Here is a 57671-nt window from a genome sequence, read left to right on the forward strand (position 1 = left end):
TACCCGTTCCCTTTCAGCTTCTTCCACTCCGGGAGCACGATTCCGACAAGGATGATGATCACGCCGAGCCACTGAAGCAAGGTCACCGTTTCGCGCAGCACAAAAGCGGACATCAGGACGGCGGTCGGGAGCTCGGCAGCGCTCAGGATGGAGGCGAGGGTGCCGCCTGTACCGGGAACGCCGATGGCATAAAAGAGCGTCGGAATGACCGCTCCGAAAAGAGCGAGCAGGAGCGCCCACAAGAGAAGTCCGCTGAGAAGCGAGCCGTTCGTCAGGAATGCAGGCGGATAGACCGCAAGGGTGAGCAGAAGCGAGCCCAGGCTCATCACGAGGCTACGCTTGAGAGGAGCTCCCTTCGGCGCTACCCGGCCGCTCAGCAGGATGAAGAGGGCGTACGTGACGGCGGAACCGAGGCTGAGCAGGATGCCGACCAGCTTCACCTGTCCGATTCCGCCGCCAAGCACTCCTCCGGCAAGCAGCGTTCCGGCAAACAGGACGGCGATGGCCGCCCATTCGATTCCGGAGGGGAGCCTGCGGAGCAGAAGGGCATCCACCAGAACCCCGATCCAGGAAAATTGAAACAGGAGCACGATGGCGAGCGAGGCGGGAATGGACTGCAGCGCTCCGTAATAGAGCATTCCCGTTGAGGCCATGAGCAGGCCGACGCCGAGCAGTCCCAGATAGTCTTTGCCTTGAAGAGGGGCGCCTTGGCTGAGGCGCCCGAAGGCCGAAGAGGGGCGTCCGGACTTCGCCAGCTTCGTAAAGAAGCGGGAGGCAAGAAAAACGAGAGCCATCAGAAGGAAGCCAATAAAGTTTTGGCCCCCGACGACCTCGTCGACGGTGAATCCTTGATCATATGCGAATACCACGAAGGTGGATAGAACCCCATAGCTGCAAGCTCCGGCAAGAATCAGCCATTTCGATTTCATAGGTGGTTGTCACTTCCTTTCTTACTCAATCGGATGCTCAGGCGGTTCCTCCGCCGTTTTTTTGCGCCGCAATTCACGGAAAAAGTCCGTCAATTGGGCTGCGCATTCCTGTTGAAGGATGGAGGGAACGACCTCGGTCCGGTGGTTGAACCGCGATTCCTGCAGCAGGTTCATCAGGGTACCGGCGCAGCCAGCCTTCGGATCCGGTGTGCCGTAGACGACGGTCGGAACCCGCGCCTGAACGATAGCGCCCGCGCACATGGGACAAGGCTCCAGCGTCACATAGAGGGTGCAGTTCAGCAAGCGCCAGGCTCCCAGAGCCTCGCTCGCTTCGCGGATGGCGATCATCTCGGCATGCGCGGTCGGGTCTGCTGAAGTCTCCCGCAGGTTATGGCCGCGTCCGATGATCTCTCCGTCGCACACGATGACCGCGCCGATGGGAACTTCGCCGATTGCGCGGGCTTTATCCGCTTCGCGCAGCGCTTCCTCCATCCAAAAGGTATGACTGGCATTGGTTTCGGGCATAGGATTCTCCGTTTCTACGGAATAAAAAACGAACATTTATTCGTTGTTAACATGTTGTGGATAATTCTGTGGATAACTTCTCAAATCGGTGGACAACTCCACCTATTTTACTTGGCTTCGCTTGCCTTGGCAAACCTCCCTCCCGCAAGCGGCAGCCGACTTCCCATTGCAGCCAAAAGATATACAAAATAAGCGAACGTAAGTTTGCATATTTTCGCAAAATAGGAGTATAATAAGGGAACAAGAGTTCTTGTTTTGGGCGGATAGCAGGCGGGATGTTCATGAGAGAAACGCGGGATGAGGGAGGAATTCCAAATGCCGGCCACCTTTGAAAGGTATGTGGGGCATACGGTGGATATTATCTATTTGGACCGGGATAACCAGCTGACCCAGAGGAGGATCAGCGTTCTTGCCGCTGATCCGGACGGGATGACGGCTTATTGTTGGAAGCGACATGCGCCCCGGCTGTTCAAGAACGAGAACGTGCTCGCTGTCATGCCGGTCAAGCGGCGAATTGGCTGAAGGCGCCGCTTACAAGCCTGTCGGTCCATGGTATAATGGTGAGGTTTATCGAATAGTCCGCCATTTCCGTGACCGGGAGGAGCCAGGGAAAGTGAACTCCATCACAGCTCTCATCACGTTCGTGTCGATCTCGGGTGTTTTGAACGCTCTGATGGGACTTTACGCCGCGACGACGAAAACCCACTTTTCCGGCAACCGCGCATTCATTGGGGTTTCGGCCACCGCTACTCTCTACATCTTCGGGTTCGCAATGGAGCTCGCCAGCTCGACCCTGTCGGAGGTCCAGCTGTGGACCTTGGTCGAATATATGGGGATCGCGTTCTGCCCTCCGTTTTCTCTGCTCCTAGTCATGCACTATACCGCCATGGAGAAATGGCTGAACCGCAAGGTATCGCTTGCGCTGTTTGTCATCCCTATGGTGTCGCTTGCGCTTATCGCCACGAACGACCAGCATCATCTCTTCTATCGCTCGATTTACTGGCGGGAAGGCTCTCCCTTTCCCACGACTGATGTCGTGATGGGGGAATGGTACATCATCCAAGGCGGCTACACCTTCGGCTGCCTGCTGCTCGCCGCGTTGATCCTCATGCGGCAGTGGCGCAAGACTCCGGTCTACCGCAAGCAGGTCATGGCCATGCTGATCGGAAATTTGCTTCCGATCGTCACTTCTTTCCTCTATCTTGTGGGGCTCACTCCCTACGGAATCGATGCGGTTCCGTTTGTGCTGGCCGTGACGTCGGCCAGCTATATTTGGGCGATCCGCTCCACCGGCATGCTGGATATCGCCCCGATTGCCCGGGAATACATCTTTGAGAGTATGCGAGACGGCGTTATCGTGCTTGACCCCCTCGACCGGCTGGTCGACTACAACCGGGCGGCGCAGCGGATCATTCCCGTCTTGTGTACGCCCCATTTGGGACTCACCCTGGACAAGTTGCAGGCGCTGGAAACCGGCGGTAAGAACCTGCTCAGCTGTTTGAACCCGTCCGAGCTGGAAGGCGGTCAGCGGATTCGCTGGGAACAGGCGGATGGGGTGCAGCATTACGACGTCTATATCTCTCCGGTGTTAAACCGAACCGGCACGATGGTTGGACGGATGTTCACTCTGTTCGATGTTACCGAGACGGCTTTCGGGGAAGAACGGCTGCGCTATTTGGCTACCCATGATGGACTGACGCAGATCTTGAGCCGGACCTTTTTTCTGGAACAGGCGGATCAACTCCACCGGATTTGTCTTCAGGAAGGAAAGGACTTTTCGCTTGTGCTCCTGGATGTGGATCACTTCAAGCAAGTCAATGACCGATTCGGCCATTTCGCCGGAGACCGGGCACTGACGCATGTTGTCCGAGTATGCGAGAGGCATTTGGGGGACGGTGCTCTCTTTGCCCGTTATGGGGGCGAGGAGTTTGTTGCGGCGCTGCCTGGAATGAATCTTGCGACGGCCTTCAAGCTGGCGGAAGCGATTCGGAAGGACCTGGAGGAGAGTCCGCTTCCGTGGAACGAGACGCTGATTCCTGTTACTGGCAGCTTCGGGGTTGCCATGGCTCATTCGGACATGGACACCTTGTCGGATCTGCTGCATATGGCCGATAAGGCTCTCTATCAAGCCAAAGAAGGCGGACGCAATTGCATCCGCACAGCTGTGACTTGATCGATAAGCAAGCCGCTGCCTGCCAGGCAGCGGCTTCGTTCAATTCGAACAGGAAAAGATGTAGAAAGTTCGAACGGTGAAGAACAGGGAAGAAGTGGGGAAGAATGGAAGGTTCGCGCGGCTACAAGACCGGCTCCTGCGTCCCGGCCATTTGGATGACGCCGGAGATATCGAGGATAAACGCCACCTTCCCGTTACCCAATATCGTTCCCCCGGCAATTCCGGGAACCCTTCCGATATAACTGCCCAAAGATTTGATGACGACCTCCTGATTGCCCAGCAGCTCATCTACCGCCAGAGCCAGCCGTTTTTCCGCCGATCCGACGATGACCAAGGGAATCTGGCGCTTGGAATCCTCGGCTCTGGCGATCTGAAAGCGCTCGTGAATCCAGGCGACAGGAATCACCTGATTGCGCAGCAGAATGACAGGCTGTCCCTTAATCCTCTGAATGTCCTCGGGCGCGACGCGGACGATCTCGGCGATGTTGCTCATCGGGATGATGAAGGTCTCCTTGCCCAGCTTGACGAGCAAGCCGACGATGATCGCGAGCGTGAGCGGAAGCTTGATCTTGAAGCGGGTCCCTTTGCCCAGTTCGGTTTCGATATCGATCAACCCGTTCAGCTTCTCGATATGGCTCTTGACGATGTCCATTCCCACTCCGCGACCGGAGATGTCACTGATGCGGGCGGCCGTCGAGAAGCCGGGACGGAAGATGAGGCGGATCGCTTCCTGCTCCGTCAGCTGTTCCGCTTCCTCCGCCGTAATGATCTTCTTCTCTAGAGCAGCTTTCTTCATCTTGGCTGGATCGATCCCCGCCCCGTCATCCTCCACATAAATGATGACTTGGTTGTCCTCATGGGCGGCCCGAAGCCTCAGGGTGCCTTTGCGCTCCTTGCCGGCCCTCTCTCGTTTCTCCGGCGTTTCAATGCCATGATCCAGCGAATTGCGAACCAGATGAACGAGCGGATCGGTGATCTCTTCGATTAACGTCCGATCCAGATCCGTGTCTTTCCCGTCCATCACCAGCTTGACCTCTTTCCCCAAATTGCGGGCCAAATCGCGAACCATGCGGGGAAAGCGGCTAAACAGCTGATCGATCGGGAACATGCGGGCCTTCATCACGCATTCCTGAAGATCGCCGATGATGCGGGACAAGTGATCGGACACCTGCTCCAGCTCGTCCACCGATTCGGCGGTAAGGTGCCGCTTTTGCATCCGTTTGACCTGTGCGATGCGGGTTTGGTCGATGACGAGCTCTCCCACCAGATTCATCAGCTGCTCGAGTCGTTCTACATTGACGCGCACCGATTGGTTTTTGTTTTTATCGGCAGCCGATGCGGGAGGGGGAGCCGGCTGCTCCGAAGGGGAGGAAGCTTGCTCTTCCTCCTCCGATTCTTGCTCCCCGTACGTATCAACCTTGACGCGAACGACATCGGTCAGATCGCGCAGGGAAGCCTCAAGCTCGGACTTGCCTTGGATGCCCGAATAGAGGTAGACGACCTCCAAGATTCCCGAGCTCAGCTCGTCGATCTCTTCGACGTCCGGATTGGACAGAAGCACCTCGCCCCACTCGCTGAGCCTAGAAGAGATCAGGTAGACCCTTGCCCCCTTAATGAGGCAATCGGGAGAGATCTGGACATGAATCCAATAGACTTGAAACCCTTGCTCGCGGGCTTCATTCACTTTCAATCGCATATCGGGGAGAGACTCCTGGCTTCTGGCGCTGCGGACAGCAGCGACAGGGGCAGCGGAGTAATCGTTTAGCTCGCGAATCAAGCTGGGCAGATCGACGGGGGAAGGGACCCCCAGCACAATCTGATCCCTGGCGTGCTTGAGCCCGTCCATGGTTCGAAACAGGACTTCAATCAGCTCCAGAGTGACCGGGAGGGTCTTGTTCCGCACTCGCTCCAGAAGGTTCTCCATCGCATGGGTGAGGCGCATGATCTCTTCATAGCCCATGACGGCGGAGGAGCCCTTGATCGTATGGGCGATGCGGAACAGGCTTTGAACGACGGTTTCGGATTCTCCCTCCTGCTCCAGCTTCAATATATCGTTATCCATAAGCAGCAATTGTTCTTCCAGCTCCTCAAGAAAGGCGGCTTTGAACTCTGAATTCAAGAAGGCTCACCCCTGTTCATGAAGCAGGACTTGCTCCAGCTTCAAGATGCCGATCAATCCGTTTGGCGCAAGGCCGATTCCGGTGAATAGATTGCCGTCTCTGCCTCCAACCTGCTCCGGAGGCGGTTGAATCTCGGAGAAGGTGGTGACCCTATTCACCCGATCGACAATGACGCCGACCGTTTCGGCACGGTGATGGACGACTACGATTCGACTCAGCTTGGTAAACTCCTTTTCTGCAAAGGAAAACAGGCTTCTCAGGCTGACGACCGGTACGATGTTTCCTCTAAGGTTGATGACGCCCTTCACATAGTGCCGTGTATTTGGAAGGGGGGTGATGGTCTGAACCTTGATGATCTCATTAATGTCATGGATCGGAATGGCGTACTTCTCTTCTTCCATGTTGAATTCGATGTACTGCTCCGTTCCCGCAGCATGCATGGCTGGGCCCCCTTTCCTTAGTTGACCTTGAAGATGGAGACCGCTTGGTTCAGCCCTTCGGCCAATTGGGCGAGCGATTGCGAGGTGGCTGCCGTCTCTTCGGAAGCGGCCGCCGATTCTTGGCTTGCGGACGAGATGCTTTCGATCGATTGCAGTACGTCACCGGTTTGGGCGGCTTGTTCTTCGCATGCGGCGGCGATTTCATCCACTTTATGCGCGGTTTCTTTAATCGTCTTGATGATCTCTTCGAACGCGCTGCCCGTTTCCTCGGATTGCTTCATCCCATTCGATACGGCGAGTACGCTCTTACGGGTGTTCTCCTGCATGCCCTTGATGATGGTGGTAATCTGCTTGGTTGCGTCGCTGCTGCGTTCGGCCAATTTGCGCACTTCATCGGCCACGACGGCGAAGCCTCGACCTTGCTCCCCGGCGCGCGCGGCCTCGATGGCGGCATTGAGGGCGAGAAGATTGGTTTGTTCCGCGATATCGTCGATCACTTCAATGATTTCGCCAATTCGGTTGGAGTCTTCCTCGAGATGATTCATCTGCTGGTTGACCTGGTTCATGCTGTCGATCGACTGATTGATCTTGATTCCGCCATTGCCTGCGATGGTGGTGGATTGAGTAGCGAGATCCGCCGCCGCTTCCGCATTCTGAGCAACCAGGTTGATGCCTACCGCCAGCTCGCGGAACAGCTCCTGCATATTTAAGGCAGCATTGGCCTGCTCCGTGCTTCCGGAAGCGATCTGTTCGGTGGTGGCGGAGATTTGCTGCGAAGCGGCCGCGACATTTTGCGAGGAATGAATGACTCCTCCGATGAGATCGCGAAGCTTGTGCATCATCTCATTGACGGAATCAGACAGCTGTCCCAGCTCGTCACGGGACTTCGTCACGATGTCTTCCGTCAAATCACCGTTCGCAATTCGTTTCGTTGCTTCGTTCAACCTCTTGAGCGGAACAGAGATCGAGCGGATAATCCAGAGGACGAGAATGACTCCTATGAGAACGGAAATTCCGAGGACGATTAGCGTCGTATTCAGGATGCCACGGGAAGCGTCATTGATCTCCGATACTTCAATGGTTCCGACAACTTTCCAGCCGGTGGCCGGATTCGTAACATACACGGCCTTTTTGGGCAAGCCGTCAACAGTATACGAGATCGTGCCGCTATCCGTTGAATAGAGTTGGTCGATATAGGATTGCGTGTTAGGGGTCCCCACTTCCCTCGTGGGATGAACGAGATAATTCCGGTCCGCGTCGACGACGAAGACGTAGCCCAACTTGCCGATCTTATAGGAGTTAATCTGTTGGGCGAGCCAAGTCAAATCCAATGCGCCGGTTACAACCCCTGAACCGTCATCGGTCGTTTTAGAGGTGGTGACAATGACGTTGCCGGAACCGTCTGCCGAGACAATGGGATCGGATACGACGGCGGTTCCCTTCTTTTCCGTGGCGTTGATGAACCAGGGCCGCTTGGTGGCGTTAAACCCTGCTTCCATCTTCTTATCCGGCGATAGGACCATAAGGCCCGCATTGCTGGCATAGGATACAGAATCATATTGCGAATTTACCGCTATGTACGCGTCGAGAACCTTGCGGATTTCCGGGCTTTGCTCTCCTTGGATCATGCTTCCGTTGATGGACTTTGCCAAGTAGTCCATATCCGACAGGCTGCCCGCGACCAGATCGGAGATTTGCTTGTCGACATATTGAACGTTCTTTTCCGCATTGTCCTGGATTTGGTTTGTTACAGCGGTCTCCGCCTTCCGGTAGGAAAACCAACCGATCGCAGAGCAGGGCAGAATTAAAACAGCAAGAAAAGCGATGATCAACCGGGTTTGAATCGTGAGTTTCATCTGTCCATTCCTCCAATACGTGTGTGAAAATCTCCTTCTGTAGACATGCCTGAATCCGACCAAAGACGTACTGACTTCCGACCGTGAAGCCGCCCCTCCTTTTTGGCTGTAGATCCATGCGACTAAAGTTTTTGTCGAATTATGGATTATAGGAAATTATTTCATGAGGTTACTTCCCTTTCAATTAGGGAAGTTCCTTAAGTCAATGAACAAAGTCTGATGAGGGAGGGGAGATTCCCGTAAGGGAATTAGGTCGAAAGGGGCAGAAGCCGAGGGGGGATCAAGTAGGGAAATGGGCGCAAATAAAGAAAAAGACGCCGGCAGCTTTCCTCGGGCGTCTTCGTTTGAAATCGGGGCTTCGTCTGCTTAGGGATCGCGAAAATATCCGGATTTCTCCGCATACTCAACAAGAGCATGCCGGGAAAACAGCTGCAGCTTGTTCATGATCTTGCTCTTGAACGTTTCCACTGTCTTGACCGATATGGAGAGCTCTTCGGCAATTTCCCTGTTGGAATAACCCCTTGTGATGAAGAACAATACCTCCTGCTCCCGGGAGGTCAAGGATGGTTTGGTTTCCGGATTTGGTGAGGGTTCGGGGGGATTGATCAGTCCGTTCAACAGGGGACGGTTCCGGCGGATCATGTGTTTCATGGCATGGGGGTACAGGTAAGGGGAGCGGTTATAAACGGATCGGATGGCGGTAAACAGGTCCTGATCTCCATAGGTCTTGAGCAGATAGCCCGAAGCTCCGGAGTCGAGAATTTTTCTTAGGTCGTCCGGACCGTCCAGAGCGGTGAAAATCAGGATCTCGACTTGGGGCACCGTCTTTTTGATGAGTTTGGTTGCCGTCAAGCCATCCATAACGGGCATATGAATATCCATAATCACGATATCGGGTGCGAGCTCAATCGTTTTCTCAACCGCTTCCTTGCCGTTCTTCGCAGTGCCGACTACCGTCATATCCGGTTCTGTTTTTAATAATAGGGAAAGACCGTTGCAAAGGATCTCATGATCATCTGCAATCAATATGCGCATGGCCGTACACACCTCTCGGATGACTTAAACCTTGTCAGGATGGCATTTCTCCCTCTTGCTTTGTCAGATAGGAACAAACGGATCGAAGGGTGCAGTTCGATTCGGAAACAAGGGGATGCCGCTTCTTGCGGGGAGGATGAACATAAAAGCCCTCCCGAGTCAGGAGGACTTTCCTATGAGAAACGAATGTTCTAGAGCGAACAATCACAAGAAGCGAACATTGGGAGCGAACATCCGCAGCTCGATGAAAAAGTAAGCTCATGTCTCTCCACAAGTCCCTTACAAATTATAGTCCATAAGATTTGGCGTGGCAACAAACATCACACATGGGAAAAACAGGGGGGTGCTGGAATGGAGCGAGGCTCCTCTATGCTTTTGCAGGCTTTTTCTGTATAATAAAAAGGATGTACTCTTCCAGATGACAAGGAGTGTTCTATAGATGGCATTGAAAGCCGGAATTGTAGGGTTGCCGAACGTTGGAAAGTCGACCCTCTTTAACGCGATTACCCAAGCGGGAGCCGAATCGGCGAACTATCCGTTCTGCACCATTGACCCGAATGTCGGCGTGGTCGAAGTACCGGACGAAAGGCTGGATGGGCTGGCCAAGATCGTCAGTCCGAACCGCATCGTCCCGACCGCGTTCGAATTCGTCGATATCGCCGGTCTCGTCAAGGGCGCGAGCAAGGGCGAAGGGCTCGGCAACAAATTCCTCGCCCATATCCGCGAGGTGGACGCGATCGTGCATGTGGTTCGCTGCTTCGTTGACGAGAACATCACACATGTCTCGGGCAAGGTCGATCCGATCGGCGACATCGAGACGATCAACCTGGAGCTGATCCTGGCCGACCTGGAGTCGGTGGAGAAGCGAATCGACCGCACCCGTAAGAACATGAAGGGCGGAGACAAGAAGTACGCGGGCGAAGTGGAGCTCCTCGAGCGGATCAAGGAAGCTCTCTACAACGACAAGCCGGCGCGCAGCGTGGAGATGACGGACGAAGAGAAACTGCTCATCCGCGACATGCCGCTGCTCACCCTGAAGCAGATCGTTTATGCGGCTAATGTCAGCGAAGCGGAAGCGGGCAATGCCGACGAGAACCCCTTTGTGCAAAAGGTGCGGGAATACGCAGCCGCTGAAGGGGCCGAGGTGGTCCCGATCAGCGCCAAGGTGGAATCCGAAATCGCCGAGCTGGAGGGCGAGGACAAGGAAATGTTCCTTCAGGAGCTGGGGCTTGCGGAATCGGGGCTCAATCGGCTCATCCGGGCGGCTTACAAGCTGCTCGGGCTGTATACGTATTTTACCGCCGGGGTGCAGGAGGTTCGCGCCTGGACGATCCATCAAGGGACAAAAGCGCCGCAAGCCGCAGGGGTCATTCATACCGACTTTGAGCGCGGCTTCATTCGGGCGGAGGTTGTCTCGTACGAGGATCTGACCACAGCCGGTTCCATGGCGGCGGCACGAGAAAAAGGCCAGCTTCGGTTGGAAGGCAAGGATTATGTCGTAGCGGACGGCGATGTCATGCACTTCCGCTTTAATGTATAGCAAGGCAAGGTGGGGAGGAACAGAACCGATGTGATCCGTATTCAGCAAGTACGCGTTCAACCCTACAATGAGAAAGGAAGGGAACCATCATGCTGGACCGTCTGCAAGCGTTGGCGGACCGTTACGAGAAATTAAGCGAGCTGCTGTGCGATCCGGATGTGGCGAACGACTCCGCCAAGCTGAGAGAATACTCGAAGGAACAATCCGATCTCCAGGAGGCGAATGACGCTTACCGGGAGTACCAGAATGTGTGCGAAGAGCTGGAAGCGGCCAAAGAGATGCTGAACGACAAGCTCGACGACGAGATGCGCGAGATGGTGAAGCTGGAGGTCGACGAGCTGAGCGACCGGAAGGATGAGCTGGAGGCGCGGCTGACCGTGCTCATGCTGCCGAAGGACCCGAACGACGACAAGAACGTCATCGTGGAAATTCGCGGAGCGGCGGGCGGCGACGAAGCGGCCCTCTTCGCGGGCGACCTGTACCGGATGTACACCCGGTATGCCGACGGGCAGGGCTGGAAGGTCGAGGTGCTCGACACGAATGTGAACGATCTCGGTGGCTTCAAGGAAGTCGTGTTCATGATCAGCGGCAAGGGAGCTTACAGCAAGCTGAAGTACGAGAGCGGAGCGCACCGGGTGCAGCGCATTCCGGTTACGGAATCCGGCGGTCGGATTCATACATCCACCTCCACGGTGGCCGTCATTCCGGAAGCGGAGGAAGTCGAGATCGACATCAAGGAGAGCGACATCCGCGTCGATACGTTCTGCTCCAGCGGGGCGGGCGGGCAATCCGTCAACACGACGAAATCGGCCGTGCGCGTCACGCACGTGCCTACGGGAATCGTCGCCACCTGCCAGGATGGCAAGTCGCAGAACTCCAACAAAGAGAAGGCGCTGCAGGTGCTGCGCGCCCGAATCTATGACAAATTCCTGCAGGAAGAACAGGCGAAGTATGCCGACGAGCGCAAGAGCAAGGTCGGAACCGGCGACCGCAGCGAGCGGATTCGCACCTACAACTTCCCGCAGAGCCGGGTGACGGATCACCGCATCGGGCTTACGTTGCATCGGCTTGACAGCGTGCTGAACGGCGACCTGGATGAAATCATCGGCTCGCTCACGGTTGCGGTTCAAGCCGAGCTGCTGGATAAAGCCGAGTAATGGCGGCACCATTGGAATCAGGAGGAGTCTGGACATGACGAACACGAATGGGAGAACCCTTCGGGAAGCCTATGTTCAGGCTTCTTCTTTTTTAGCAGCGGCCGGAGTGGATGAGGCCCAGACGAGCGCCCGGCGGCTGCTCGCTCTGCAGCTCGGCATCCCTGACGCCGAGCTGCTGTGGCGCTTTCCTGAGCCGTTTCCGCCGGAAGCGGAGGCGCGGTGGCAGGAGCTGCTTCAGCGCCGGGCGGCAGGAGAGCCACTGCAGTATATCGTCGGGGAGCAGGAATTCTACGGGCTCCCCTTCGCCGTCAGCCCGGCGGTGCTCATTCCGCGGCCGGAGACGGAGCTGCTCGTGGAGGCGATTGTCCGCCACGGGCAACGCATGTGGCCGCCGGGCGGAGCTGAGCCGGTCGCGAGCGCGGACAGGACGGCGGCCGCGGTCCAGTGCCCCGGCTGGGAGGTGGCCGCCGTCGACCTGTCGCCGGAGGCGCTCGCGGTGGCACAGGCTAACGCCGAACAGAACGGCGCGGCGGAGCGAATCCGCTGGCTGCAGGGCGACCTGCTGCTGCCCGTCATCGAGTCCGGCCTCGCGCCGGACATTCTCGTCTCCAATCCGCCGTACATTCCGTCGGCGGATATTCCCGGCCTGCAGCGGGAGGTGCGGCAGCATGAACCGTTGCTCGCCCTGGACGGCGGCTCGGACGGCCTTACGCCTTATCGGAGGATGGCCGAGCAGCTCGCTCAGCTTCCGGCGTGGCCGAGACTCGTCGGCTTCGAGGTCGGACAGGGCCAGGCCGACGAGGTGGCGGAGCTCATGCGGGCCACCGGCCGCTTCGAATGGATCGAGATCGTTCCGGACTACGCGGGAATTCCGCGTCATGTTCTCGCGGGAAGAGGTTGAGGGAAGCGGGGGTCTCCTATTCCGGAGACGCCTGCCTCCTCATCGGACCCCCTTACAGAAAGAGCTTCTCCCACTGCCGACGCTCAAGGGCAGGGGAGAAGCTCTTCTTTATTGTGCATAGAATATGACCAGCGGGAGAAGCTCATTGGCATGAATGGGGGTTGCCTCTACAGCAGGGTACGTAAGACGCGACTAGTGATGGTGAAGGGATGAAAGGGTGAAGGCCGGCCTTGCTCAGCCAATTCCGCGCGATATGCTGCTACAGCTACAGCTACAGCGCAAGCCCGCTCCCCGCCTTACTCGGCAGGCTCCGTTCGATACGGCAAATACAGCGTAAACCGGCTGCCTCGGCCCACCTCGCTGTCGAGGAGGATGAAGCCGCCGAGCAGCTTGGCGAACTCCCGCGAGATGGAGAGGCCGAGTCCGGTCCCGCCATATTTCCGGCTCGTGGTTCCGTCCGCTTGGCGAAAAGCTTCAAAGACAAGCGACTGCTTGTCTTCCGGAATGCCGATGCCGGTATCCTGCACAGTGAAGGCCAGCCAGTCGGGCAGAGGCTTGTCTGTTTCTTCCGAAGAACCGCCCCCCGGATTGTCCGGCTGCGGACGCCCTTGAATGCGGGCGACGACAGCCGGGTTCGTTTCGAAGAAGGAGCCGAAGAAGCCCATCTCGGGCAGCTCCTCCGGCATGCGCTCGGCATGAATGCGGAATGCCTCCAGAACATCGTCCCGGCTTACTCGCTGAATGGAGAAGGCGACCGAGCCTTTTTCGGTAAATTTGAAGGCATTGGAGAGCAGGTTCATCAGAATTTGCTGCAGTCGCTGCCCATCGGTATAGATCAGATCCGGAAGACCGGGTTCGTAGTCGAGGTTGAAGGCGATCGGCTTCTGCTGAGCGAGAGGTTGGAAATTCCGTTCTAGAATCTGCGGAAGCTCCGTCAAATTGACGGCCTCCTGCACCATTTCGAGGCGACCCGCCTCTACCTTGGACAGATCGAGAACTTCGTTGATCAGACGCAGCAGGTCATTGCCGGAGGAATAGATCATCTCGGCGTAGCTTGCCTCTTCCGGCGGCAGCGCTCCGTTGCGGTTCTCCGCAAGCAGCTGGGAGAGGATCAGCATGCTGTTGAGCGGTGTGCGCAGCTCGTGCGACATGTTCGCCAGGAACTCGCTTTTGTATTGGTTGCTCAGCTGCAGCATGCGGGCATGCTCCTCGAGAGCGGCGGTCGTCCTGACCAGCTCGTCGGTCTTGTCCTGCGCAATCTCATATTGAACGGCGAGCTCGCGGTTCGCTTCGCGCAGATGCTCCAGACGGCGGTACTCCATTTGAAAATCCCGCAGCAAAAGAGAGAAAAACGCGCTGAGGAGTACGCTCATCGGGAACGTGAGCGGCGCGATATGGGAGAGATACTCCCAGGCAGGAATCACTCCGAAGAGGGCGATGACGATCACGTTCATCCCATTGATCGCGAGCACGAAGCAGAGATTTTTTTGCCAAAAGGTGAAGGGCTTGTTCTTCATCCACTCATGAAGAGCGGCGGAGAGCAGGCCCAGGATGACCATGTTCATGCACCCCACCCAGGAGGCGGGGCTTAAGGAAAACGTCAAGCGCGACAGTCCGATTCCGGCCCCGATCACGAGGAGCCAATAGGAGGGCCCGACGAACATCGGCGCAATGATCAGCGGAACAAACCGTAGGTCGAACCGGACCTGGTCCGCAAGGGGAAGCCCGAAAAACATCGAGATCCAGCCGCCGCCGATTGCTGCGAGGGCAAAAAGGAGCTGCCGCGTCCTCCGGCTGAAGCCTTGGAGCAGGTACTTGTTGAAGACACTGGCCAGATACGTCAACGTAAGCAGTATGCAGATGTTCGCGAAAAAGGTTTTATACCAGTGCACTCCTGAAGCCTCCGATCGGGCGAGCCTGTTCCTTGCCGTCTTTGCCAAGATCATATCACATAATGACCAGGAAGGCTTACGCCAACAGGCCTAAAGCTAGCGCGAACCCAGAGGGAGCGAGTGCCAGTTGCGTGTCCGAAACTGTGAAAAGAGAAGCGGATCTCGAATGGGGAAGAAGCAGAAGAAGAGGTCGGCGGCAAAGCAATCGGAGTAAGAGTGGGAAGGACCATTAAACAGTTGAAGCAGAGAGCGGCTAAGCAGATCATGCTGCAGGAGTAGGTGGAAATTCTATCAAATCACGATGCGAGAAAAATGCTAGAGACACGTTTAAGAGATTCGCCCCCTGGCCATACTGAGGCTATGATCCTGATGAAGCGGGGCGTGAACATGATGGTGAAACGGGCGAACAATCGGGTTATCGCACTTCTCTTTTTTTCATTGACGATGCTTCTTCTTAATTGGCAGACACAAAAGGCTGACGCTGCCTTCGGACAAGCGGGGATTCCGAGCGAGTCGATTCGCATCCGCATCATTGCCAATTCCGATACGATCCGCGATCAGGCGATCAAGCGCGTGATCCGGGATCGGCTTTCGACCGAACTGACCGGGTGGGTGGCATCACCTTCCGATCTAGCTGCCGCCCGCGTCGCCATCCGCAGCCATCTGCCCGAGATAGAAGCGCTGGTCGGCTCCTTGCTAGAATCGCGGGGGTTTGCCTACGGCTATTCGGTGGAGCTCAGCAAGGTCGAGTTCCCGGATAAGATGTTCGGTTCGCGGCTCTATGCCGCAGGTGAATACGAGGCGCTCCGCATTACGCTCGGAAACGGCGAAGGACAGAACTGGTGGTGCGTGCTGTTTCCTCCCCTTTGCTTTGCCGATGCAGTGGCCAAGGACGAGGACGGAGTGGCTTTGAAAAAAGCGGTTCTGACGAAGAAAGCTGCGGATGACAAGGCCGCGGATAGCGCAGAGAAAGCCAAGAGCGGGAAAAAAGCCGTTGTGAGCAAAGGGAAGGCTGTTGACGGAAAAGGCGAAAGCGGAAGTCAGGCTGCAATCGAGGACGGCGCGGGCAAAGCACCGAAAGCGAAGTTCTTTGTTTGGGAGGCGCTGAAGGATCTGGGGCGCTGGATCAAAGGGCTGTTCCGGTAAAAAACGGCGCTGTGCGAAGGCGGCACTCGCTGGAAAGCTGGAGTTTGTAAGGATGGCTGGGAGCGGCGCTTGTGTGGGTAGCCAGGGCCTACGAGGTAGAGGTCTTGAAGTGACTTCTCGGGGGAGACGCGCTATAATGGGCAACGACATGAAAACTGCGGTGGAATGGCCCGAACGAACGGGAATCCTCCTATAGATAAAGAGGAATGAAGATGACGCAATTGTGGCAGGTACATCCCGCCGAAGCACGGCCGGACCATCCGGTGATCCGGGAAGCGGCTGAACGGCTGCGGCATGGCGAGCCGGTAGCGTTTCCCACGGAGACGGTTTACGGGCTTGGAGCGGACGCCGGCGATACGGCGGCGGTGGAGCGGGTATTCGCGGCAAAGGGAAGGCCGGCGGATAACCCGCTTATCGTGCATATCGCGGACAAAGCCCAGCTTCAAAGCCTGACTTCTCCACCGGACGAACTATCGCAGCGCCTTATGGATGCCTTCTGGCCGGGGCCGCTGACGCTGATCCTCCCCGTGCTGCCGGGCGCGGTGTCCCCGCGCGTGACGGCGGGCCTCGCGACCGTCGGGGTGCGCATGCCGGATCATCCGGTGGCGCTGGCGCTCATCGAAGCGGCGGAGTGCCCGCTTGCCGCGCCGAGCGCCAACCGGTCCGGGCGGCCCAGCCCGACCCGGGCCGCCCACGTGCTGGACGACCTGAGCGGACTCATCGCCGGGGTCGTGGACGGCGGTCCGACCGGCGTCGGCGTAGAGTCGACGGTCGTGGAAGCAAGCCCCGGCCGCATCCACATCCTGCGCCCGGGCGGCGTGAGCGCGGAGGAGCTCCGGCGCGCCGTTCCCGGCGCGATCGTTACGAAGGCCGGGGAAGTGACGGCCGGGGCCGATCCACAGGCGGCGATGAACGCGGAAGCTGCGCTTGCCCCGTCCGCCGAAGAAGAGCGGCCCGAGCAAGAGCACGCTCGCTCCATAGCGGATGCGGCATCCAATGCAGACGCAGGTGACGCGCCGAAAGCGCCGGGCATGAAGTACACGCATTACGCGCCGAAGGGCAAGCTCACGCTCGTTCTCGCAAGCGATTCCGAGCGGCGCACCACTTGGATCAACGACGAGCTCGCGCTGCGGAAAGCAGCAGGTGAGCGGACCGGCGTGCTCGCGGCGGAAGAGCGCGCAGCGGGATATGCCGCTGATGTGGTCGAAGTCTTCGGCCGCGAGGCCGAGCCGGATACGTTCGCCTACGGCTTGTACGAGGCTCTCCGGCGCTTCGATGAAGCAGGCGCTACGTATATCCTCGCCGAAGGTGTGAGCGAGGAGGGCATCGGCGCCGCCGTGATGAACCGGCTGCGCAAGGCGGCGGGCGGCCGGATGGTCCGGCTGGATGGGCCGAAGGCCTAAAGAAGGCATGGAGCTCGCCTTGTGACAAGCGAGCCTTCTGATAGGGAATCCTTGCGATATGGAAGTCTTGCGCTAATAGATATAAGAAACGCAGCGGACAGCAATCCGTCTCTTCGGAGACCGATTGCTGTTTTTTTTCGGAACGAGTGGATCCCCAGTGGCTCAAACAGCTAGGATCGTCCGTTTCGTTCCTTTCAACGGTTTGATACCACGACTACCTGTGTCCTGGCCCGTCTTCGCTTTCGGACATGTTTTCCTCTCCAATCGCATATCCATGAGAAGGAAGCTTGGACGCAGAGACTACGACGCTTCCTTGTTCCGGCGCATCGGGTCCGGAGCGCTGATTTTTCGGGGATTGGCACATACGGGGAAGCGGACGGACCAAGCCGCTTGGGGACAAGCCTGCAAAAGGGGAGTGGAGCATGAATACCGCGCAGTGGGGAGAATGGTTTACGATCATCCTGATGGCGTTTGCTCTCGGACTGGATGCCTTTTCTCTTGGCATCGGCATCGGGCTTCGGGGAATCCGTCTGCTCGACGTGCTCAAGCTGAGCGTGATCATTGCCATTTTCCATGTGGTAATGCCCCTGATCGGGATCTTCACGGGACATTATGTGGGGGAGCTGCTCGGAGATGTGGCCGCATCGGCGGGCGGAGCGCTTCTCGTCTTGCTTGGCGCACACATGATCTACAACTCCCTGCAAAAAAATAAATCGGACACGATCCATTATCGCTCCACCTGGGGGATGATGCTGTTTGCCTTCTCCGTCAGCATCGATTCGTTTTCGGTGGGGGTATCGCTCGGGATGTTTGCTTCGGATCTGATCTTGACGGTTCTGCTCTTCGGAGCCTTCGGAGGGCTGATGTCGATCTGCGGACTCCTCCTCGGCCGCCGGGTCGGAGAGTGGGTGGGCAGCTACGGAGAGGCATTCGGAGGGTTGATTCTGCTCACGTTCGGGCTGCGATTTCTGTTCTAGGGTTCCGCTTGATTCACGGGCTTCACCGTGCTGTTGATAACTCTCGGGCGGGGACTCCTGCACAAAAATGGGGGAGTCGGCAGGAACTTACCGGATGCCGTTTCCCTAACCGTCTTCTTTTAAGGTATAATGAAGGAATCACCCGATTTCTTCGGAAAGGAGACCACTTTCATGGGGAAAACCATATTGTTCGTCTGCACCGGTAACACGTGCCGCAGTCCGATGGCCGAAGGCCTTTTACGCAAGATGGCAAAAGAAGCAGGCTTGTCGATTGAGGTGAAATCGGCAGGGGTCGCCGCCATGGAAGGGAGCTCGATATCCTCCCATTCCCAGAAGGTGCTCACCGACAAGGGAGTGGATGGCCGCCTCCATTCGCAGCCCGTACGGGAACCGCTCGTTCGAGAGGCGGACTTGATTCTGACGATGACCACCCGGCACAAGAACCAGGTGCTCTCGCGTTTTCCGTCAGCCGAAGGGAAGATCTACACCCTCCTGGAATACGCCGGGGGCGATCTGCAGGAAGAGCAGGCGAACGCCGACCGCGAGTTGGTTGAACTGGTAACCCGGCATTCTCTCGGCCAATCGCTGTCGAAGGCGGAGAGAGAACGCGCGCTGTTTCTCGAAAGCTTGGCGCAGGATCAGGACATCCCCGACCCGTTCGGGGGAACCTTGGAGGATTACCGCATCTGCGCGCGCGACATCGAGAGTGCGCTCAGCCGGTTGATCGCCAAGCTGAAGAAGGAATAGAACGAAGGCGGAGGGCCGCTTTACAAACACGGCAAACCCCGCTACTATATAGACAAACATTGCGACTCCGAAGTGACTGGCGGCATAGTGGGATACCACGGTGAAGCTTCGGAGAACGGCCGGCCGCCTGGGCAAGAGCAACGCTTGCGCATTTTTATGTGCGGGCGGGCTCTTTTTTCATATGTGGAGTTCGTGCCAAGAGGGGGCGGTTCGGGTATAATAAGTAGAAATTCCGGATGGAGAAGAAAGGGGAAAGCTTGCATGAAAATCGCAATGGGGGCCGATCACGCCGGCTTCGGTCTCAAGAACAAGCTGGCTGAGGTAGCCAGAAGTCTTGGGCATGACGTGCTCGACCTCGGCTGTAACGGACCGGATTCGGTCGATTATCCCGACTACGCGGCCGCCGTGTGCGGCAAGGTGACGGAGGGAGCCGTGGACAAGGGCGTTCTCATCTGCGGAACGGGAATCGGCATGACCATCGCCGCCAACAAGATCCCCGGCATCCGCTGCGCGCTCGTTCACGATCTCTTCTCGGCGAAAGCGACGCGGGAGCATAACGATTCGAACGTTCTCGCCATGGGCGAGCGGGTGATCGGTCCGGGAGTCGCGGAGGAAATTCTCCGCGTATGGCTCGAGACGGAATTCTCGCAGGGCGAACGGCATCAAGGTCGGATCGGCAAGGTGTCCAAGCTGGAAGGGGCATCCGCCCTTCATCCGTAATCGGGAATCGACGCTGCAATCGTTCGGTTGAGCAGAGGAGGAGAAGGCGATGAGCGAAGCTATAGGGACGGCCAAAGCCGGCCGCGAAGCGGAAGAACAGCAGCACCGTTCGAATGGGTGCGCGGAAGGTCCGGTCGCCCTTGCGGGGACGGCCGGAGAAGAGCTCTCCGCCGCAAGCGCGGTTGCGCCCGAGGAGATTGCGTCCCTTGTGGAGCAGGCTCTCGGGGAGCTGATCGCCGCAGGCGGGCTTGTCGCGGGAAGCCTCGTCGTCATCGGCGCCAGCACGAGTGAGGTGGCCGGGAAGCGGATCGGCTCCTCCGGGAGCCTGGAGATCGCCCGCGGCATCTGGGAGGGCGTTCGCCGCGTCCGTCAGACGAGCGGCATCTGCCCGGTGTTCCAATGCTGCGAGCACCTGAACCGCACGCTCGTTGCGGAGCGGGAGTGGCTCGGCCGCTTCCCGGCCTGGGAGCCGGTGTCGGTCATCCCGGTTCCGCACGCAGGCGGCTCGCTCGCCGCATATGCCTACGGGCAAGCGGTGGCACCGGTCGTCGTGGAAGCGGTGCGGGCGGATGCCGCCATCGACATCGGCTCGACGCTCATCGGCATGCATCTGAAGCCGGTCGCCGTCCCTGTTCGGCCGACGGCGAAGTGGATCGGTGAAGCCACGGTCACGATGGCTTACAGCCGGCCGAAGCTGATCGGTGGGCCGCGAGCCGTCTATGATCCAGCGGCGGCCCGCGAGCTCGGGACGTGTCAATAGATCACCGATAGAAGATTGGTGCGAGACGGGTGGCAGGCCCTGCGGCAGGATGCGGCGACGCAGCCTGAAATTCGCGAATGCCCGGCGGTAAGGGGCTTCTCGGCGTCATGCATTGATTGAAACGCTATACGGTATAAGAATGATGCCGGCAGCTGCCGGTTTTCATGGAGCATGGGCATATGAGTATGAGACATTGGCTTTGGCTATCGGCGTAAACGACGAACACGCAGGCTACCCGCCTGCGTCACGTATATTCGATAATCTTGGGAGGATGGACATGGAACATTTGCGCAAGCAGGACCCGGAGCTTCTCGCAGCGATGGGGAAGGAACTGAATCGCCAGAAGAATAATATCGAATTGATCGCCTCGGAAAACTTCGTCAGCCCGGCTGTACTTGAAGCGATGGGCTCCGTTCTGACCAATAAGTATGCGGAAGGCTATCCGGGCAAACGGTACTACGGCGGCTGCGAATTCGTCGACGTGGTCGAAGACATCGCCCGCGACCGGGCGAAGGAGATCTTCGGCGCGGAGCATGCCAACGTGCAGCCTCACTCCGGAGCTCAGGCGAACCTTGCTGTCTACCTCGCCGCCTTGAAGCCAGGCGAGACGGTGCTCGGGATGAACCTCGCCCATGGCGGGCATCTGACGCACGGCAGCCCGGTCAACGCATCCGGCCTGCTGTATAACTTTGCCGCTTACGGCGTGCGCGAGGACAACTTCCGCATCGACTACGACGAAGTCCGCAAGGCGGCCTTCAAGCATCGCCCGCGTTTGATCGTAGCCGGCGCCAGCGCTTATCCGCGCACGATTGATTTCGAAGCCTTCGCTTCCATCGCTCAGGACGTGGGCGCTCTCTTCATGGTCGACATGGCCCACATCGCCGGTCTCGTCGCCGCTGGCGTTCATCCGAGCCCGGTCCCTTACGCCCAGTTCGTGACCACGACGACCCACAAAACCCTGCGCGGTCCGCGCGGCGGCATGATCCTTACCCGCAAAGCGTGGGCGCAGCAGATCGACAAGGCCGTGTTCCCGGGTACGCAGGGCGGTCCGCTTGAGCATATCATCGCCGCCAAGGCGGCCTCCTTCGGAGAGGTGCTGAAGCCGGAATTCAAGACGTACGCCGAACAGATCGTCAAGAACGCCAAGGTGCTGGCGGATGAGCTGATGGCCGAGGGGCTGACCATCGTGTCGGGCGGAACGGACAACCACCTGATGCTCGTCGACCTGCGGAACATCAACATTACTGGCAAGGCAGCGGAGCATCTGCTCGATGAAGTCGGCGTTACCGTCAACAAGAACGCCATCCCCTTCGATCCGACGAGCCCGAACGTGACGAGCGGCATCCGCATCGGCACGCCGGCCGTCACGAGCCGGGGCATGGACGAGGGCGCGATGAAGAAGATCGGCCAAATCATCGCCCTGACCCTCAAAAATGCGACGGACGAAGCGGCCTTGAACAAGGCCCGCGGCATGGTTCGTGAGCTGACCGAGCAATTCCCGCTCTACAAGGACCTGGCTTATTAATCCATCACCGTGCCCAGTGGCACGAGGAAGAGAGCTTTCCCCGAACAGGTGGAGAAAGCTCTCTTTTTGTGCGGGTAAACTCCATGGATCCGAAGAGGCGTCAATGGGATGGAGAGGGGCAAATAAAGCATACTCGGGTGCTCACCCAAGAATATCCTGTTCATGGTTTTGGAAAAGATTAAATGAATCGGTTGTGCTATAATGGACAAAGTTTTAGGAAAAAACGGTGAATAGCCGTTCGGGAGGATTACTGATGGGACAAGTATTTGTATGCGATCATCCGCTGATTCAACACAAGTTGACGTACATCCGGGATGAAAACACAACGACCAAGGATTTCCGCGAGCTGGTAGACGAAGTGGCGACCCTTATGGCCTATGAGATCACCCGCAGCATCCCGCTGGAAACGGTTACGGTGCAAACCCCGGTGGCTCGCACCGAATCGAAGATCATCTCGGGACGGATGCTGGGCCTGATTCCGATTCTGCGCGCGGGTCTGGGCATGGTGGACGGCGTTCTGAAGCTGATTCCTGCCGCCAAGGTGGGCCATATCGGCTTGTACCGCGACCCCGAGACGCTGCAGCCGGTTGAATACTACACCAAGCTGCCGACCGACGTTACCGAGCGCGAGCTGATTGTCATCGATCCGATGCTGGCGACGGGCGGCTCCGCCATCGCTGCGATCGACGTATTGAAGAAGCTGAACTGCACCCAAATCAAGCTGATGTGCCTGATCGCCGCGCCCGAAGGCGTTAAAGCCATCCAAGACGCGCATCCGGATGTGGATCTGTATGTAGCGGCCATTGACGATCATCTGAATGACCACGGTTACATCGTTCCGGGACTTGGTGATGCAGGAGACCGTCTGTTCGGGACAAAATAATTGCCGTTTTATTGTGAAACCTTCGCTCTGGTGAATCGTACGATAGAGAGTCTTAAGACGGAAGCCGCATTCCGCGCCAACTTCCATGGATAAGGTAAGGTGAGTTTATGAAGCGTCTGAAAGTGATGACCGTCTTCGGGACAAGGCCGGAGGCCATCAAGATGGCTCCGCTTGTGCTGGAGCTTGAGCGTCATCCGGAAGAGATTGAGTCTGTGGTCTGCCTGACCGCCCAGCATCGGCAAATGCTCGATCAGGTGATGGAAACCTTCGCGATCAAGGCGGATTACGACTTGAACGTCATGAAGGACCGGCAGTCCCTGGAGGAAATCACGGTTCGGGTGATTCAGGGCCTTCAACCGGTTTTTGCGGAAGCGAAGCCCGATATCGTGCTCGTTCACGGAGATACGCTGACGACCTTCCTCGCGAGCTACGCCGCTTTTCTCCAGCAGATTCAAGTGGGCCATGTCGAAGCGGGCCTGCGCACCTGGAACAAGCTGTCGCCCTATCCCGAGGAGATGAATCGGCAGCTGACCGGCGTGCTGGCGGATCTGCATTTTGCTCCGACGGCTTGGTCGGCGGGCAATCTGCTCAAAGAGAACAAGCCGAAGGATCGCGTCTATATCACCGGCAACACGATCACGGATGTTCCCCGCTACATGGTTCGCGAGGGGTACACGCATCCGATGCTGGACTGGGCGAAGGGCAAGCGGCTGATCCTGATGACGGCGCACCGCCGCGAATCCCAGGGCGAGCCGCATCGGCAGATTTTCCGCGCGATCAAGCGCATCGCGGATGAGTTTGAGGACATCGCCATCGTCTATCCGGTGCATTTGAGCCCGGCCGTGCGCGAGCCGGCGAATGAGATCCTCGGCGACCATCCGCGCATCAAGCTGATCGATCCGCTGGATGTCGAGGATATGTACAACTTTTATCCGCACACCCACCTGATCCTGACCGATTCGGGAGGTCTGCAGGAGGAAGCTCCTTCCTTCGGCATCCCCGTGCTCGTGCTGCGGGATACCACCGAGCGCCCCGAGGGCGTCGAGGCGGGAACCTTGGAGCTGGTCGGAACGAAGGAAGAGGATGTCTATTCGCGTGCCAAAGCGCTGCTAACGGATTCCGAGCTGTACGGCCGGATGAGCCGGGCCGCCAACCCTTACGGGGATGGCCGCTCTTCGGAGCGAATTGTGCAGGCGATCAAGCATCATTTCGGAATCGCCGCGAAACGGCCGGAGCCGTTTGGAACGGGCGAATGAGAAGAAAATAGCAGGACCATACGGCCGGCGGGGCAATTGCCTCGGACCGGCCGACTTTCATTCGTATTGAGAGGAATGTTGGACGGGGGCAAGATCGAAAAACCTAGGCGTATCAAGGGTTTTCGACGTTTTTTCCAGGATAGGCATAAAGCTCCATATAACAGATATATCAATTTGTCAATAGATTTGGTCACAGTGGAAACGGTAGCAAAAAGAACAAAACGACACAAGTCTTGATTTATCAAGGTTTTTTCGACGTCCGTTCACAGAAGTTTATTTTTTGGTACAATTGACACTACTTCTTGCCTTAGCTACAATGAATGAGGATTCTTTGCGCTATTTTCCATCCGTGAAAGTTCTCGCCTGCAACCGCTTAATGGGGTCATAAGGGGGAGTGCCGCAATGCCGGAACCCGGATCGAATAGGCCGAATGAAGCGTGGAAGGCCGCCGGACTGGTCGGCTCGCTCGGTGTGGAAGTAGCGCTTGCTGTTCTGGGAGGGCATTTTGCCGGCCGATACATAGACCGACTGACGAATGGCGGAAAAACCTGGATGATCGCAGGTACGCTTGCCGGGCTCGTGCTGGGACTTGCCGGAGCGGTTCTCCTCATCAAGCGCTTTTTGGAGGATACGAATGGATGACCTGGCTGTCCTGCTTCGAAAGCTGTTTCGTTTTGCATTTCTCTTTTTTGCCGTCTGCCTGATTCTGGCCCTGATCGTTCCGTCTTTTCGCGCGATGGGGTTCGGCTTAGCACTCGGCACGGCCGCGAGTACGGCCATCACTTGGAATCTCGGTCATCGGACCGAGCGCATCACCCGACAACTTGTTCAAAAGTCGGAGAAAAAAGCTTGGGGCTTAGGGCTGGTCACGCGGCTTGCCATCGTGCTCGCCGCCACTTACCTCGCCTTAAAATCTCCTCAGGTGAATCTCGTTGGTATGGTGATTGGCCTTGTTTCGTTTCAACTCGGCATCATCGTCTACGGAATCCTCTCCGCTTTTAAAAAACATTAAAGGCAAGGTTGGGGAAAGGGGTGAATAATATCCATGCATGAATTTCCGATATGGGATTTGGGTCACGGCCTCCAAGTAGATATCGCCGGCGTCCTGACCATCCTGGTAGCCTGCATCATCGTGTTCGTGCTCGCCCGGTTATCGGTGAGGAACCTCTCCGTCACCCATCCTTCCAAGATGCAAAACTTTATGGAGTGGGTCGTCGAGTTCGTACGAGACATGGTCGCGAGCACCCAGGATCTCAAGACGGGCAAGAAATACGTCTCCCTGGCCATGACGCTGATCATGTTCATTTTTGTGAGCAACCTGCTGGGCCTGCCTCTCCTGATCACGACGGAGCATCACCATCCGCTGGTCGTAGCCGGGCACACGCTGGTCTCGCAGGAAGTGATCGACGAAGCGATTCAGAAAGGGCATGAGGGAGCCGAGGTTTCCTGGTGGAAATCCCCGACGGCTGATCTGTCCGTCACCGCTGGGCTTGCGCTCATCGTGACGGTTATCATCCATCTTCACGGGGTTACCCGGAATACGAAGCATTACCTCAAGCATTATTTCGAGCCGTACTTCTTCTTCTTCCCGCTCAATCTTCTCGAAACGCTGGCTAAGCCGCTAACGCTGGCTCTCCGGCTTTTCGCGAATATCTTCGCGGGGGAAGTGCTGATCTCTACCATCACGATGGCCGGCTTCTTCGGGATCCCGCTCATGCTCGCTTGGCAGGGCTTCAGTATTTTCGTCGGGGCGATCCAAGCCTTCCTGTTCACGATCCTGACGCTCGTGTACATCGCGCAAGCGACGGTTCATGAGGAGGAGCATGCGTAACCTGACAGAACGGTTTTCAATTAGCCAAGCCTATCCAAGCATAAGCTTCAAGCCTGTCTGTGGATCACAATCACCTGGACGGGAATCACTATAACCATCCAAAACCATGTTTAGGGAGGATTTTTACAATGGGAGTAATGGCATATCTCGCAGCAGCAATCGTAGTAGGTCTCGGCGCAATCGGCGCCGGTATTGGTAACGCCTTGATCGTCAGCAAGACGGTTGAAGGGATTTCCCGTCAGCCTGAGCTCCGCGGCACGCTGCAAACCACGATGTTCATCGGTGTCGGTATCGTCGAAGTTGTGCCGATTCTGGGTGTCGTCCTCGCTTTCCTGTTCTACTTTGGCGCTTAAGTTCATATCGTCCGGGTTTGGCGGGGAAGGCCTAAGCCATCCGCGCCTTCCTTTTACTTGTTCCGCCGGAAAGGATGACGCGCAAGCAGGTTGTGCATTTCCGGCTGCTAGCGGTAAACGTTTGGCGTCAAGAGACGCTGAAAGTCGTTTATCTTTGTTGGCCGCTTGCGGCCATGTTGCCGAAGGGAGGACTAACCGTGAGTTTTAATATCATAAATTTTGCCGTGACGATCATCGCGTTTGTTTTACTCTATTTGCTGTTAAACAAGTACGCCTTCGGGCCGCTGTTTGCCACGATGGAGAAACGGCGCGAATACGTCCAAAGCGAAATTAAGAAGGCCGAAGCAAGCCGCGCCGAAAGCGTTCAGTATCTGGAGGACCAGAAGGCGGCTCTTGATACGGCGCGTAAGGAAGCATTCGGTATCGTCGAGCAGGCTCGTCAGGCTTCGAGCCGCCAGGCCGAGGAGATCATTCACTCCGCCCGGAACGAAGCGAACCGCGTGAAGGAAGACGCCGTTCAACAGATCGAAAGCGAGAAGAACAAGGCGATCACCGCTTTGCGCAGCGAAGTGAGCGACATGTCCGTTCGCATCGCGACGAAGATCATCGAGAAGGAAATCGACCCAGGTTCGCAAAAGAAGCTGGTTGACGACTACTTGAAAGAGATTGGGGACGGGCAGTCATGAGCAAGGACACGGCTGCATCCAAACGCTACGCAAAGGCGCTCTATGAACTGGCTAATGAACGGGGCCGCGCCGTGCAGGCGGAAGAGGACCTGAAGCTCATCGCCTCGGCTTTGGAGTCGAGTCGGGAGCTGCAGACTCTCCTTGAACATCCGAGCTTGCAGCCAGATGTGAAGAAGAGTGTTCTCGCTACCCTGTTCGCAGGCAAAGTCACCGAAGAGGTCGAGAATCTCCTAAAGCTCTTGGTGGACCGCCGCCGGGAAGCGCTGCTTTCCACCCTGGCTGCCGACTACAGCAAGATCGCAGGGGAATCGCTCGGCCAGGCGGAAGCGGTCGTGACGACTCCTTTTCCCCTCACGGACGAGGAATCGGTGGAGATCGCCAAGCAGTTCGGCCAAAAGACCGGCAAGAAGATCAAAGTGGTCAATGTCATCGATACGAATCTGCTCGGAGGCTTGACGGTCCGCATCGGCGACATGCTGTATGACGGCAGTCTCTCCGGCAAGCTGTCCCGGCTGCGCAAAACCTTGGTTAGCAGCAAAGCATTGTAGATAGGGGTGAGGTTCCTTTGAGTATAAGAGCGGAAGAAATCAGCACGCTGATTAAAAGTCAGATTGAAAATTACCAGGCAGACATGCAGGTCTACGAGGTCGGCACGGTCATTACGATCGGGGACGGAATCGCCCGCGCCCACGGCCTCGAAAACTGCATGGCCGGAGAGCTGCTCGAGTTCTCGAACGGCGTCATGGGCATGGCGCTCAACCTGGAAGAAAGCAACGTCGGTATCGTTATTCTCGGTCCGTACACGGATATCCGCGAAGGCGACCAAGTGAAGCGGACCGGCCGCATCATGCAGGTTCCGGTCGGAGATGCCATGCTGGGCCGCGTCGTCAATGCGCTCGGAGAGCCGGTTGACGGCAAAGGACCGGTAGCGACGACGGAATTCCGTAACATTGAATCGGCTGCACCCGGTGTCATGGACCGCAAATCGGTCTTTGAGCCGATGCAGACGGGGATCAAAGCGATCGATTCGATGATCCCGATCGGCCGCGGCCAACGCGAGCTCGTCATCGGCGACCGGCAAACGGGGAAAACCGCGATTGCCATCGACACGATCATCAACCAAAAGGGCAATGGCGTGAAGTGCATCTACGTCGCCATCGGCCAAAAGCAATCCACCGTAGCGAACGTTGTGGGCACCCTGCAGCGCGCTGGAGCGATGGACTACACCATCGTCGTAACGGCCAGCGCTTCCGAGCCGTCCCCGCTGCTGTACCTGGCTCCTTATGCCGGCTGCGCAATGGGCGAATACTTCATGTACAAGGGCGAGCACGTCCTGATCATCTATGACGACTTGTCCAAGCAAGCCGCTGCATACCGCGAGTTGTCCCTTCTGCTCCGCCGTCCTCCGGGCCGGGAAGCTTATCCGGGCGACGTTTTCTATCTTCACTCCCGTCTGCTGGAACGCGCAGCCAAGCTGAGCGATGAACTCGGGGGCGGCTCTCTCACCGCGCTGCCGTTTATCGAAACGCAAGCAGGCGATATCTCCGCTTACATTCCGACGAACGTCATCTCGATCACGGACGGCCAGATCTTCCTGGAATCCGATCTCTTCTATTCGGGCCAGCGCCCCGCTATCAACGTCGGGGTATCCGTATCCCGGGTCGGCAGCTCGGCGCAGATCAAGGCCATGAAGAAGGTCGCCGGTACCCTGAAGCTGGACCTGGCCCAATACCGCGAGCTGCAGGCGTTCGCCCAGTTCGGCTCCGACCTTGACCGCTCCACCAAAGCCCGCCTCAACCGCGGCGCCCGCCTGATGGAAGTGCTGAAACAGGGCATCCAACAGCCGCTCAGCGTCGAAAAACAGGTTGCGAGCTTGTACACGGCGACCAAGGGGTATCTGGACGAAGTGGCTCTGGAGGACATCAAGCGGTTCGAGCATGAATTCCTCGCTTACATGGATGCCAACCAGTCGGCCATCCTCGCGTCCATCCGCGATACGAAGGACCTGACCGCGGACAACGAAAAGGCGCTCAAGGATGCCATCGAACAATTCCGCAAGGGGTTCGCTCCCTCGAAATAAAGACCGGACGGGAGATGCTCCCGTCTTGTCTGATTGATAGGTAAGGCTTACGATGCAAGCTTTCTCCTGATGGGGATACTTCCCGTCTATCTCGAAAGCTAGTTGATGCTTACGATGCGAGCTTTCTCCTGATGGGGATTAATCCCCCATCTATACCGAAAGCTAGTTGATGCTTACGATGCGAACTTTCTCAAGCCGGGAACAAGTCCCGACTAATCGAAAGTTTTTAGGTGGTGAGAAAATGGCAAAAGGAATGCGCGAAATCAAACGCCAGATCCGAAGCGTCCAGAACATGAAGCAGATCACGAAGGCGATGGAGATGGTCGCGGCGGCCAAGCTGCGCAAAGCTCAGCAGAGGGCGGAGGCAGCGCGGCCGTACGAAGAGAAGATTCGTGAGATGGTCGCCCATATCGCAGCGGTTCAATCCGATGTGAGCCACCCCATGCTTCAGAAACGGCCTGTGAAAAAGACGGGGTATCTCGTCATCACCTCCGACCGCGGACTTGCTGGCGGCTTCAACGCTAACCTAATCCGCAAGACGCTGCAGGTGATCGAAGAGCGCCACAAGTCGAAGGACGAGTACACGCTCCTCGTGGTCGGCCGCAAGGGCCGCGATTACTTCCGCCGGCGCAACTTCCCGGTGCTGGAGGAAATTACGGGCCTATCGGACACGCCGATGTTCAGCGACATCAAGGATCTGGCTTCCACGGCCGTAAATGATTTTGCTAACGGATCGTTCGACGAGATCCATATCATCTACAACCGTTTCGTGAATGCGATCGTACAGGTTCCGACGTTAAAGCAGCTGCTCCCACTCGAGGATATTCAAGCCGAGCGCGGCTCGAACGATTACGATTATGAGCCTTCCGCGGAAGATGTGCTTGGCGTGCTTCTGCCGAAATATGCAGAGACGCTCATCTACAGCGCTCTTCTCGAGAGCAAAGCGAGCGAATTCGGCGCCAAGATGACGGCCATGGGCAGCGCGTCCAAGAACGCAACCAATTTGATCAATTCGCTTACGCTTACGTATAACCGAGCCCGGCAGGCCGCGATCACCCAGGAGATTACGGAAATCGTCGCCGGCGCCAACTCGCAGGTCTAGCACGCTGTCAACTCATAAGCCGAGGGTGGCACACCACTTCTCATACCGATTGGCGCTGCTTCGTCTCCACACGATTAAGGTTGACAGCGTGCTAGCAGGAATTCGGCTCTGATCTGTTGCGCCTCGCAGGGGGCGTGGGGATTGAAACTAGGAGGGAATTGAAATGAATAAAGGACGCGTTTTTCAGGTCATGGGTCCTGTCGTCGACATCGAGTTCGAACGTGGACAGCTGCCTGATATTCTGAACGCTATCACGATTGAGAAAAAGGCGGAAGCCGCCGGAGAGTCGGACATCAGCCTGACGGTTGAAACGGCGCTTCACCTGGGTGACAACGCGGTTCGCTGCATCGCCATGTCCAGCACGGACGGTCTCGTTCGCGGCATGGAAGCCGTGGATACCGGCAAACCGATCTCGGTTCCGATCGGACCGGAAACGCTCGGCCGCGTGTTCAACGTCATCGGCCAATGCATCGATCCGGGAGAGCCTGTCAACCCGAAAAAATACAGCCCCATTCACCGCCAGGCCCCTGGCTTTGAGGATCTCTCCCCGACCCAGGAAATTCTGGAAACGGGTATCAAGGTCATCGACCTGCTCGCTCCGTATCCGAAGGGCGGCAAAATCGGCTTGTTCGGCGGCGCAGGCGTCGGTAAAACGGTTACGATGCAGGAGCTCATTCACAACATCGCTCAAGAGCACGGCGGGATCTCGGTCTTTGCCGGCGTAGGCGAACGGACCCGTGAAGGGAACGACCTGTACCATGAAATGAAAGGCTCCGGCGTTATTGAGAAGACCGCGATGGTGTTCGGCCAAATGAACGAACCGCCCGGCGCCCGTCTTCGCGTAGCTCTGACCGGTCTGACCATGGCGGAATACTTCCGCGATGAAGAAAACCGGGACGTGCTGCTCTTCATCGATAACATCTTCCGGTTTACGCAAGCCGGTTCCGAAGTATCCGCTCTGCTCGGCCGTATGCCGTCTGCGGTAGGTTACCAGCCGACGCTCGCTACGGAAATGGGCCAATTGCAGGAACGGATTACGACGACCAAGCAAGGCTCGGTAACGTCGATTCAAGCGATCTACGTTCCTGCCGATGACTACACCGACCCGGCTCCTGCCACGGCGTTTGCCCACTTGGACGCCACGACGAACCTGGAGCGTAACATCGCGGCCATCGGGATTTTCCCCGCCGTCGACCCGCTTGCATCCAGCTCGCGGATTCTGACCCCGGAAGTGGTCGGAGACGAACACTACGAAGTAGCCCAAGGGGTCAAACGCCTCTTGCAGCGTTATAAAGAGCTCCAGGATATCATCAACATCCTCGGGATGGATGAACTGAGCGACGAAGACAAGGTGACGGTTTACCGGGCACGGCGGGTTCAGAACTTCCTGTCCCAGCCGCTTCACGTCGCCGAGCCCTTTACGGGAACCCCCGGCATCTATGTTCCGGTCAAGGAAACCGTACGGAGCTTCAAGGAACTGCTTGATGGCAAATACGACGACTTGCCGGAGCTCGCCTTCATCAACGTCGGCTCCATCGAGGGCGCCGTGGAGAAAGCGAAAACTCTGTAAGGGCAGCTTTCTCCGCCGTAAGCGGCGTAGGAGCGGACGGGTATTCCGCACCTTTTCCTTCTTGCTTCCCATAGGCAAGTGAGCAAGAGGGACATGCGGGAACTCAGCCGTCCCTGCACCGTCTCTGCGGCGGCAGAAATTGTCCGTACGGTCAGGAGGGTGCTGTAATGAGCACATTTAGACTCGAAATCGTGACCCCGGAGCGCAAAGTGTTCGACCATGACGTCAATATGATCGTCGTGGAGGGCGTGGAAGGCCAGCTCGGGATTCTCCCGAACCACATTCCGCTGCTCACGCCTCTCAAAATTTCGCCGGTGCGCATCAAGACCGACGGAAGGGAAGAGGAAGTCGTAGCGCTTGGCGGAGGCTTCATGGAAGTCCGCAAGGACAAGGTCGTCATTCTCGCCGAGACGGCGGAGCTTCCGACCGACATCGACCTCAGCCGCGCTGAGGAAGCGAAGCGCCGTGCCGAGAGCCGCTTGCTCCATCAGGACGAGTACGATGCGGTGCGGGCCGAGCTCGCTCTCAAGCGTGCGGTCAACCGGATAAACGTTGCCAGCCATAGACACTAGCAAAAAGCGGAGGAGCTGATCCTTCGCTTTTTTTATTTCTGGGCGGTGGCGCGAGCAGAGAAGAGCAGGCAGGAAACAGCGCAAGCGAGCATTTCCTATCTGACCGGCACGTACACTGGTGATAGAAGGACGCGGCAAAAACGCCTTGCATGCCCGAGGAAAAATGAAAAGATCTCATTTCGGGTTCATCTGTTGCGGTCTTTATGGAGATTATGCAGGGCACCGCACCGGTCCGGGCTTAGGAGGCGCAAAGCCGAATAGACAATCTTTTTCACGATTTGCTATAATCAAGAAAGCACTTACATTCTTAATAGCGAACGGGGGCTCGAATCATGAACGCCAGTTATGTGATTGTCGCCGTGTTTATCGCTGTGGGCATCCTTTTGCCGGCAGCCGCTCTATCCCTCGGAAGACTGCTGAGGCCGAGCAGGCCGACGGCGGAAAAGGAAACGACGTACGAGAGCGGCAACGAGCCGGTAGGTGAAGGACAGGTGCGGTTCAACATTCGCTATTACCTGTTCGCCTTGATGTTTGTCATTTTTGATGCGGAAACTGTCTTTCTGTACCCTTGGGCCGTCGCTTACAACAAGCTCGGCTTGTTTGCGTTTGTGGAAATGTGCATGTTTGTAGGGCTGCTTGCGACGGGGCTTCTCTATGCCTGGAGGAAGAAGGTGCTGCAATGGAATTCCCTCTAGACGGAATCTCGCCGGAAGAGCGGGAAGAGATGGAGCGGAACGTGTTTCTCACGACCCTGGAGCAGCTCAAGGGCTGGGCTCGCAGCAATTCTCTCTGGCCGCTCACCTTCGGGCTTGCGTGCTGCGCCATTGAAATGATGGGAACCGGCGCTTCCCACTATGATCTCGACCGGTTCGGCGTCATCTTCCGCACCTCTCCCCGGCAGTCGGACGTGATGATCGTGGCGGGAACGGTCACGAAGAAGATGGCTCCGCTCCTGCGCCGCCTGTACGATCAGATGCCCGAGCCGAAGTGGGTGATCGCCATGGGCTCCTGCGCTACGGCGGGTGGCCCTTACGTGAAGTCCTATTCCGTGGTGAAGGGCGTCGATCAGATTGTGCCCGTGGATGTCTACATCCCAGGCTGTCCGCCCAACCCGGCCGCCCTGATCTACGGCATCAACAAGCTGCAGGAGAAGATCCGCTACGAAGCCAAAACCGGAAAGCGGGTGACCAGCCGATGACTGGACCGGAGAAGGATACGGAAGCAGGCAGCCAACCGAGTGCGAGTCCCGGTAAGGAGGCCGCAACGTCTGAGGCACCTGACTCGAATGTCGACTCGATGCGGGTTAGCGCGCAAGCAGAAGCGTCAGCTGCGACGGTCGGAAATCCGCCGTCTCCTACGGAGAACCCGCAGCTTGCTCAAGAGGATGCGCACGCGCCCGATCCGCGGCAGGAGCGTCTAGCCGAGGTTGTATCGCTGCTGCAAACCGCACTCGGCTTAACGGCGGTCACCGACAGCTACTTGAGTGAGCTGGACTCCTGGCGTCCCTATCTCATCATAGACGCGCACAGCTGGCAGGAAGCGGCGTTATTGCTGCGCGATCATGATGATCTTCACTTGGATTATCTGCGCAGCATGGCAGGTACCGATTACGAGACTCACATGGAAGTGGTCTATTATCTTCTTTCTCTCTCTACGGGCGAGGAGTATGCCGTCAAGGTAAAGACGGAGCGGAATGAGCCGTCGATTCCCTCGGTGACTCCGGTCTGGGCGACGGCCAATTGGAACGAGCGGGAAATCTACGATTTGCTCGGGATCGATTTTCCCGGGCATCCCGATTTGCGGCGGATTCTCATGCCGGACGATTGGGTCGGCCACCCGCTGCGCAAGGACTACGAACCGCTGGACCCGGAGGTGTAAAGCGCCATGATCCGAACGGAAGAGCTGCTGCTCAACGTTGGCCCGCAGCACCCGAGCACGCACGGCGTATTCCGCATCGTCGTGAAGCTGGACGGCGAGGTGATCACCGAGGCGACGCCCGTCATGGGTTATCTGCATCGGGGAACGGAGAAGCTGGCCGAGAACTTGACCTACACCCAGATCATTCCTTATACCGACCGCATGGACTATGTCTCCGCCATGACCAACAATTACGTTCTCGTCCATTCGGTTGAGAAGATGATGCAGCTGGAGGTCCCCGAGCGGGCCGAATTCCTCCGGCTGACGGTGATGGAGCTGCAGCGAATCGCGAGCCATCTGGTTTGGTGGGGTACTTACCTGCTCGATATCGGCGCGATGAGCCCGTTCCTCTACGCGTTCCGCGATCGGGAGCTCATCCTCGACCTGTTCAACGAGCTTTGCGGAGCCCGCCTGACCTACAACTACATGCGCGTCGGCGGAGTCAAATGGGATGCGCCTCCCGGCTGGCTGGATAAGGTGCGGGCTTTCATCCCGCACATGCGCGGCAAGCTGGAGGAATACGATCGCCTCGTCAGCGGCAACGAGATCTTCCTCGCCCGCATCAAGGGCGTGGGCCGTTACGACGCCGCGACGGCCATCCGGTACGGGCTGAGCGGCGCTAACCTGCGCTGCACAGGCGTGAACCACGATCTGCGTAAAGCACAGCCGTACAGCCTCTACGACCGCTTTGAATTCGATGTGCCCGTGGGGACGAATGGGGATTGCTACGAGCGTTACCTGCTCCGAATCGAGGAGATGCACCAGTCGCTGCGCATTCTGGAGCAGGCGCTGGAGGTCTTCCCCGAAGACGGACCGATCATGGGCAAGGTACCGAAGATTCTCCGCGTACCGGCGGGGGAATCGTACACCGCGATCGAATCTCCGCGCGGCGAGATCGGCTGCCACCTGGTCTCCACCGGCAAGGATAAACCGTACCGACTGAAGTTCCGCCGCCCATCGTTCATCAATCTGCAAATTTTGCCCGAGCTGCTCGTCGGAGAAACGATGACCAACCTGATTCTCATTCTGGGCGGCATCGATATTGTCGTCGGAGAGGTGGACTGCTGATGGGAGACTGGTTGAACGGCCCCCTCACCTGGGGCAGCTTCGGCGGCATCGTCGCCGTGACTGTCGTCATGCTCCTGATCGTGCTCTTCTTCGTGACGTACGCGATCTACTTCGAGCGCAAGATCATCGGCTGGATGCAGTACCGCATCGGTCCGAACCGGGTTGGCCCGTACGGACTCTTCCAGAGCTTTGCCGATATCCTCAAGCTGCTCATCAAGGAGGACACCATTCCGGCCAAGGCGGAAAAAGGCCTCTTCCGCATCGCGCCGGTCATCGCCTTCGTACCCGCTTTCGCCGTCATCGCGGCGATTCCGTTTACGAGCACGCTCTATTTTGCCAATCTGAATGTCGGCATTCTCTATTATGTCGCGCTGTCGGGAATCTCCACGCTCGGGATCATTCTCGGCGGATGGGCCTCGAACAACAAATATTCGCTCCTCGGGGGCATGCGCTCGGCGGCGCAGATGATCAGCTATGAGGTTCCTCTCGTCCTGTCCATCACGGGGACCGTGATGATGGCGGGCAGTCTCAACCTGCGCGATATCGTGAATCTTCAGGCGGGAGGGCTGCATCACTGGAACTTCCTGCCGCAGATCGTCGGCTTCGCTGTCTTTGTCGTGGCTGCCGTATCGGAGCTGAACCGGACGCCCTTTGACCTGCCGGAGGCGGAATCGGAGCTGGTGGCCGGTTACCACGTGGAATACAGCGGCTTCCGATTCGCCTTCTTCATGCTGGCTGAGTATGTGTACATGTTTGCGATTTCCGCGCTGACCACGGTACTTTTTCTCGGCGGGTGGCATGCGCCGCTGCCGATCCTTGATTTTATTCCCGGCATCCTCTGGTTTCTGCTCAAATTCGGCTTCTGCGTGTTCTTTCTGATCTGGCTGAGGGCCACTCTGCCGCGGGTGCGGGTGGATCAGCTGATGAGCTTCGGCTGGAAGGTGCTGCTTCCGCTTGCGCTCTTGAATATTTTCATCACCGCCGGGTACATGCATGGGTTTATGTAGCGAAGAGGGAAGGGATGATCGAAGGAGGGGAAGCCGATGAAAGGCACGGGCCTGGTAAAAGGCATGGGCGTCACCCTGAAGGCGATGCTCAGCAAAAAAGTAACCTACGCGTATCCCGAGGTTCCGCTCAACATGCCCGACCGGTTCCGGGGCGTCCAGCATTTTGATCCGGAAAAATGCATTGTCTGCAACGCTTGCGCACGGATTTGTCCAACGGAATGCATCTCGCTGACAGGAAAACCGAACCCCGATCCCGAAAAGAAAGGGAAGGTCATCGATACGTACGACATCAATTTCGAGCTGTGCATCCTCTGCGATCTCTGCACGGAGGTATGCCCGACGGAGGCGATCGTCATGACGAACAACTTCGAGCTGGCGGCATACAGCCGGGATGACCTGTTCAAGGACCGGGAGTGGCTGAGCGGAAACACGGCCAACATCCGTCAGGAGAACAACTCTGCCATGGTGAAGAAGGGCGGGACGAAGAAGGATGCTGAATAACCTCGCCGATAATGTAAAAGACCCGGGAAGCTACCTGTACATGCTGTTTGCCATCCTCTCGATCGGGGGAGGCGTCGTCATGCTGAATTCGGTCAAGGTGGTGCACATGGTCGCGTCGCTTGCGGTGACGTTTGTGAGTCTGGCGGGACTCTACCTCATGCTGGGCGCGGATTTCGTAGCGTTCGTGCAGGTGCTGATCTATGCGGGCGCCGTCTCGATTCTCATGATCTTCGGCATTATGCTGACCAAGCACCGATCCGACGCGGAGGAAGAAGCGACAACCGCGGCAACCGGCCGGGTACATGAAATTTTGACCGCCGTCGGCGTACTCGCACTGTTCGGCGTTCTCTACTACGCCATTCAAAAGGCCAGCTTTCCCGCAGTCCCCACGGCGGAAGCGAACAACACGACGCTCGAAATCGGCAAGCTACTCATGAGCCGCCATGCCATTCCCTTCGAGATCATGGCGGTGCTGCTTACGGTCGCCCTCGTCGGAGCGATCGTCATTGCCAAACGGGAGGAGGAGTAGGGATGAGCGGACTCTTATCGCCTTATCTGACGCTGGGCGCCATTCTCTTCTGCATCGGGCTCTATGGAGCGCTGACCAAGCGCAATGCGGTCATCGTGCTCCTGTCGATCGAGCTGATGCTGAACGGCGTCAACTTGAATTTGGTCGCATTCTCCAAAATGGGCGTGAACCCTTCGCTTACCGGCCAAGTGTTCTCACTCTTCACGATAACGGTGGCGGCAGCCGAAGCAGCGGTCGGGATCGCTCTCTTGATCGCGCTGTACCGAAACAAGCCGACCGCTGATGTGAGCGAGATGGACGACCTGAAGCACTGATGGAAGGAGGACTGATCATGCCATCCACGATATCGCAATATGCCTGGATTGTGCCGCTGTTTCCGCTCGCCGCCTTCCTGGCCTTGACCGCCCTTGGGCGGCAGGCAAAGAAGCTCGGGGCCGCGATCAGCCTGGCGGCCGGTGCCGCCTCCTTTGCCCTTGCCCTTGCGATCTACTTGGGCAGGCTCCGGGACAACGCGGCCGATTTCACGTGGAACAGTTGGACATGGCTGAAGGCAGGGGACTTCACCCTGACCATGGGGTACGAGGTTACCAACCTGAATGTGCTGATGCTGCTCTTGGTCTCTTCCATCAGCCTGCTCGTTCTGATCTATTCATGCGGGTACATGGCGGAGGATGAGCGCTTCACCGTTTTTCACGGGTATGTCTCGCTGTTCGCCTTCTCGATGCTGAGCCTGACGCTTTCCGTCAACCTCATCCAATTCTATCTGTTCTGGGAGCTGGTCGGGGCTTGCTCGTTCCTGTTGATCGGCTTCTGGTACCGGAAGCCGGAAGCGCGAGCGGCGGCCAAGAAGGCCTTTCTCATGACGCGGATCGGCGACATGGGCTTGTTCTTCGCCATTCTGCTGCTGTACTGGAACATGCCGAGCCACGCGCTCGAATTTACGTCGCTCCAGAACGCATTCCCGCTGGCAGGCGGAGCAGCGGGGGACGCCGCGATGTCCGCCGGACTCACGACGGCGATCGCGCTTCTGATCTTCCTGGGCGCCATGGGCAAGTCGGGACAGTTCCCGCTGCATGCCTGGCTTCCGGATGCCATGGAGGGGCCGACGCCGATCAGCGCGCTCATCCATGCGGCGACGATGGTGGCGGCGGGCGTCTATCTGATCGCCCGAACGTATCCGATCTTCTTGCACTCGACAGCCGCTCTTGATGTCATGGCCGGGACAGGGGCGTTTACGGCGCTGTTTGCCGCCTTGCTCGCCATCGGTCAGAACGATCTCAAGCGAGTGCTGGCCTATTCCACGGTCAGCCAGCTCGGGTATATGATGCTGGCGCTGGGGCTCGGCAGCTATGCCGCTTACACCGCCGGAATCTCTCACTTGTTCACGCACGCGTTCTTCAAAGCGCTCCTGTTCCTCGCGGCGGGCTGCGTGATTCATGCGGTACATACCCAGGATATCCGGCAGATGGGCGGCCTCGCCGGCAAGCTCAAGACAACCGCCTGGACCTTTGGTATCGGAGCGCTGGCCTTGTCCGGCATTCCGCCCTTCTCCGGCTTTTGGTCGAAGGATGCGATCCTGGCGGAAGCCTATCAGGAGCGACCCTTCCTGTTCGCCGTTGCCCTCCTGACCGCGGTGCTGACCGCCTTCTACATGGCTCGTCTCGTCTTCCTCGTCTTTTTTGGCCCTGGACGCGGCGAGGGTCAGAGTGAACAGGAGGCTTTGCCCCGGTCGATGACCGCTCCTCTGATCGCGCTCGCCGTTCCGGCGGCGATAGCCGGCTTCCTCTTCCTACCGGGAACGTCCAGCTTCGGCCGCTGGCTGACCAGCCAGGAATTCGCCCATGACGTCGATTGGACCGTGCTGCTTCTTTCGACCGTAGCCGGGCTTCTCGGCATCGGACTCGGCTATCTCGCGTATGGGCGCGGCAGTCGGATGGAGGGGCGCTTCCTCCGGCTCGGAAGAGCCGCCGAAGAAGGCTTCTACGTGGATGCGTTCTATGAGCGTGCTATTATCGCTCCGGTGAAGGGTTTCGGGTTTGTCCTGGAGCTGTTTGACCGCTATGTGATTGGCGGAGCCGTCAAGCTGGTCGCGCTTGCCGTGATGCAGCTGCACCGGCTCGGAACGCGCCTGCAAAATGGACGTGTGCAGACATACGGCCTCGTGACTCTGCTCGGGCTCGTCGCGATGCTGCTGATTTATGCCGGAAGGAGGTTTTGGCATGTGGGATAACCTGCCCCTCCTCAGCCTGATTCTTCTTTCGCCGCTCCTCGGGGTGCTTGTTCTGACCGTGATTCCCAAAGAGAACGGCCGGCTTCTGCAGCGGGTAGGTATCGCCGCTTCCTTCCTGCCGCTCTTGTTTTCCTGCATCCTGTTCGTTCAGTTTCAAGCTCAAATCGCCGACTTTCAATTTGTGGAGCAGCATTCCTGGATTCGCATCCCGCTCGATAAAAGCTTGCTCGGGGCTACCTCGTTCACCTTGAGCTTCGATTATCACTTGGCGGTGGATGGCTTGTCGCTTCCACTCGTGTTCCTGACGGCGCTTGTGGCGGCTATGGCGGCGCTCGCCTCCGTACAGATCAAGAAGCGCTGGAAGTTGTTCTACATCCTGTTCCTCCTTCTGGAGACGGCGATGTTCGGCGTGTTCATGGCTCGGGACCTGTTCTTGTTCTTCTTGTTCTTTGAGGCTGCGCTTGTTCCGGTGTTCTTTCTCGTCGGCATCTGGGGCTCGGTGAACCGGGAGAAGGCCGCCATCCAATTCCTGCTCTACAACGGGATCGGGTCGGCGCTGATGCTGACGGCCTTCCTCATCCTGATCGCAACGGCAGGGTTTACCCTGGATGAGCAGACGATGGCCTTCCAGTACAGCGGCGATATTCAGACGATCATGAACAATCTGTTCCACAATCCTGAAGCTTATCTGAATTATGCCAATAATCCCTTTACGCTGACGGCGGGCATGAAGACGTTCCTGTTCTTCCTGCTTCTGCTTGCATTCGGGATCAAGCTGCCCGTGTTTCCGTTCCACACCTGGATGCTGAAGATGCACCAGGAGGCCCCTCCTTCGGTCGTCATGATCCACTCCGGCATTCTGCTTAAGATGGGCGCGTATGGCCTCATTCGCTTCGGGATTCTGCTCTTCCCGGAGCAGGCGAAGAGCTATACTCTACTCCTCGCCGTGCTCGGGCTGATCAATCTGCTGTACGGAGCGATTCTGGCATTCGTGCAAAAGGACTTCCGGCTCGTGCTCGCTTATTCGAGCGTAAGCCAGATGGGCATCGTGCTGCTCGGCCTCGCCGCGTTCAATACGGCGGGCTGGTCCGGCGCGGTCTTCCAGCTGGTCTCACACGGCCTCATCTCTGCGCTCCTGTTCCTTCTCGTCGGAAGCCTGTGCGAGCGGACCGGAACGACGGAGCTTGCGAAGCTTTCGGGCCTCGCCTCGTCCATCCCGTTCATCAGCGGTATCCTGCTGTTCGCCGGGCTGGCGTCGCTCGGCCTGCCGGGGCTTTCGGGCTTCGTGGGCGAGCTGCTCGTATTCGTCGGCCTAAGCGGCTCTTACAAGGCAATCGCGGCAGTTGGCCTTCTCGGGCTTGTGCTTGCCGCCGCTTATATGCTGCGGGCGGTTCTAGCGATGACCTTCGGCCCGCCGGGCGATGAAGCTCCTCGAACCGTGGGCGGCTCAGGCGTCATCGCTCCGAACGGGGGCGGAGCCGCGTCCGCTAGCGGGGGTCCCCGCTACCGGGATGCGCGGCTGATCGAGGCGGTGCCGATGATCATCCTGACGACCTTCATCCTGCTGCTCGGGGTGTATCCGGGCATGATCAGCCACACCGTGGAGAAAGCGGTCGCCGACTTTACATCCCATATCGAGTCTACTGTTGCAAAGGCGGGTGAATAGCCATGGGCGTTCAAGAATGGACTGGACCTACCGTGGGCGACCTCGCCCACTTGGCTCCCGAGCTCACGGTCGCCGCCAGCTTTCTTCTGCTTTTGCTGCTCGATCTGTTTCTTCCGCGCACGGTGAATCGCAATCTGATCGGGTGGCTGGCGCTTGCAGGGACAGTGGCGGCAGCCGTGTTGGTCGGCTACCAGATCAATCCGGCCGAGACGGTATCGCTGCTCGAAGGCAGCTACCGGATCGACGATTTCGGGAACGTGCTCAAGCTGGTTTTTTTCGCCGGAACGGGCCTTGTTCTCCTCATGAGCATCGGCTCGCTCAAGCGGGAGGAGATCACCTCGGAGGGAGAGTATTATTACTTGCTCCTAGCTGCCGTTCTCGGCGCTATGATCATGGCCTCGTCGTCGGATCTCATCATTCTGTATGTCGGACTAGAGACGCTCAGCCTGTCCAGCTATGTGCTCGCTGGAATCCGCAAGAAGAACCGCAAGGCGAACGAAGGAGCCTTCAAGTATTTGATCCAAGGCGGAATCTCTTCGGCTGTCATCCTCTATGGGATGTCTTTTCTCTACGGCATTTCGGGCTCCACGCAGCTCATCTCCATTAACGAAGCCGTTCAATCGGCGGACATGAGCTTGATTCCGCTGATCTACGTCGCTTTCATCCTGCTTCTCGCTGGATTCGGCTTCAAGATTGCGGCAGCTCCCTTCCACACCTGGGCGCCTGATACCTATCAAGGAGCGAGCACGCCAATCGCCGCATTTCTGGCGGTTGTATCGAAGGGAGCGGGGCTTGCGGTCATCTTTCGCCTGTTCTACGGAGTCTTCTTCCAGCAGACCCTGCTTCGCGGAGAAAACATCAGCGGGCTGGAATACGACGTCTTTCTCGCAATCATGATCCTGGCGGCGATGTCCATGATCGTCGGCAATCTGCTCGCGCTGCGCCAGAAGAACATGAAACGGCTCTTTGCATATTCCGGGATAGCCAATGCCGGGTATCTGCTCGTGCCGATCGGAATCCAATTCTCAGTGGTCCATCTTACGAACTTCTCGGAGCTGATCTACTATTTGATCGCTTATCTCTTGATGACGATCGGCGCTTTTGCGGCCGTCATGATCGTCGAGAGGCTGTCCGGCACCGAGGAACTCAGCGGCTTTGCCGGGCTGTATTACCGGTCCCCGGGAACGGCTGTGGCGATGCTGCTCTTGGTTCTGTCCCTTGCCGGCTTTCCGGTGACCGCGGGCTTCTTCGGCAAGCTGTTCATTCTCTTTGGAGCTGTTCAGCTCCGTATGTACGCGCTGGCGCTGATTATGGCCGCGACGAGCGTCCTGTCCTTCTACTACTCCTTCAGCATTTTGCGGCAGATGTTCATGCGCGGCGAGATCGGGGAGACGCGGGGCGAGAAGATTCCCTGGACGCTGAACGCAGTCCTTTGGTTCTGTGCGGTGGCGGGCATTGTCCTCGGCTTTTATCCGCAGGGCATCCTGTCGGAGCTCCAGAACATTTTCTCCGTGGTGGGCATGGATTTATTTTAACGGAAATGGTATGCTTGAACGGAACGTTGAAGAGCCGGTTAGCGACCCGGATGCGTGCTTCATGCAGCTACAAAGGCAGCGATTCGCTGCCTTTTTCCATTTCAGTCGATGGGTTTTGGTAACGGTTACCCTCTTCCAGTTGCAGGAGGGGCTCATCACGATGCGAATCGCTGTTAAAATAATGAAATTGAGGGAAAATCGTTCAACATCTTTCCGCACCGAGACAGATCCATTTGCCGGAATGCAGGTACTTTTTCACAGATGCTGGCAGGACTCGTGCGAAGCAGCGCGAATATCGTAAAATAAATGAGAAAATGCTATAAAATTGGCGAATCTCCCCGGTCTTTGAGGAGACTCTTCTATCCCATAAACAGAGTGAGGGTTGCCTGGTATCATGAGAAGAAAGCATCATGCCATGATTATGGCAGCCGCCATGACCTTCGTGTTGGTTTTCGTCCTTTCTTCCTTTGGAAGCACGGCTCCTTTGACAATAGAAAAAGCGGCACAAGCGACGGGTTCCTCAAATTCGAGCAACCGATCGGATTCCTGGATTCTACAATGGAAGGACAAGCCTCCAAAAGCTTTCTTGGAGGGAAGCGAGGTCATTCGGGAGCATCCCGAGTCGCATGTAACGGTCGCTCGGCCGAAGGAAGGCCAGGACTTGACCGCCTGGATCGATCGCTGGTCCCGCTCCGGGGAAACGGTCTCCGTCGAACGAAACCAATCCTATCAGGTGGCAGTCGCGCCGAATGATCCGATGCTCAGCCACCAGAGCTATTTGAAGCAAATCCATGTACCGGATACATGGGAAGCGGCGACGGGCAGCAAGAAGGTCTTGATCGCCGTCGTCGATACCGGCATTGAGCTGGACCACCCGGACCTGTCGGCTTCACTCGTGAAAGGGGTCAATCTGGTGAAGCCCGATTTCCTGCCTTCGGACGATAATGGGCACGGAACGAACGTCGCCGGTGTGATCGCGGCTGCGATCAATAACGAGAAGGGCATTGCCGGCATCGCGCCGAATGCCCGCATCATGCCGATCAAGGCGCTTGAAGCGGACGGAACGGGCGATGAAGACCTGCTCGGAGAAGGCATCCGATACGCAGTGGATCACGGTGCCGATATCGTGGTGCTGTCCCTCGGATTGAATAAGCCGTCGACCTACATGGAATCGGTCGTGCGGTATGCAGAATCGAAGGGCGTCGTTCTCGTCGCCGCCGCAGGCAACGAAGGGAAGGACGTCAAGTACCCCGCCGCTTATCCGACGGTACTGGCGGTTGGAGGAGTTATGGGAGACAATACCCGGGCCGTCTTGTCGAATTACGGGCCGGAGATGGATATCGTCGCCCCTTGGAATGTCTTCACGACTTCGCTCAAGGGAACCTACCGTTTTAGTGGCGGCACCTCCTTGGCCGCTCCGCAAGCGGCGGCTGTGATCGCGCTCGTCCTTGAGCGTCATCCGGGTCTCGCCCCCTACGAGCTGCGGACGCTGATCCGGGAAACGGCGGAAGACCTGCAGGAGGAAGGCTGGGACAAGGAGACCGGATATGGTCTTTTGCGCGCAGACCGGGCCCTCGCGGCGGCGGATGCGGCAGTTGTCCGTTCCTATGCGGGCGTATCGAGAGAGGCCGCACGGAAGCTGCCGATGAACAAGCAGACGGATCTCAGCGGAACCGGAAGCGAGCAGTGGATTTCCTTTGATGCGCCCTATAACGGCTACATCGACCTGACACTGACTCCCGCCAAGCTGGCCAAGGGAGCGTCCGTGGAAGCCTTTTACGAAGGGGATGCGAAAGGAACTTCCGTGAAGGCGAATGCAGACGGAGCGTTTGTCTTGCCGGTCAAGACAGGAACTCTCTATGTCCGGCTGCTCCTACCGGAAGGCAGGCAGGGGACGGTCATCCATCTTCTTCCTGGGTTTCGGATGATGCAGGACCGATTCGAAAGCAATGACCGCGCCTATACGGCTTACCGATTGGCTCCGCGAAACCACGTTCTCACCGGGACATTCCATCGCTCGGGCGACGAGGATTGGTATTCCCTCAAGGTGGACCGGCCGGGCAAGCTCAGCTTGAAGGTCTCTACGGTATCCCAGCGAATCGACCTTACCCTGATGCTCCGCCGGGCGGATGAAGCGGCGGCTCCGACGGTTGACCGAACCGACGAAGGCATGGCGGAGCGAATCGACCAAGCTGAGGTGAGGCCCGGGCTGTACTACATCCGTGTAGGCAGCGTGGAACGGTCGGATTCTCCTCCCAGTGGAGAGTACACCCTGCGGGTGGACTACGACGGGGAAACGATCGATCCGCGGGAGCCCGATGACAAGCCTTATCAGGCTTCCGTCATGCGGCCGGACTTGGCCTACAGCGGGGTGATCAGCACGCCGAAGGATGTCGATTGGTTTCGTTTCAAGATCAGCAAGGAAACGGATGTCAAGCTGACGATGACGAGCGAATGGACGGCAGGCATGCTGGATATGCTGGTGACCGACTCCACGATCAAGCAAGTGGCGGTCGCCCGCACGCTGCCCGGACAAAACGATCTTCTGCTGCGGGAGAGAGGAAGTACCATCCGCCTGAAGCCGGGCACCTATTACGTCAAAGTGTCTTCAACCGAAGGGGCAACGGCAGAGAACCAGCCCTATTCGCTCAAGCTTGCTTTGACCGATTAACCATCAGGGCCTATGTCACATATCCTGTAGTTGGAGAGGGGAATACCCGTTTGAATGAGGAGATCGCTCGCTCCATTGCCGTCGGCAGTCTGACTTCGCTTGTGACGATGCTGGTTTGCATTGTTATCGCGTGGGTGGCTTTGCAGCAGGTCAAGTTCGACCGAATCTTGAAGGAGCCGAAGTCATTTGCCGCTCGGCTGCTGCAGATTTTGCTGGCGGTCGCCTTGGGGTATGAAGTGGGGCGCTTTTTCACGGATTACATCAGCTGGTCATCCGGATTGAAGGGATTTTTCTAAGGCGAAGGCGGCATCGGTAAGAGCATGGTCAGCACAACCAATCTGCCACCAAGCATTCGCAAGCGGAGTGCATAACAAACGGCTCAATCGCTCAAAATGGGTATAACCCCATTCAGACGAGCGGAAAGTTTGACCTTGGCAACAGCTACCACATGAAAATCAAAAGAGGCTGCGAATATTATGAAGATGATTTGCGAAGAAAACAGGACGCGGAGGGGTGCGGCATGAAGAAAATCATCGTCCGCGGTGGACATAGCTTGAACGGAACGGTAAAAATCAGCGGGGCGAAAAATGCAGTCCTGCCGATTATTGCAGCGACTTTGTTGGCCTCGGAAGGGAAATGCGTCATCCAGGAGGCTCCGCGTCTGGATGATGTCATGACGATCAATCAGGTGGTGGCGAGTCTCGGAGCCCAGGTCGATTACGCGAATGAAACCGTTCGGATCGATGCGGCCCGTCTGACGACGACGGAAGCGGCTCCCGAGCTGGTACAGCGCATGCGGGCATCCTTCCTCGTGCTCGGACCGCTGCTGGCTCGAATGGGCCGTGCTCGGATCGCTCTGCCCGGAGGCTGCGCCATCGGCACGCGGCCGATCGATCAACATCTGAAGGGCTTCGAGGCGATGGGCGCGCAGATTGAGGTCGGCCCGGGCTGGATTGAAGTTCGTTCGGAGGGCCGCTTGCGCGGAGCGAAGATTTATTTGGATGTCGCCAGTGTCGGCGCCACGGAAAACATCATGCTGGCCGCTTCCTTGGCGGAAGGCACAACCGTCATTGAGAACGCGGCGATGGAGCCGGAGATCGTCGATCTCGCCAATTTCATGGGAGCCATGGGTGCCAAGGTCCGCGGCGCGGGCACCGGCGTTATCCGAATCGACGGGGTGGAGCGCCTGAAGGGCGCGGTCCATACCGTCATTCCCGACCGCATCGAGGCGGGAACGTACATGATCGCAGCCGCTATCACCGGCGGAAACGTCCGCGTGGAAGGCGCGATTGCTGACCATCTGCGGCCGCTCATCTCCAAGCTGCAGGAAATGGGTGTGAGTGTGGGCGAGGAAGATAACGCCATTCGGGTTCAAGTCGGCTCGGAAGAACGTTTGAAAGCGGTGGACATCAAGACGCTGCCTCATCCGGGCTTCCCCACCGACCTGCAGTCGCAGATGATGGCCCTGCTGCTCACGGCGGACGGCACCAGCCTGGTGACGGAAACCATCTTTGAGAACCGGTTCATGCACGTGGATGCCTTCCTGAGCATGAGTGCCGCCATCGCCATCGAAGGGCGGACGGCGGTGGTGACCGGCGGTCGCAAGCTGTCCGGAGCCAAGCTGCGCGCTACGGACCTGAGAGCCGGAGCGGCGCTCATCCTGGCGGCGCTCGTCGCCGATGGCGAATCGGAGATTTCCGATATCCATCACATTGACCGCGGCTATGTGGACATTGTCCGCAACCTGTACAATCTTGGCGCAGATGTCGTCCGGATCGATCCGGAAGCAGCCGTAGCCGCGAAGGCAGAAGCCGAGCCGGTTCAGGCGGAGAAGCTGCCGCGCTTCCAAGTCCAGCCGACGCTCGCGTGATTCGTGATTTCCCTTTGGCACTTATTCCTACCCTTTACAGAAGCTCGCGCCTGTCGGCAGCGGGCTTCTTTTCATCTTTTCCTAGGCGTCTTCTCCCCTCCTCCGCGTTTCCGGACCCCTATGACAGGGGCCGTGACAAACGGTACTACTCGGAAAGGATATCCCGACTTATAATTAGATGTTAGCAAGGGCGTTTGTGCAAGCACGCTTAGAAAGAAAGGCAGGTGGCGGGAGTGGCGACCTATGACGAATCGATGAATGTATCGCGCAAGTGGACAGGCCTCGATACGTTCTTGTTCCTATTGCGGACGATCTGGTTCGTGACGGGGGTGGCAGTCTTGTTCCGGCAGCCCATGGAGGGGCTGCACGATATGCTGCTGCCGGTCGGTTTTTTCCTGTCCTATTTCATCCCCCAGCTCTTTTTTCGCCCTCAACTGATTCGTCCGCTCGCGTATGCGCTGTCTGAAATCGCGCTTACCGGCGGACTGTTCGTCTATGTCTCCCTGCTGTACAACGGGGACAATGCGTTTCAATTCCTGTACCTGCCGCTCACGGTCGGCTATATGATCGGACGCAAAGGGGTGTGGTATGCCGGTCCGCTCGTCGTCCTGTTGATTCCCCTGCTGTCGCTTTGGCTTGGCAGCGGGGAGCTGTTCACGCAGGACATCGGGATCACCGTCAACTTTCTGGCGTATTACCTCGCTTTTTATGGCCTTGGACTGGCGCTGAATCTGCTCGCTTCCGAGGAGCGGCGCACGCGCGAGCTTGCGGCGGCGATCCGGGAGAAGAACGAGGTTCTGGAGCAATATGCCTGCCAGGTAGAGGAGATGACGCTGCTAGAGGAGCGCAGCCGCATGGCGCGCGAGCTGCACGATACGGTCGGGCACACGTTTACCTCGGTGATCATCGGAATGGACGCCGTGCGGTGTCAAATCGACTCGGCGCCGGAAGAAGCCAAGGAGAACCTGCAGGAGCTGCTCACCGCAACCCGCCAAGGGCTAGATGAGATCCGGCGAAGTATCCATCAGATGGCGGCTCGGGAGCAGGAAGGCCTTGTGGATGAGGTCGCGAAGGTGGCGGCGGAGTTTGAGCGTTCGACCGGCACGGAGATGGAGCTTGCGATCATCGGAGAAGAATCCGTCTGCCCGCAGATCGTTCGGCTTGCGGTGCTGCGCTGCGTGCAGGAGGGGCTCACCAATGCCAAGCGGCACGGGCGGGCACCTAAGGTGCGCATCCGGCTGGAGTTTCAACCGAATCGGCTGGCACTTGCCGTGACGGATAACGGGAGCGGCTTTGTGAAGCTTGCGCCGGGCTTCGGTCTGAAGGCGATGCAGGAGCGTCTCGCGGCCCTTCAGGGGACGGTGACCCTTACGTCTCGTCCCGGCGAAGGGGCGACCTTGCTGTGCGAGGTGCCGCTGAATCCTGCGGGCGAGGCCCGCGCCTATGCCTTCGCGAACGGCGAATCGGAAAGAGAGGGAGCTCATGGAGGCGGAGAATAAAGTAAAGCTGGCGCTCGTGGAAGATCAGGAGCTCATCCGTAAAAGCTTGAGGATCGTGCTCGACATGGAGCCGGACTTCCAGGTTAGTTGGCTAGCGGGAGATGGCTGTGAAGCGCTGGAGCTTTGCGCGAAGGAATGCCCCGATCTCATCCTGATGGATATTCAGATGCCGCGGATGGACGGAGTAGAAGCGACACGCCGGATCAAGGCGGAATGGCCAACGGTGAAGGTGATCATTCTGACGACCTTCCAGGAGGTGAATCTCGTAGTGGATGCCCTGCATGCGGGGGCGGAGGGGTACCTGCTCAAAGCGATGGACCCGCGGGATCTGGCTTCGGGCATTCGCCATGTCTGCCGTGGAGAGACGCTGATCCCTCAACATATGGCCAAAGAAATCTTCACCCGCCCTTTACAGCCGCCTGCCGAATCCGTTGCATCCGTCCCATCCGCTGCATCCGGATCGTTTCTCGCTGGGGGAATCGAAGAGTACGGACTGAGCGAGCGTGAACAGCAGGTGCTGAAGGGGCTGTCCGACGGCTTGTCCAACAAGGAAATTGCCGCGAAGCTGTTCATCTCGGAGGGAACGGCCCGCAATTACATCAGCTCTGTGTATGCGAAGATGGATGTGAAGAACCGCGCGGAAGCAGCCCGCCGGGCGGCGGAAAGCTCCTGGTTTCGTGACAGTCGGCATGACAACCGGCACTAACGCGTTGTGACAGCCGGGCGTTATGATTAGAGCGTGTCTTCAAACTCGAATATCAGCCGATTTTGCCCAAGAGGGGATGCTGGATGAGGCGAAATCCATTCGCCTTCTCCCCACATCTGTTCGCGACTCGGCTACCCCATGAGTTTGAAGACACGCTCTAGGACAATCAATTCCTTTGAAGGAGAGAACGCCATGCAGGACCATGAGTATCAAACGCCTTTGCCCCTGCGGGAGAAGGGGTATTATCCCAGTTATCCGCCGCCGCAGCCGATGAAAAAGAAGAGCGTAGCCGCATCCGTGCTGTTCTCGATGATGATTCCCGGTCTCGGCCATATGTATCTCGGCTTGATGAAACGCGGAATGTCGTACATGATCGGGCTTGTGCTCAATATCTTCCTGATCTCCATGATCAGTACGAACGGGGAGGACTTGTCCATCTACACCCCGCTCATGATTCTCGTCTGCTTGTGCATTCCCGTGCTGTATTTCTACTGCATCTTCGACGGGGTTCACCGGGCGCGCATGATCAACAGCCGCGGGGAAGACGCGCTCTGGACCTATACCATGGACGAATTGCCCGTTCAACCGCCTATCATAGGCGGGGGTCTTGTAGTCATCGGAGGCCTGCTCCTTCTGTCGCAGACCGCGCCGGTCTTGATGAACACGATTGTCCGTGATTATGGCGGCACCGCGATTGCGCTATTGCTCATCGGGGGCGGCGGATGGCTGCTCTATCGGATGAAATGAAGCCCGTGACCCTATACGACGGATGCCAGTCTCGCAGGAGGCGAAGGCATCCGTTTTTTGCGTTCGGGGAATCCACCGTGCCGCTTTCCGCTCCCACCTCCGGTTCTATCACGCCTAGCAATCTCATAAGGTAGGTATTGGCTCGTCTCAACCGGGCTACCCTGATAGAGAGAAGCTTCGAAATCTGCGAGAAACCGGAAAGGATGCGTTGACCGAACATGAGAGAGTTCCCCGCCGGGCGGCTGCCCGAACGTATAGCGGCCGCTGCCCGTCGCTTGCTAGAGCGGCTGCCTTCAAGAGCGCGTCTGCCTCTGCTGAATCGCCTTCGGCTTCCCCGTGTGCCCAGATTGGTCGTGTTCACCGGCTCCATCGGAGCGCCGGCCTCCCCGGCCGGGAGGCCGGAGACGGCGATGTGGAGAGTCCGCCGCCCTCCTTCGCTTCCCCGGGTCTGTCTCGGAATTGCGCTGTTCGCGGCATTCTCGGTTGTGACGATCGGCTTGCTGCAGCGAGACGGCGCTAAGGCGGCGCAGGTAAGCGCCGATCCCGAGTCTTCCGCCCATGCGGCGGCCCCGCAATCCGATCCAACAAAAGCGAGCAGCGGCGCCGCCACAAAACCCGGACCAGCGGCTGCGCCTCTCGACACGAAGCTGTCGCTCGTGGTCCCTGTCTACCTCTCAAAAGCGAAGACCATCGAGCGCCTGCCGATTGAGGATTATGTGCTCGGGGTGGTGGCGGCCGAGATGCCGGCGGATTTTGCTCCGGAAGCGCTCAAGGCGCAGGCGCTTGCTGCCCGTACCTATATCGTCAGGCGCCACCTCGAGGAGGATTACAGCGGAGTTCCCGACAAAGCGGCATGGGTGACGGACACCGTCCTTCATCAAGCGTATCTCACCGAAGCTCAGATGAAGAAGGCATGGGGCGACGCCTACGAGGAGAAGCGGGCCAAGCTTCGAAAGGCTGTGGAGGATACAGCCGGGCAGATCATCACCTATAGCGGAAGGCCGATCAATGCCGTCTTTTTCTCCGTAGGCAACGGCTATACCGAGAACGCGGAAGAGTATTGGAACGTGTCTGAACCGTATTTGAAGAGTGTGCCAAGTCCTTGGGACAAGGAGGCTCCGGGCTACCGAATGACGATGAAGCTGACCAAGAAGCAGCTGGTTCAGAAGCTTGGCCTCTCCGGGCAGATCAGCGCAAACAGCGCGGCCGCGAGCATGAAGGTGACGGAGAGGACCACCGGCAACCGCGTCGGGCAGCTCACGATCGGAACCGTTTCGTTCAGCGGCCGGGAGATTCGCGAAAAGCTCGGGCTTCGCTCGTCCTCTTTTACCTGGACGGTCAAGGGCAATCAGATCGAATTCACCACATTCGGAAATGGTCACGGCGTCGGCATGAGCCAATGGGGAGCCAACGGCATGGCGCAGGAAGGGAAGACGGCGCAAGAGATTATCGCCTATTACTACAAGGGAGTGCAGATAGAGGCTGCAAGTCTCGCACTCGCGAGCTCTCTTCGATAGAAGGCGCGCTCGACGAGCCCGTAGCAGCCCGCCATCTCCTGCGAATCTTAAAGTCTTTTTCTGAAATCCTATCACCTCGCGTATAAAAGCTCTCATTCTGGCAAGAATGGGTGATGAGGTGATGATCCTATGAAAGAAAACAAAGAGTTGCAAGAAGCTCCCCAAACTGTCGAGGAGCAGCAAACCGCCAAACCTGCCGGCGCCTGGAAAAGGCTGATCAGCAAAAAATGGGCCTACCCGGCGATTTACATGGCAGCGGCGGCTATTATCTTTTCGTTAATGTGGTGGTATCAGGGAACGGTGAGCGACAAGCTGACCGGAAGCGATACGACTGCCGGATCGGCGATTACCGAACCGGACAAGGCGAAGCCGACTTCTCCCGATGATGCCGTCCCCGCTAACGCGACTGTCGAAGAAATGGCATGGCCGGTTACCGACCACACCGTGCTGGACGTAGTGTCGAACTATTATGACAAGAACGCCAGCGCGGAAGAAAAAGCTGCATCGATGCTTCAGTACGGAGACCAATTCATTCCGCAGACGGGCATCGCCCTTGCTCGCGAAGACAATCAAACCTTTGATATCCTCGCGACGAAGAGCGGGAAGGTGACGGCGGTGGACAAGCAGCCGCTGGTCGGCCAGTTCGTCGAGATCACCCATCCGGACGGTCTCGTAACGGTCTACCAAAGCTTGGACAATGTCAAAGTCGCTGTCGGCGCGGAAGTAAAGAAAGGCGACCTGATCGCCCAAGCCGGACGCAATGAGCTGGAAAAGGATGAAGGCATCCACCTCCACTTCGAGGTGCGCCAAGGGGAATCTACCCTCAATCCGATGGATGTCCTGCCAAAATAACGGAATTCCAATCGCAGCTATAGGTTTTTCCATCCGCCGTTAGGGGCCGAATGAGCCCCTGCGGCTTTTTTTTGTTGCGAGAACGAGAGAGGTGGTGCGGATAGGAGTCGGTGTCAATCGCTAGGGATAGGATGCGGCAACCGCAAAAAGGAACATTATTTCAGGAGAGGGATCATTATTTTTGATTTGCTTGCATCGAAACCGGTTTCGTATTACTTTGGTGGTAGAGAAACGAGAGGAAAGCGAATGGCAAGAGGATGAGGGCAAAGGAGAATCGATATCATGATCCAAGCGAAGATTTATATCACCGCCCAAGAGACCGGCGAACGGTGGAGCGAGCAAGCTCCTGCAACCCTGGAAAAGAGAACCGCCGGCCAGACCGCCGACTTGGAGCTTGATCCTTCCAAAACCTATCAGACGATGCTCGGTTTTGGTGGCGCTTTCACGGAAGCGGCTGCTTATACGTTGTCCAGGGTCAGTCCGGAAAACCGGGCGGCAGCGATCCGCAACTATTTCGATCCCGTAGAGGGGCTCGGCTATACCATCGGAAGAGTCCACATCCACAGCTGCGACTTTGCCCTTGGCAACTATACCTATGTCGAGGATAACGATACCGAGCTCAAGACGTTTGATATCTCGCATGACCGGGAATTGATCCTGCCGCTCATCAAGGATGCCGCCCGGGTAAAGGGCGGAACGCTGCAGCTGCTTGCTTCCCCCTGGAGCCCTCCGGCCTGGATGAAGACCAACGGGGAGATGAATCACGGCGGTCAGCTGAAGCCCGAATACCGCGACGCCTGGGCGCTCTATTACACCAAATTTATCCGCGCTTATGAAGCGGAGAACGTTCCGATTTGGGCGATCACCGTCCAAAACGAGCCGGCCGCGGTTCAGGTGTGGGACTCCTGTATCTACAGCGGGGAAGAAGAACGGGACTTCGTCCGAGACCATCTTGGGCCGACGATGCATCGGGAGGGGCTGGAGCAGGTCAAGATTCTGATCTGGGATCATAACCGCGATCTGATGGTGGACCGCGCTTCGGCTGTCCTGAACGATCCGGAAGCGGCCAAATACGTGTGGGGAACGGGCTTCCACTGGTACGTCAGCGAAGATTTCTCCGCCGTCGGCCAGGTGCACGACTTATTTCCCGACAAGCATCTGCTGTTCACGGAGGGCTGCCAGGAAGGCGGCGTAAAGCTGGGCGAATGGTTCACCGGCGAGCGCTACGGCCGCAACATGATCGGCGACCTGAACAACTGGTGCGAGGGCTATCTCGACTGGAATCTGGTCCTCGATGAAACCGGAGGACCGAATCACGTGAACAACCTGTGCGATGCTCCGATCATCGCCGATACGGTCACGGATACCCTTCATCTCAACAGCTCGTATTCCTACATCGGCCATTTCAGCAGATATATCCGGCCGGGTGCGGTCCGCATCGGGCTCGTCAACACCCACGCCGCTGTGCAGGCGACGGCTTTCCGTAATCCGGAGGGCACCCTGGCGGTGGTGGCGCAGAACGAATCCGACGCCCCGCAAAGCCTGACGCTGGGGCTTGCCGGGAGCATTCTCACCCGAGAGCTGCCCGCGCATTCCATCGCGACCTTCGTCCTGGCCGGTTAATCCGGCTGCCGCGTTTGACCGAGTCACCGTTCATTCCGATCCCGAACTGGACCGGCAGCGGGGAAGATTCCGATCTTCGCGGTCCCTCGAAAATACACCTATGGAGGCAATGGGCAATGGGCCACTATTCATACGATCAAGATACCTTCATCATCAATCAATACACGGAAGCGAAGCCGTTTGCCAGCTTTTTGCCGGGGCTTGCCGGACTGAAGGGAATCCCGATGTGGACCTTCTACGTCAATCGCGGCCAAGCGATCAGCGGCTTTGGCATCAAGGACAAAAACAGCCCGATCATGGAATTTTCACCGGCCAGCATCGCCTATAAGACGGTATCGGCGAGCGGGTTCCGCACGTTTGTGAAGATCGGAGACGACATCTACGAGCCGTTTCAAACTGCTCGTCCCGATCCTTTCGCCCATCGGACGATGCGGGTGCGGGCCAATGAAATCTCGATCGAGGAGACGCACAGCCGCTACGGTCTTCGGGTGAAGGTCGTCTACTTCCACATTCCGGGCGAAGACTATGCCGCATTGGTTCGCCATGTGGAAGTCACGAATGAATCGGGCCGGCAGCAGGCCTTCGAGCTGCTCGATGGATTGCCGGAGATTCTGCCTTACGGCGTAGAGAACGGCGCATTCAAGGAAGTCGGGCATCTGCTCCGCAGCTGGATGGAGGTCGAGAATCTCGAGAACCGCATCCCCTTCTACAAGGTGCGCTCCAGTACGCATGATGAAGCGGAAGTCAGTGAAGTGGTAAACGGCCATTTTTATCTGAGCTTCTCCGACGAGGAAGAGCTCCTTGCCCCGATCGTCGATCCTGTTCTCGTCTTCGGCGATAACACGTCACTGTCGTATCCAGACGCCTTCGCGGCCGCACCCTTAAGCGAGCTGATGAACGCTCGGCAATATGCAACCAACAAAATTCCTTGCGGGTTCACCGGGAAAGCGGTAGAGCTTGCCCCCGGTGCAACTGCGAATGTGTATACGCTCATCGGGCATGTGTCCCGGGTGGAGCGGATCAACCAGAAGGCGGCGGGCATCTGTTCCGCCGCATACGTGATAGCCAAGCGGCAGGAAGCGAACCGCCTGGTCGAGGAACTCACCGACGATATCGCCACGAAGACCGGCAAGCCGATCATCGATGCGTACAGCCGCCAATGCTACCTCGACAATCTGCTGCGCGGCGGCTACCCCTTCCTGTTCGGAGGCCATGACGGAGAAAGCGGCAAGGTCGTTCATCTCTATTCCCGCAAGCACGGCGATCTGGAGCGGGATTACAACTTCTTCTCGATCCTGCCGGAATTCTATTCGCAGGGAAACGGCAATTTCCGCGACGCCAACCAGAACCGGAGAAGCGATGTGTTCTTCCACCCGAGGGTGGGGACGTTCAACATCCGCATGTTCTTCAGCCTGATGCAGGCGGACGGGTATAATCCGCTCGGTGTGGAAGGAACGACCTTCGTCGTTCCGTCTGAGCGCAGTGGAGAATTGGCTGCTTTGCTGGAGGAGGCTGCCGGGAGCCGCGGGCAGGAGCTTGCAGAGCTGTGCCGCAAGGCATACACCCCCGGCAAGATCATCAGCTTCCTTGCCGACCGCAAGATTCAGCTCGGCATGAGCGAAGAAGACTTCCTGAATCGCCTGCTGGGCATGTCCAGCCAGCAGATTGAAGCAACCTTCGGCGAAGGCTATTGGTCCGATCACTGGACCTACAATATGGATTTGGTGGACTCCTATCTGGAGATCTATCCCGACCGCAAGGCGGAGCTGCTGTTCGGCGAAGAGACCTATACCTTCTTCGACAGCCCGGTCCGCGTGCTCCCGAGAAGCGAGAAGTACGTGCTGAAGGGAGATTCCGTCCGGCAGTATGGAGCGGTCCTGCCCGATGAAGAGAAGATGCAGAAGCTCGGCATCCCCCTGAAGGGGACGCATTGGTTGAAGACGAACCACGGAGCAGGCGAAGTCTACACCACCAACCTGTTGGTCAAGATCCTCTCGCTCGGCCTGAACAAATTCGCCACCCTTGATCCTTATGGTATGGGCATCGAGATGGAAGCGAACAAGCCGGGCTGGAACGACGCGATGAACGGGCTTCCCGGCATCGTCGGTTCCGGCATGAGCGAGACCTTTGAGCTGAAGCGCCTGATCGCCTTCCTCGCGGAAGCGTGCGCGGAATACCCGGAGCGGAGCGTCCGCCTGCCGGAGGAAATGCTGCAGTATCTGCACCGGGTCGCGGCTCTTGCGGAACGCCGTCTCGAAGGATCCCTCGATTCTTTCACGTACTGGGATCTTGTGGCAGTTGAACGGGAACGGTACCGGGAGGCCATTCGCTTCGGCATCGACGGAACCGAGCAGGAGCTTTCCCTTGCCCGGCTCGACGGAATGTGCCGCAGCTTCCTGGAGGTGCTTGACTTGGGCATCCGGCGCGCCATCGACATGGGCGGCGGACTTGTCCCCACGTACTTCCGTTTTGAAGCGACGCAGTTTGAGCCCGTGCTGGATGCGGACGGCCAGCCAGCGAAGACCCATTACGGTCTGCCCAAGGTCACGGTCCGCGAATTCCGCGGCGAAGCGCTGCCGCACTTCCTGGAAGGACCGGCGCGCTGGCTCAAGACGGTGAAATCGACGGAGGAAGCCCGCTCCATTCACCGATGCATCAAGGAGACGGAGCTGTACGATCCCAAGCTGCAGATGTTCAAGACCTCGGTCAGCATCGAGGACCAGCCTCATGAAATCGGTCGGATCCGGGCCTTTACCGCCGGTTGGCTGGAACGAGAATCCGTCTTCATGCACATGTCCTACAAGTATGTGCTGGAGCTGCTCCGCAGCGGCTTGTACGCCGAATACGAGGAGGAAATGCAGCGTTCCCTCGTTCCCTTCATGGATCCCGAGGTGTACGGCCGCAGCACCCTGGAGAACTCCTCCTTTATCGCAACGGCTGTCAATCCGGACCCGCATGTGGTCGGCCGCGGCTTCTACGCTCGTCTGAGCGGCTCGACAGCCGAGTTTCTCAGCATGTGGATCGGCATGATGGCGGGACCGAAGCCTTTTCGGATGGTTGACGGGCAGCTCACGCTCGAATTCCGCCCGGTGCTCCCCGGTTGGCTTTTCGATGAAGAAGGTCGCATAAGCTTCCGGTTCCTGGGGAACACGGATGTGACCTACCGCAATCCGGGGAAGCGCTCGACGTATGGCGAGGATGCGGGTACCATCCAATCTCTCCTCCTCCGTGCCAAGAGTGGGGAAGAACATGCCATTGAAGGCCGACTCGTTACCGAGACCTGGGCCGAGAAGGTTCGCCGCGGAGAGATTGCCGCCATTGACGTTATCCTGGGGTAGCGCCCGAGAACCTGAAATTACGACACCTCATATAAAAATTGCGTCCTATTCATATGGATCAATAGACACTAAACTAGAGAGAGAAAGGGCTTACATTACAGGATAGGAGAAATGGGAGGTGCTGCCCGCTATGAGTTCCACAGCAGGGGTTACGGTAACAGACAAGAGACCCGTGAAGGGCAATGACAAATGGAGCAAGCTCGCAAAAAGGATTTA

The 57671-nt window shown here is 57.8% G+C and carries 53 protein-coding genes and 1 riboswitch (2 of these 54 cut by a window edge); of the genes, 46 read left to right on the plus strand and 7 right to left on the minus strand.

All coding sequences use genetic code 11. The features are described 5' to 3' along the window. Nucleotides 1-929 carry the 5' portion of an EamA family transporter gene (locus BN2684_RS00805; RefSeq protein ID WP_058300284.1) on the minus strand. The gene continues 1 nt to the left of window position 1, outside the view, so only the first 929 of its 930 coding nucleotides appear in the window; the start codon lies at nt 927-929; the stop codon is cut by the window's left edge — 2 of its three bases fall inside, at nt 1-2. 21 nt (nt 930-950) lie between these two features. Continuing rightward, complete coding sequence (gene tadA, locus BN2684_RS00810; protein WP_108722134.1) at nt 951-1454, minus strand: tRNA adenosine(34) deaminase TadA; 504 nt, start codon at nt 1452-1454, stop codon at nt 951-953. A gap of 315 nt (nt 1455-1769) precedes the next feature. Between tadA and BN2684_RS24120 the strand changes: the two genes are divergently transcribed. Both BN2684_RS24120 and BN2684_RS00820 read left to right on the plus strand, forming a co-directional pair. Further along, a complete protein-coding gene (locus tag BN2684_RS24120; protein WP_058300286.1) occupies nt 1770-1976 on the plus strand; it encodes a hypothetical protein in 207 nt (68 codons plus the stop codon). 91 nt (nt 1977-2067) lie between these two features. Then, complete coding sequence (locus BN2684_RS00820; protein ID WP_058300287.1) at nt 2068-3627, plus strand: histidine kinase N-terminal 7TM domain-containing diguanylate cyclase; 1560 nt, start codon at nt 2068-2070, stop codon at nt 3625-3627. A 121-nt stretch (nt 3628-3748) separates the two neighbouring features. On the opposite strand, the gene BN2684_RS00825 is transcribed toward BN2684_RS00820, so the two are convergent. From BN2684_RS00825 to BN2684_RS00840, 4 genes are all read right to left on the minus strand, one after another. Further along, nucleotides 3749-5746 (minus strand): chemotaxis protein CheA, encoded by a 1998-nt coding sequence (locus BN2684_RS00825; RefSeq protein ID WP_058300288.1) that lies wholly within the window; start codon nt 5744-5746, stop codon nt 3749-3751. Between the two features lie 6 nt (nt 5747-5752). Beyond that, on the minus strand, nt 5753-6187 hold the full coding sequence (locus tag BN2684_RS00830) for a chemotaxis protein CheW (protein WP_058300289.1): 435 nt from the start codon (nt 6185-6187) through the stop codon (nt 5753-5755). 17 nt (nt 6188-6204) lie between these two features. After that, entirely contained in the window at nt 6205-8043 is a 1839-nt protein-coding gene (locus BN2684_RS00835; RefSeq protein WP_058300290.1) for a methyl-accepting chemotaxis protein, read from the minus strand. A 366-nt stretch (nt 8044-8409) separates the two neighbouring features. Then, complete coding sequence (locus BN2684_RS00840; RefSeq protein WP_058300291.1) at nt 8410-9078, minus strand: response regulator transcription factor; 669 nt, start codon at nt 9076-9078, stop codon at nt 8410-8412. A gap of 439 nt (nt 9079-9517) precedes the next feature. On the opposite strand from BN2684_RS00840, the gene ychF reads away from it, so the two are divergent. From ychF to prmC, 3 genes are all read left to right on the plus strand, one after another. Then, nucleotides 9518-10618 carry a redox-regulated ATPase YchF gene (ychF, locus tag BN2684_RS00845; RefSeq protein ID WP_058300292.1) on the plus strand — a complete coding sequence of 367 codons (1101 nt, stop codon included), beginning with the start codon at nt 9518-9520 and terminating at the stop codon, nt 10616-10618. Nucleotides 10619-10707: 89 nt separating this feature from the next. After that, nucleotides 10708-11775 carry a peptide chain release factor 1 gene (gene prfA, locus BN2684_RS00850; protein WP_058300293.1) on the plus strand — a complete coding sequence of 356 codons (1068 nt, stop codon included), beginning with the start codon at nt 10708-10710 and terminating at the stop codon, nt 11773-11775. A gap of 34 nt (nt 11776-11809) precedes the next feature. Then, nucleotides 11810-12676 (plus strand): peptide chain release factor N(5)-glutamine methyltransferase, encoded by an 867-nt coding sequence (gene prmC, locus BN2684_RS00855; protein WP_058300294.1) that lies wholly within the window; start codon nt 11810-11812, stop codon nt 12674-12676. 296 nt (nt 12677-12972) lie between these two features. On the opposite strand, the gene BN2684_RS00860 is transcribed toward prmC, so the two are convergent. Next, a complete protein-coding gene (locus tag BN2684_RS00860; protein WP_058300295.1) occupies nt 12973-14568 on the minus strand; it encodes an ATP-binding protein in 1596 nt (531 codons plus the stop codon). 387 nt (nt 14569-14955) lie between these two features. Here BN2684_RS00860 and spoIIR point away from each other — a divergent pair, with 387 nt between their 5' ends. The 41 genes from spoIIR to BN2684_RS01070 all read left to right on the plus strand — a co-directional run. After that, nucleotides 14956-15714 carry a stage II sporulation protein R gene (gene spoIIR / locus BN2684_RS00865; protein WP_108722139.1) on the plus strand — a complete coding sequence of 253 codons (759 nt, stop codon included), beginning with the start codon at nt 14956-14958 and terminating at the stop codon, nt 15712-15714. 206 nt (nt 15715-15920) lie between these two features. Continuing rightward, nucleotides 15921-17117: an L-threonylcarbamoyladenylate synthase gene (locus BN2684_RS00870; RefSeq protein WP_058300297.1), complete on the plus strand. Its 1197-nt coding sequence runs from the start codon at nt 15921-15923 to the stop codon at nt 17115-17117. A gap of 422 nt (nt 17118-17539) precedes the next feature. Next, nucleotides 17540-18094, plus strand: a complete 555-nt coding sequence (locus BN2684_RS00875; RefSeq protein WP_058300298.1) for a manganese efflux pump MntP — start codon at nt 17540-17542, stop codon at nt 18092-18094. Between the two features lie 171 nt (nt 18095-18265). Continuing rightward, the gene (locus BN2684_RS00880) at nt 18266-18841 is read left to right on the plus strand and encodes a low molecular weight protein arginine phosphatase (RefSeq protein ID WP_058300299.1); all 576 of its coding nucleotides are present in this window, start codon (nt 18266-18268) and stop codon (nt 18839-18841) included. Between the two features lie 62 nt (nt 18842-18903). Beyond that, nucleotides 18904-18981, plus strand: a riboswitch (ZMP/ZTP riboswitch). A 121-nt stretch (nt 18982-19102) separates the two neighbouring features. Then, nucleotides 19103-19561, plus strand: a complete 459-nt coding sequence (rpiB, locus tag BN2684_RS00885; protein ID WP_058300300.1) for a ribose 5-phosphate isomerase B — start codon at nt 19103-19105, stop codon at nt 19559-19561. 49 nt (nt 19562-19610) lie between these two features. Continuing rightward, on the plus strand, nt 19611-20321 hold the full coding sequence (locus BN2684_RS00890) for a TIGR01440 family protein (RefSeq protein WP_082651669.1): 711 nt from the start codon (nt 19611-19613) through the stop codon (nt 20319-20321). A gap of 277 nt (nt 20322-20598) precedes the next feature. After that, the gene (locus BN2684_RS00895) at nt 20599-21846 is read left to right on the plus strand and encodes a serine hydroxymethyltransferase (protein WP_058300301.1); all 1248 of its coding nucleotides are present in this window, start codon (nt 20599-20601) and stop codon (nt 21844-21846) included. Between the two features lie 253 nt (nt 21847-22099). Beyond that, the gene (gene upp, locus BN2684_RS00900) at nt 22100-22729 is read left to right on the plus strand and encodes a uracil phosphoribosyltransferase (RefSeq protein ID WP_058300302.1); all 630 of its coding nucleotides are present in this window, start codon (nt 22100-22102) and stop codon (nt 22727-22729) included. A 107-nt stretch (nt 22730-22836) separates the two neighbouring features. Next, nucleotides 22837-23985, plus strand: coding sequence for a non-hydrolyzing UDP-N-acetylglucosamine 2-epimerase (wecB, locus tag BN2684_RS00905; RefSeq protein ID WP_058300303.1), 1149 nt, complete (start codon nt 22837-22839; stop codon nt 23983-23985). 402 nt (nt 23986-24387) lie between these two features. After that, nucleotides 24388-24627 carry an AtpZ/AtpI family protein gene (locus tag BN2684_RS00910; RefSeq protein ID WP_058300304.1) on the plus strand — a complete coding sequence of 80 codons (240 nt, stop codon included), beginning with the start codon at nt 24388-24390 and terminating at the stop codon, nt 24625-24627. Then, nucleotides 24620-24997, plus strand: coding sequence for an ATP synthase subunit I (locus BN2684_RS00915; RefSeq protein WP_058300305.1), 378 nt, complete (start codon nt 24620-24622; stop codon nt 24995-24997). The genes BN2684_RS00910 and BN2684_RS00915 overlap by 8 nt, the downstream gene beginning before the upstream one ends. A gap of 33 nt (nt 24998-25030) precedes the next feature. Then, the gene (gene atpB / locus BN2684_RS00920; RefSeq protein ID WP_058300306.1) at nt 25031-25816 is read left to right on the plus strand and encodes a F0F1 ATP synthase subunit A; all 786 of its coding nucleotides are present in this window, start codon (nt 25031-25033) and stop codon (nt 25814-25816) included. A 128-nt stretch (nt 25817-25944) separates the two neighbouring features. After that, the gene (gene atpE, locus BN2684_RS00925) at nt 25945-26169 is read left to right on the plus strand and encodes a F0F1 ATP synthase subunit C (RefSeq protein ID WP_187385734.1); all 225 of its coding nucleotides are present in this window, start codon (nt 25945-25947) and stop codon (nt 26167-26169) included. Nucleotides 26170-26366: 197 nt separating this feature from the next. Beyond that, complete coding sequence (gene atpF, locus BN2684_RS00930) at nt 26367-26855, plus strand: F0F1 ATP synthase subunit B (protein ID WP_058300522.1); 489 nt, start codon at nt 26367-26369, stop codon at nt 26853-26855. After that, nucleotides 26852-27403 carry a F0F1 ATP synthase subunit delta gene (locus BN2684_RS00935; protein WP_058300307.1) on the plus strand — a complete coding sequence of 184 codons (552 nt, stop codon included), beginning with the start codon at nt 26852-26854 and terminating at the stop codon, nt 27401-27403. The genes atpF and BN2684_RS00935 overlap by 4 nt, the downstream gene beginning before the upstream one ends. A 17-nt stretch (nt 27404-27420) precedes the next feature. Then, entirely contained in the window at nt 27421-28935 is a 1515-nt protein-coding gene (atpA, locus tag BN2684_RS00940) for a F0F1 ATP synthase subunit alpha (protein WP_058300308.1), read from the plus strand. Between the two features lie 241 nt (nt 28936-29176). Next, nucleotides 29177-30037 (plus strand): ATP synthase F1 subunit gamma, encoded by an 861-nt coding sequence (gene atpG, locus BN2684_RS00945; protein ID WP_058300309.1) that lies wholly within the window; start codon nt 29177-29179, stop codon nt 30035-30037. A 163-nt stretch (nt 30038-30200) separates the two neighbouring features. After that, on the plus strand, nt 30201-31607 hold the full coding sequence (gene atpD, locus BN2684_RS00950) for a F0F1 ATP synthase subunit beta (protein ID WP_058300310.1): 1407 nt from the start codon (nt 30201-30203) through the stop codon (nt 31605-31607). 167 nt (nt 31608-31774) lie between these two features. Beyond that, entirely contained in the window at nt 31775-32179 is a 405-nt protein-coding gene (locus tag BN2684_RS00955; protein ID WP_058300311.1) for a F0F1 ATP synthase subunit epsilon, read from the plus strand. Between the two features lie 332 nt (nt 32180-32511). Further along, complete coding sequence (locus tag BN2684_RS00960; protein ID WP_058300312.1) at nt 32512-32874, plus strand: NADH-quinone oxidoreductase subunit A; 363 nt, start codon at nt 32512-32514, stop codon at nt 32872-32874. Continuing rightward, nucleotides 32859-33377, plus strand: a complete 519-nt coding sequence (locus BN2684_RS00965; RefSeq protein ID WP_058300313.1) for a NuoB/complex I 20 kDa subunit family protein — start codon at nt 32859-32861, stop codon at nt 33375-33377. The genes BN2684_RS00960 and BN2684_RS00965 overlap by 16 nt, the downstream gene beginning before the upstream one ends. Next, entirely contained in the window at nt 33374-34057 is a 684-nt protein-coding gene (locus BN2684_RS25200; protein WP_082651670.1) for an NADH-quinone oxidoreductase subunit C, read from the plus strand. The genes BN2684_RS00965 and BN2684_RS25200 overlap by 4 nt, the downstream gene beginning before the upstream one ends. A gap of 6 nt (nt 34058-34063) precedes the next feature. Next, complete coding sequence (locus BN2684_RS00975; protein ID WP_058300314.1) at nt 34064-35164, plus strand: NADH-quinone oxidoreductase subunit D; 1101 nt, start codon at nt 34064-34066, stop codon at nt 35162-35164. Further along, nucleotides 35164-36171 carry an NADH-quinone oxidoreductase subunit NuoH gene (gene nuoH / locus BN2684_RS00980; protein WP_058300315.1) on the plus strand — a complete coding sequence of 336 codons (1008 nt, stop codon included), beginning with the start codon at nt 35164-35166 and terminating at the stop codon, nt 36169-36171. Before BN2684_RS00975 ends, nuoH begins: the two co-directional genes overlap by 1 nt. Nucleotides 36172-36207: 36 nt before the next feature. Then, a complete protein-coding gene (gene nuoI / locus BN2684_RS00985; protein ID WP_058300523.1) occupies nt 36208-36672 on the plus strand; it encodes an NADH-quinone oxidoreductase subunit NuoI in 465 nt (154 codons plus the stop codon). Then, the gene (locus tag BN2684_RS00990; protein WP_058300316.1) at nt 36662-37201 is read left to right on the plus strand and encodes an NADH-quinone oxidoreductase subunit J; all 540 of its coding nucleotides are present in this window, start codon (nt 36662-36664) and stop codon (nt 37199-37201) included. Before nuoI ends, BN2684_RS00990 begins: the two co-directional genes overlap by 11 nt. A gap of 2 nt (nt 37202-37203) precedes the next feature. Then, complete coding sequence (nuoK, locus tag BN2684_RS00995; protein ID WP_058300317.1) at nt 37204-37515, plus strand: NADH-quinone oxidoreductase subunit NuoK; 312 nt, start codon at nt 37204-37206, stop codon at nt 37513-37515. Between the two features lie 17 nt (nt 37516-37532). Next, entirely contained in the window at nt 37533-39431 is a 1899-nt protein-coding gene (gene nuoL / locus BN2684_RS01000) for an NADH-quinone oxidoreductase subunit L (RefSeq protein ID WP_058300318.1), read from the plus strand. Further along, the gene (locus tag BN2684_RS01005) at nt 39421-41097 is read left to right on the plus strand and encodes a complex I subunit 4 family protein (protein ID WP_058300319.1); all 1677 of its coding nucleotides are present in this window, start codon (nt 39421-39423) and stop codon (nt 41095-41097) included. The genes nuoL and BN2684_RS01005 overlap by 11 nt, the downstream gene beginning before the upstream one ends. A gap of 2 nt (nt 41098-41099) precedes the next feature. Beyond that, nucleotides 41100-42632 (plus strand): NADH-quinone oxidoreductase subunit N, encoded by a 1533-nt coding sequence (locus tag BN2684_RS01010; protein WP_058300320.1) that lies wholly within the window; start codon nt 41100-41102, stop codon nt 42630-42632. Between the two features lie 394 nt (nt 42633-43026). Continuing rightward, nucleotides 43027-45303, plus strand: a complete 2277-nt coding sequence (locus BN2684_RS01020; RefSeq protein ID WP_082651671.1) for a S8 family serine peptidase — start codon at nt 43027-43029, stop codon at nt 45301-45303. Between the two features lie 50 nt (nt 45304-45353). After that, nucleotides 45354-45599 (plus strand): DUF1146 family protein, encoded by a 246-nt coding sequence (locus BN2684_RS01025; RefSeq protein WP_234340125.1) that lies wholly within the window; start codon nt 45354-45356, stop codon nt 45597-45599. A 224-nt stretch (nt 45600-45823) separates the two neighbouring features. Beyond that, nucleotides 45824-47173, plus strand: coding sequence for a UDP-N-acetylglucosamine 1-carboxyvinyltransferase (gene murA, locus BN2684_RS01030; RefSeq protein ID WP_058300323.1), 1350 nt, complete (start codon nt 45824-45826; stop codon nt 47171-47173). A gap of 233 nt (nt 47174-47406) precedes the next feature. Beyond that, entirely contained in the window at nt 47407-48672 is a 1266-nt protein-coding gene (locus BN2684_RS01035) for a sensor histidine kinase (protein WP_058300324.1), read from the plus strand. Continuing rightward, a complete protein-coding gene (locus BN2684_RS01040; RefSeq protein WP_082651672.1) occupies nt 48656-49378 on the plus strand; it encodes a response regulator transcription factor in 723 nt (240 codons plus the stop codon). The genes BN2684_RS01035 and BN2684_RS01040 overlap by 17 nt, the downstream gene beginning before the upstream one ends. A gap of 192 nt (nt 49379-49570) precedes the next feature. Next, the gene (locus BN2684_RS01045) at nt 49571-50125 is read left to right on the plus strand and encodes a hypothetical protein (RefSeq protein WP_058300325.1); all 555 of its coding nucleotides are present in this window, start codon (nt 49571-49573) and stop codon (nt 50123-50125) included. A 218-nt stretch (nt 50126-50343) separates the two neighbouring features. Beyond that, nucleotides 50344-51642, plus strand: a complete 1299-nt coding sequence (gene spoIID, locus BN2684_RS01050; RefSeq protein ID WP_058300326.1) for a stage II sporulation protein D — start codon at nt 50344-50346, stop codon at nt 51640-51642. Between the two features lie 129 nt (nt 51643-51771). Beyond that, nucleotides 51772-52494 carry a M23 family metallopeptidase gene (locus BN2684_RS01055; protein WP_058300327.1) on the plus strand — a complete coding sequence of 241 codons (723 nt, stop codon included), beginning with the start codon at nt 51772-51774 and terminating at the stop codon, nt 52492-52494. Nucleotides 52495-52776: 282 nt separating this feature from the next. Next, complete coding sequence (locus BN2684_RS01060; protein WP_058300328.1) at nt 52777-54117, plus strand: glycoside hydrolase family 30 protein; 1341 nt, start codon at nt 52777-52779, stop codon at nt 54115-54117. Nucleotides 54118-54233: 116 nt separating this feature from the next. Beyond that, nucleotides 54234-57455 (plus strand): hypothetical protein, encoded by a 3222-nt coding sequence (locus BN2684_RS01065; protein WP_058300329.1) that lies wholly within the window; start codon nt 54234-54236, stop codon nt 57453-57455. A gap of 130 nt (nt 57456-57585) precedes the next feature. Beyond that, on the plus strand, nt 57586-57671 hold the 5' end (the start) of the coding sequence (locus tag BN2684_RS01070) for an ABC transporter permease (protein ID WP_082651673.1). 883 nt of this gene lie beyond the right edge of the window; 86 of the gene's 969 nt are visible here — the first part of the coding sequence; it begins with the start codon at nt 57586-57588; its stop codon lies off the right edge, out of view.

The organism is Gorillibacterium timonense (assembly GCF_001457415.1).
In the GTDB taxonomy this organism is placed as follows: domain Bacteria; phylum Bacillota; class Bacilli; order Paenibacillales; family NBRC-103111; genus Gorillibacterium; species Gorillibacterium timonense.

Coding starts and splice junctions, on each gene's coding strand:
- tadA (WP_108722134.1), bottom strand. CDS start 1,454: ATGCCCGAAACCAATGCCAGTCATACCTTTTGGATGGAGGAAGCGCTG.
- BN2684_RS24120 (WP_058300286.1), top strand. CDS start 1,770: ATGCCGGCCACCTTTGAAAGGTATGTGGGGCATACGGTGGATATTATC.
- BN2684_RS00830 (WP_058300289.1), bottom strand. CDS start 6,187: ATGCATGCTGCGGGAACGGAGCAGTACATCGAATTCAACATGGAAGAA.
- BN2684_RS00835 (WP_058300290.1), bottom strand. CDS start 8,043: ATGAAACTCACGATTCAAACCCGGTTGATCATCGCTTTTCTTGCTGTT.
- BN2684_RS00840 (WP_058300291.1), bottom strand. CDS start 9,078: ATGCGCATATTGATTGCAGATGATCATGAGATCCTTTGCAACGGTCTT.
- ychF (WP_058300292.1), top strand. CDS start 9,518: ATGGCATTGAAAGCCGGAATTGTAGGGTTGCCGAACGTTGGAAAGTCG.
- prfA (WP_058300293.1), top strand. CDS start 10,708: ATGCTGGACCGTCTGCAAGCGTTGGCGGACCGTTACGAGAAATTAAGC.
- prmC (WP_058300294.1), top strand. CDS start 11,810: ATGACGAACACGAATGGGAGAACCCTTCGGGAAGCCTATGTTCAGGCT.
- spoIIR (WP_108722139.1), top strand. CDS start 14,956: ATGATGGTGAAACGGGCGAACAATCGGGTTATCGCACTTCTCTTTTTT.
- BN2684_RS00870 (WP_058300297.1), top strand. CDS start 15,921: ATGAAGATGACGCAATTGTGGCAGGTACATCCCGCCGAAGCACGGCCG.
- BN2684_RS00875 (WP_058300298.1), top strand. CDS start 17,540: ATGAATACCGCGCAGTGGGGAGAATGGTTTACGATCATCCTGATGGCG.
- BN2684_RS00880 (WP_058300299.1), top strand. CDS start 18,266: ATGGGGAAAACCATATTGTTCGTCTGCACCGGTAACACGTGCCGCAGT.
- rpiB (WP_058300300.1), top strand. CDS start 19,103: ATGAAAATCGCAATGGGGGCCGATCACGCCGGCTTCGGTCTCAAGAAC.
- BN2684_RS00890 (WP_082651669.1), top strand. CDS start 19,611: ATGAGCGAAGCTATAGGGACGGCCAAAGCCGGCCGCGAAGCGGAAGAA.
- BN2684_RS00895 (WP_058300301.1), top strand. CDS start 20,599: ATGGAACATTTGCGCAAGCAGGACCCGGAGCTTCTCGCAGCGATGGGG.
- upp (WP_058300302.1), top strand. CDS start 22,100: ATGGGACAAGTATTTGTATGCGATCATCCGCTGATTCAACACAAGTTG.
- wecB (WP_058300303.1), top strand. CDS start 22,837: ATGAAGCGTCTGAAAGTGATGACCGTCTTCGGGACAAGGCCGGAGGCC.
- BN2684_RS00910 (WP_058300304.1), top strand. CDS start 24,388: ATGCCGGAACCCGGATCGAATAGGCCGAATGAAGCGTGGAAGGCCGCC.
- BN2684_RS00915 (WP_058300305.1), top strand. CDS start 24,620: ATGGATGACCTGGCTGTCCTGCTTCGAAAGCTGTTTCGTTTTGCATTT.
- atpB (WP_058300306.1), top strand. CDS start 25,031: ATGCATGAATTTCCGATATGGGATTTGGGTCACGGCCTCCAAGTAGAT.
- atpE (WP_187385734.1), top strand. CDS start 25,945: ATGGGAGTAATGGCATATCTCGCAGCAGCAATCGTAGTAGGTCTCGGC.
- BN2684_RS00935 (WP_058300307.1), top strand. CDS start 26,852: ATGAGCAAGGACACGGCTGCATCCAAACGCTACGCAAAGGCGCTCTAT.
- atpG (WP_058300309.1), top strand. CDS start 29,177: ATGGCAAAAGGAATGCGCGAAATCAAACGCCAGATCCGAAGCGTCCAG.
- atpD (WP_058300310.1), top strand. CDS start 30,201: ATGAATAAAGGACGCGTTTTTCAGGTCATGGGTCCTGTCGTCGACATC.
- BN2684_RS00955 (WP_058300311.1), top strand. CDS start 31,775: ATGAGCACATTTAGACTCGAAATCGTGACCCCGGAGCGCAAAGTGTTC.
- BN2684_RS00960 (WP_058300312.1), top strand. CDS start 32,512: ATGAACGCCAGTTATGTGATTGTCGCCGTGTTTATCGCTGTGGGCATC.
- BN2684_RS00965 (WP_058300313.1), top strand. CDS start 32,859: ATGGAATTCCCTCTAGACGGAATCTCGCCGGAAGAGCGGGAAGAGATG.
- BN2684_RS25200 (WP_082651670.1), top strand. CDS start 33,374: ATGACTGGACCGGAGAAGGATACGGAAGCAGGCAGCCAACCGAGTGCG.
- BN2684_RS00975 (WP_058300314.1), top strand. CDS start 34,064: ATGATCCGAACGGAAGAGCTGCTGCTCAACGTTGGCCCGCAGCACCCG.
- nuoH (WP_058300315.1), top strand. CDS start 35,164: ATGGGAGACTGGTTGAACGGCCCCCTCACCTGGGGCAGCTTCGGCGGC.
- nuoI (WP_058300523.1), top strand. CDS start 36,208: ATGAAAGGCACGGGCCTGGTAAAAGGCATGGGCGTCACCCTGAAGGCG.
- BN2684_RS00990 (WP_058300316.1), top strand. CDS start 36,662: ATGCTGAATAACCTCGCCGATAATGTAAAAGACCCGGGAAGCTACCTG.
- nuoK (WP_058300317.1), top strand. CDS start 37,204: ATGAGCGGACTCTTATCGCCTTATCTGACGCTGGGCGCCATTCTCTTC.
- nuoL (WP_058300318.1), top strand. CDS start 37,533: ATGCCATCCACGATATCGCAATATGCCTGGATTGTGCCGCTGTTTCCG.
- BN2684_RS01005 (WP_058300319.1), top strand. CDS start 39,421: ATGTGGGATAACCTGCCCCTCCTCAGCCTGATTCTTCTTTCGCCGCTC.
- BN2684_RS01010 (WP_058300320.1), top strand. CDS start 41,100: ATGGGCGTTCAAGAATGGACTGGACCTACCGTGGGCGACCTCGCCCAC.
- BN2684_RS01020 (WP_082651671.1), top strand. CDS start 43,027: ATGAGAAGAAAGCATCATGCCATGATTATGGCAGCCGCCATGACCTTC.
- murA (WP_058300323.1), top strand. CDS start 45,824: ATGAAGAAAATCATCGTCCGCGGTGGACATAGCTTGAACGGAACGGTA.
- BN2684_RS01040 (WP_082651672.1), top strand. CDS start 48,656: ATGGAGGCGGAGAATAAAGTAAAGCTGGCGCTCGTGGAAGATCAGGAG.
- BN2684_RS01045 (WP_058300325.1), top strand. CDS start 49,571: ATGCAGGACCATGAGTATCAAACGCCTTTGCCCCTGCGGGAGAAGGGG.
- spoIID (WP_058300326.1), top strand. CDS start 50,344: ATGAGAGAGTTCCCCGCCGGGCGGCTGCCCGAACGTATAGCGGCCGCT.
- BN2684_RS01055 (WP_058300327.1), top strand. CDS start 51,772: ATGAAAGAAAACAAAGAGTTGCAAGAAGCTCCCCAAACTGTCGAGGAG.
- BN2684_RS01060 (WP_058300328.1), top strand. CDS start 52,777: ATGATCCAAGCGAAGATTTATATCACCGCCCAAGAGACCGGCGAACGG.
- BN2684_RS01065 (WP_058300329.1), top strand. CDS start 54,234: ATGGGCCACTATTCATACGATCAAGATACCTTCATCATCAATCAATAC.